This is a genomic window from Gammaproteobacteria bacterium (assembly GCA_036381015.1).
Lineage (GTDB): Bacteria > Pseudomonadota > Gammaproteobacteria > Steroidobacterales > Rariloculaceae > ZC4RG20.
Genome location: DASVDR010000010.1, coordinates 57,672 through 114,255, shown reverse-complemented (window position 1 = coordinate 114,255; position 56,584 = coordinate 57,672). Strand labels below are relative to the sequence as shown.

At 68.2% G+C, this 56,584-nt stretch carries 57 protein-coding genes and 1 tRNA gene (2 of these 58 only partly in view); 25 read left to right on the top strand and 33 right to left on the bottom strand.

Features of this window, described 5'->3' with window-relative positions; all coding sequences use genetic code 11:
• The 13 genes from feoB to VF329_04000 all read right to left on the bottom strand — a co-directional run.
• Positions 1-450, bottom strand: partial view of a ferrous iron transport protein B gene (gene feoB, locus VF329_04060; protein ID HEX7080166.1) — the 5' end (the start) only. 1,749 nt of this gene lie to the left of the window's left edge; only the first 450 of its 2,199 coding nucleotides appear in the window; the start codon lies at positions 448-450; the stop codon falls past the left edge of the window.
• The gene (locus VF329_04055; GenBank protein HEX7080165.1) at positions 434-733 is read right to left on the bottom strand and encodes a FeoA family protein; all 300 of its coding nucleotides are present in this window, start codon (positions 731-733) and stop codon (positions 434-436) included. Before VF329_04055 ends, feoB begins: the two co-directional genes overlap by 17 nt.
• 84 nt (positions 734-817) lie before the next feature.
• Positions 818-2,113 (bottom strand): adenylosuccinate synthase, encoded by a 1,296-nt coding sequence (locus tag VF329_04050; protein ID HEX7080164.1) that lies wholly within the window; start codon positions 2,111-2,113, stop codon positions 818-820.
• Positions 2,114-2,115: 2 nt separating this feature from the next.
• Complete coding sequence (locus VF329_04045) at positions 2,116-2,307, bottom strand: DUF2065 domain-containing protein (GenBank protein HEX7080163.1); 192 nt, start codon at positions 2,305-2,307, stop codon at positions 2,116-2,118.
• 32 nt (positions 2,308-2,339) lie between these two features.
• On the bottom strand, positions 2,340-3,224 hold the full coding sequence (gene hflC / locus VF329_04040; protein ID HEX7080162.1) for a protease modulator HflC: 885 nt from the start codon (positions 3,222-3,224) through the stop codon (positions 2,340-2,342).
• A 13-nt stretch (positions 3,225-3,237) separates the two neighbouring features.
• The gene (gene hflK, locus VF329_04035) at positions 3,238-4,356 is read right to left on the bottom strand and encodes an FtsH protease activity modulator HflK (protein HEX7080161.1); all 1,119 of its coding nucleotides are present in this window, start codon (positions 4,354-4,356) and stop codon (positions 3,238-3,240) included.
• Complete coding sequence (gene hflX, locus VF329_04030; GenBank protein ID HEX7080160.1) at positions 4,356-5,645, bottom strand: ribosome rescue GTPase HflX; 1,290 nt, start codon at positions 5,643-5,645, stop codon at positions 4,356-4,358. The genes hflK and hflX overlap by 1 nt, the downstream gene beginning before the upstream one ends.
• A gap of 29 nt (positions 5,646-5,674) precedes the next feature.
• Positions 5,675-5,917 (bottom strand): RNA chaperone Hfq, encoded by a 243-nt coding sequence (gene hfq / locus VF329_04025; protein HEX7080159.1) that lies wholly within the window; start codon positions 5,915-5,917, stop codon positions 5,675-5,677.
• 153 nt (positions 5,918-6,070) lie between these two features.
• Positions 6,071-7,024: a tRNA (adenosine(37)-N6)-dimethylallyltransferase MiaA gene (gene miaA, locus VF329_04020; GenBank protein ID HEX7080158.1), complete on the bottom strand. Its 954-nt coding sequence runs from the start codon at positions 7,022-7,024 to the stop codon at positions 6,071-6,073.
• Between the two features lie 5 nt (positions 7,025-7,029).
• Positions 7,030-8,829, bottom strand: a complete 1,800-nt coding sequence (mutL, locus tag VF329_04015; protein ID HEX7080157.1) for a DNA mismatch repair endonuclease MutL — start codon at positions 8,827-8,829, stop codon at positions 7,030-7,032.
• A 38-nt stretch (positions 8,830-8,867) separates the two neighbouring features.
• Positions 8,868-10,175: an N-acetylmuramoyl-L-alanine amidase gene (locus VF329_04010; GenBank protein ID HEX7080156.1), complete on the bottom strand. Its 1,308-nt coding sequence runs from the start codon at positions 10,173-10,175 to the stop codon at positions 8,868-8,870.
• Between the two features lie 101 nt (positions 10,176-10,276).
• Positions 10,277-10,768, bottom strand: a complete 492-nt coding sequence (gene tsaE, locus VF329_04005; protein ID HEX7080155.1) for a tRNA (adenosine(37)-N6)-threonylcarbamoyltransferase complex ATPase subunit type 1 TsaE — start codon at positions 10,766-10,768, stop codon at positions 10,277-10,279.
• Positions 10,750-12,399: an NAD(P)H-hydrate dehydratase gene (locus VF329_04000; protein ID HEX7080154.1), complete on the bottom strand. Its 1,650-nt coding sequence runs from the start codon at positions 12,397-12,399 to the stop codon at positions 10,750-10,752. Before VF329_04000 ends, tsaE begins: the two co-directional genes overlap by 19 nt.
• A gap of 60 nt (positions 12,400-12,459) precedes the next feature.
• Between VF329_04000 and queG the strand changes: the two genes are divergently transcribed.
• The gene (gene queG / locus VF329_03995; protein HEX7080153.1) at positions 12,460-13,563 is read left to right on the top strand and encodes a tRNA epoxyqueuosine(34) reductase QueG; all 1,104 of its coding nucleotides are present in this window, start codon (positions 12,460-12,462) and stop codon (positions 13,561-13,563) included.
• A gap of 148 nt (positions 13,564-13,711) precedes the next feature.
• Positions 13,712-14,689 (top strand): GGDEF domain-containing protein, encoded by a 978-nt coding sequence (locus VF329_03990; GenBank protein ID HEX7080152.1) that lies wholly within the window; start codon positions 13,712-13,714, stop codon positions 14,687-14,689.
• A 33-nt stretch (positions 14,690-14,722) separates the two neighbouring features.
• Here VF329_03990 and panC read toward each other — a convergent pair whose 3' ends face one another.
• The 3 genes from panC to pcnB form a co-directional block, all read right to left on the bottom strand.
• On the bottom strand, positions 14,723-15,583 hold the full coding sequence (gene panC / locus VF329_03985) for a pantoate--beta-alanine ligase (GenBank protein ID HEX7080151.1): 861 nt from the start codon (positions 15,581-15,583) through the stop codon (positions 14,723-14,725).
• A gap of 76 nt (positions 15,584-15,659) precedes the next feature.
• Complete coding sequence (locus VF329_03980) at positions 15,660-16,334, bottom strand: deoxynucleoside kinase (GenBank protein ID HEX7080150.1); 675 nt, start codon at positions 16,332-16,334, stop codon at positions 15,660-15,662.
• Between the two features lie 49 nt (positions 16,335-16,383).
• Positions 16,384-17,712 carry a polynucleotide adenylyltransferase PcnB gene (pcnB, locus tag VF329_03975; protein HEX7080149.1) on the bottom strand — a complete coding sequence of 443 codons (1,329 nt, stop codon included), beginning with the start codon at positions 17,710-17,712 and terminating at the stop codon, positions 16,384-16,386.
• 74 nt (positions 17,713-17,786) lie between these two features.
• Here pcnB and VF329_03970 point away from each other — a divergent pair.
• From VF329_03970 to VF329_03960, 3 genes are all read left to right on the top strand, one after another.
• A tRNA-Glu gene (locus VF329_03970) sits at positions 17,787-17,862 on the top strand.
• Between the two features lie 253 nt (positions 17,863-18,115).
• Positions 18,116-19,582, top strand: coding sequence for a putative sulfate exporter family transporter (locus VF329_03965; protein HEX7080148.1), 1,467 nt, complete (start codon positions 18,116-18,118; stop codon positions 19,580-19,582).
• A gap of 15 nt (positions 19,583-19,597) precedes the next feature.
• Positions 19,598-19,741 carry a hypothetical protein gene (locus VF329_03960; protein HEX7080147.1) on the top strand — a complete coding sequence of 48 codons (144 nt, stop codon included), beginning with the start codon at positions 19,598-19,600 and terminating at the stop codon, positions 19,739-19,741.
• Between the two features lie 117 nt (positions 19,742-19,858).
• On the opposite strand, the gene VF329_03955 is transcribed toward VF329_03960, so the two are convergent.
• Complete coding sequence (locus tag VF329_03955) at positions 19,859-20,413, bottom strand: hypothetical protein (protein ID HEX7080146.1); 555 nt, start codon at positions 20,411-20,413, stop codon at positions 19,859-19,861.
• A 352-nt stretch (positions 20,414-20,765) separates the two neighbouring features.
• Between VF329_03955 and VF329_03950 the strand changes: the two genes are divergently transcribed.
• The 3 genes from VF329_03950 to VF329_03940 all read left to right on the top strand — a co-directional run bounded on the left by VF329_03950 (position 20,766) and on the right by VF329_03940 (position 25,757).
• Positions 20,766-21,086 carry a YciI family protein gene (locus VF329_03950; GenBank protein HEX7080145.1) on the top strand — a complete coding sequence of 107 codons (321 nt, stop codon included), beginning with the start codon at positions 20,766-20,768 and terminating at the stop codon, positions 21,084-21,086.
• Positions 21,087-21,337: 251 nt separating this feature from the next.
• Positions 21,338-22,306, top strand: coding sequence for a phytanoyl-CoA dioxygenase family protein (locus VF329_03945; protein HEX7080144.1), 969 nt, complete (start codon positions 21,338-21,340; stop codon positions 22,304-22,306).
• Between the two features lie 493 nt (positions 22,307-22,799).
• Entirely contained in the window at positions 22,800-25,757 is a 2,958-nt protein-coding gene (locus VF329_03940; protein ID HEX7080143.1) for a TonB-dependent receptor, read from the top strand.
• Between the two features lie 187 nt (positions 25,758-25,944).
• Here the strand turns inward: VF329_03940 and VF329_03935 are convergent, their stop codons facing one another.
• From VF329_03935 to VF329_03920, 4 genes are all read right to left on the bottom strand, one after another.
• Positions 25,945-27,147: a low temperature requirement protein A gene (locus VF329_03935; GenBank protein HEX7080142.1), complete on the bottom strand. Its 1,203-nt coding sequence runs from the start codon at positions 27,145-27,147 to the stop codon at positions 25,945-25,947.
• A gap of 216 nt (positions 27,148-27,363) precedes the next feature.
• Positions 27,364-27,867 (bottom strand): hypothetical protein, encoded by a 504-nt coding sequence (locus VF329_03930; protein ID HEX7080141.1) that lies wholly within the window; start codon positions 27,865-27,867, stop codon positions 27,364-27,366.
• Positions 27,868-28,124: 257 nt separating this feature from the next.
• Complete coding sequence (locus VF329_03925) at positions 28,125-29,528, bottom strand: TrkH family potassium uptake protein (GenBank protein ID HEX7080140.1); 1,404 nt, start codon at positions 29,526-29,528, stop codon at positions 28,125-28,127.
• Positions 29,529-29,740: 212 nt separating this feature from the next.
• Positions 29,741-30,070: a hypothetical protein gene (locus VF329_03920; protein ID HEX7080139.1), complete on the bottom strand. Its 330-nt coding sequence runs from the start codon at positions 30,068-30,070 to the stop codon at positions 29,741-29,743.
• Positions 30,071-30,310: 240 nt separating this feature from the next.
• Here VF329_03920 and VF329_03915 point away from each other — a divergent pair, with 240 nt between their 5' ends.
• The gene (locus VF329_03915) at positions 30,311-30,700 is read left to right on the top strand and encodes a hypothetical protein (GenBank protein HEX7080138.1); all 390 of its coding nucleotides are present in this window, start codon (positions 30,311-30,313) and stop codon (positions 30,698-30,700) included.
• Positions 30,701-30,714: 14 nt separating this feature from the next.
• On the opposite strand, the gene VF329_03910 is transcribed toward VF329_03915, so the two are convergent.
• Complete coding sequence (locus VF329_03910; protein HEX7080137.1) at positions 30,715-31,326, bottom strand: 5-formyltetrahydrofolate cyclo-ligase; 612 nt, start codon at positions 31,324-31,326, stop codon at positions 30,715-30,717.
• A 173-nt stretch (positions 31,327-31,499) separates the two neighbouring features.
• Here VF329_03910 and VF329_03905 point away from each other — a divergent pair, with 173 nt between their 5' ends.
• The 4 genes from VF329_03905 (at position 31,500) to VF329_03890 (ending at position 33,964) form a co-directional block, all read left to right on the top strand.
• Complete coding sequence (locus VF329_03905) at positions 31,500-32,204, top strand: sulfite exporter TauE/SafE family protein (protein HEX7080136.1); 705 nt, start codon at positions 31,500-31,502, stop codon at positions 32,202-32,204.
• Between the two features lie 352 nt (positions 32,205-32,556).
• Positions 32,557-32,904, top strand: coding sequence for a hypothetical protein (locus tag VF329_03900; protein ID HEX7080135.1), 348 nt, complete (start codon positions 32,557-32,559; stop codon positions 32,902-32,904).
• Complete coding sequence (locus tag VF329_03895; GenBank protein ID HEX7080134.1) at positions 32,901-33,227, top strand: GNAT family N-acetyltransferase; 327 nt, start codon at positions 32,901-32,903, stop codon at positions 33,225-33,227. Before VF329_03900 ends, VF329_03895 begins: the two co-directional genes overlap by 4 nt.
• A 278-nt stretch (positions 33,228-33,505) precedes the next feature.
• A complete protein-coding gene (locus tag VF329_03890; protein HEX7080133.1) occupies positions 33,506-33,964 on the top strand; it encodes an RDD family protein in 459 nt (152 codons plus the stop codon).
• Between the two features lie 6 nt (positions 33,965-33,970).
• Here the strand turns inward: VF329_03890 and lptG are convergent, their stop codons facing one another.
• Entirely contained in the window at positions 33,971-35,035 is a 1,065-nt protein-coding gene (lptG, locus tag VF329_03885; GenBank protein HEX7080132.1) for an LPS export ABC transporter permease LptG, read from the bottom strand.
• Positions 35,035-36,132 (bottom strand): LPS export ABC transporter permease LptF, encoded by a 1,098-nt coding sequence (lptF, locus tag VF329_03880; GenBank protein ID HEX7080131.1) that lies wholly within the window; start codon positions 36,130-36,132, stop codon positions 35,035-35,037. The genes lptG and lptF overlap by 1 nt, the downstream gene beginning before the upstream one ends.
• A 180-nt stretch (positions 36,133-36,312) precedes the next feature.
• Here lptF and VF329_03875 point away from each other — a divergent pair, with 180 nt between their 5' ends.
• From VF329_03875 to VF329_03845, 7 genes are all read left to right on the top strand, one after another.
• Entirely contained in the window at positions 36,313-37,788 is a 1,476-nt protein-coding gene (locus tag VF329_03875; protein HEX7080130.1) for a leucyl aminopeptidase, read from the top strand.
• Entirely contained in the window at positions 37,785-38,216 is a 432-nt protein-coding gene (locus VF329_03870; protein ID HEX7080129.1) for a DNA polymerase III subunit chi, read from the top strand. The genes VF329_03875 and VF329_03870 overlap by 4 nt, the downstream gene beginning before the upstream one ends.
• A gap of 4 nt (positions 38,217-38,220) precedes the next feature.
• Positions 38,221-38,538 (top strand): hypothetical protein, encoded by a 318-nt coding sequence (locus VF329_03865; protein ID HEX7080128.1) that lies wholly within the window; start codon positions 38,221-38,223, stop codon positions 38,536-38,538.
• A gap of 112 nt (positions 38,539-38,650) precedes the next feature.
• Positions 38,651-41,434: a valine--tRNA ligase gene (locus tag VF329_03860; protein HEX7080127.1), complete on the top strand. Its 2,784-nt coding sequence runs from the start codon at positions 38,651-38,653 to the stop codon at positions 41,432-41,434.
• Positions 41,435-41,535: 101 nt separating this feature from the next.
• Entirely contained in the window at positions 41,536-42,495 is a 960-nt protein-coding gene (locus tag VF329_03855; protein HEX7080126.1) for a MoxR family ATPase, read from the top strand.
• A 205-nt stretch (positions 42,496-42,700) separates the two neighbouring features.
• Positions 42,701-43,603 carry a DUF58 domain-containing protein gene (locus VF329_03850; protein ID HEX7080125.1) on the top strand — a complete coding sequence of 301 codons (903 nt, stop codon included), beginning with the start codon at positions 42,701-42,703 and terminating at the stop codon, positions 43,601-43,603.
• Positions 43,600-45,570 (top strand): DUF3488 and transglutaminase-like domain-containing protein, encoded by a 1,971-nt coding sequence (locus VF329_03845; GenBank protein HEX7080124.1) that lies wholly within the window; start codon positions 43,600-43,602, stop codon positions 45,568-45,570. Before VF329_03850 ends, VF329_03845 begins: the two co-directional genes overlap by 4 nt.
• 26 nt (positions 45,571-45,596) lie before the next feature.
• Here the strand turns inward: VF329_03845 and VF329_03840 are convergent, their stop codons facing one another.
• The 4 genes from VF329_03840 to pssA all read right to left on the bottom strand — a co-directional run bounded on the left by VF329_03840 (position 45,597) and on the right by pssA (position 49,327).
• Positions 45,597-47,189, bottom strand: coding sequence for a peptide chain release factor 3 (locus VF329_03840; protein HEX7080123.1), 1,593 nt, complete (start codon positions 47,187-47,189; stop codon positions 45,597-45,599).
• 169 nt (positions 47,190-47,358) lie between these two features.
• Complete coding sequence (gene rimI, locus VF329_03835; protein ID HEX7080122.1) at positions 47,359-47,832, bottom strand: ribosomal protein S18-alanine N-acetyltransferase; 474 nt, start codon at positions 47,830-47,832, stop codon at positions 47,359-47,361.
• Positions 47,829-48,554, bottom strand: coding sequence for a uracil-DNA glycosylase family protein (locus tag VF329_03830; GenBank protein ID HEX7080121.1), 726 nt, complete (start codon positions 48,552-48,554; stop codon positions 47,829-47,831). The genes rimI and VF329_03830 overlap by 4 nt, the downstream gene beginning before the upstream one ends.
• Complete coding sequence (gene pssA, locus VF329_03825) at positions 48,551-49,327, bottom strand: CDP-diacylglycerol--serine O-phosphatidyltransferase (GenBank protein ID HEX7080120.1); 777 nt, start codon at positions 49,325-49,327, stop codon at positions 48,551-48,553. Before pssA ends, VF329_03830 begins: the two co-directional genes overlap by 4 nt.
• A 120-nt stretch (positions 49,328-49,447) precedes the next feature.
• Between pssA and VF329_03820 the strand changes: the two genes are divergently transcribed.
• Together VF329_03820 and VF329_03815 are read left to right on the top strand one after the other, a co-directional pair.
• Positions 49,448-51,157: a proline--tRNA ligase gene (locus VF329_03820; protein HEX7080119.1), complete on the top strand. Its 1,710-nt coding sequence runs from the start codon at positions 49,448-49,450 to the stop codon at positions 51,155-51,157.
• The gene (locus VF329_03815) at positions 51,154-51,792 is read left to right on the top strand and encodes a lytic transglycosylase domain-containing protein (GenBank protein ID HEX7080118.1); all 639 of its coding nucleotides are present in this window, start codon (positions 51,154-51,156) and stop codon (positions 51,790-51,792) included. Before VF329_03820 ends, VF329_03815 begins: the two co-directional genes overlap by 4 nt.
• 18 nt (positions 51,793-51,810) lie before the next feature.
• Here VF329_03815 and VF329_03810 read toward each other — a convergent pair whose 3' ends face one another.
• Both VF329_03810 and VF329_03805 read right to left on the bottom strand, forming a co-directional pair.
• Positions 51,811-52,086, bottom strand: a complete 276-nt coding sequence (locus VF329_03810) for an acylphosphatase (protein HEX7080117.1) — start codon at positions 52,084-52,086, stop codon at positions 51,811-51,813.
• A gap of 4 nt (positions 52,087-52,090) precedes the next feature.
• Positions 52,091-52,318, bottom strand: coding sequence for a DUF4398 domain-containing protein (locus VF329_03805; protein HEX7080116.1), 228 nt, complete (start codon positions 52,316-52,318; stop codon positions 52,091-52,093).
• Between the two features lie 287 nt (positions 52,319-52,605).
• Between VF329_03805 and arsC the strand changes: the two genes are divergently transcribed.
• Positions 52,606-52,953, top strand: a complete 348-nt coding sequence (gene arsC, locus VF329_03800; GenBank protein HEX7080115.1) for an arsenate reductase (glutaredoxin) — start codon at positions 52,606-52,608, stop codon at positions 52,951-52,953.
• Positions 52,950-53,543: an NAD(P)H:quinone oxidoreductase gene (wrbA, locus tag VF329_03795; GenBank protein ID HEX7080114.1), complete on the top strand. Its 594-nt coding sequence runs from the start codon at positions 52,950-52,952 to the stop codon at positions 53,541-53,543. The genes arsC and wrbA overlap by 4 nt, the downstream gene beginning before the upstream one ends.
• 78 nt (positions 53,544-53,621) lie before the next feature.
• On the opposite strand, the gene hda is transcribed toward wrbA, so the two are convergent.
• Genes hda through VF329_03780 form a run of 3 tightly spaced genes read right to left on the bottom strand, consistent with a single transcriptional unit; the run spans position 53,622 to position 56,048 of the window.
• Entirely contained in the window at positions 53,622-54,338 is a 717-nt protein-coding gene (hda, locus tag VF329_03790) for a DnaA regulatory inactivator Hda (protein ID HEX7080113.1), read from the bottom strand.
• 49 nt (positions 54,339-54,387) lie between these two features.
• A complete protein-coding gene (locus VF329_03785) occupies positions 54,388-54,945 on the bottom strand; it encodes a CDP-alcohol phosphatidyltransferase family protein (protein ID HEX7080112.1) in 558 nt (185 codons plus the stop codon).
• Positions 54,942-56,048 carry a DUF2066 domain-containing protein gene (locus VF329_03780; protein HEX7080111.1) on the bottom strand — a complete coding sequence of 369 codons (1,107 nt, stop codon included), beginning with the start codon at positions 56,046-56,048 and terminating at the stop codon, positions 54,942-54,944. Before VF329_03780 ends, VF329_03785 begins: the two co-directional genes overlap by 4 nt.
• Positions 56,049-56,116: 68 nt before the next feature.
• On the opposite strand from VF329_03780, the gene purM reads away from it, so the two are divergent.
• Positions 56,117-56,584, top strand: partial view of a phosphoribosylformylglycinamidine cyclo-ligase gene (gene purM, locus VF329_03775; protein ID HEX7080110.1) — the start only. 564 nt of this gene lie beyond the right edge of the window; only the first 468 of its 1,032 coding nucleotides appear in the window; the start codon lies at positions 56,117-56,119; its stop codon lies off the right edge, out of view.

The window sequence follows — 56,584 nt, the reverse complement described above, 5'->3', positions numbered from 1 at the left end:
CTCGAGCTGCTCCTTCTGCGCGGCGTCCGTCATCGTCAGCGCGACGACCATCGGCAAGCCGAGGTCGACGAGCTGCTGCAACAGGTAGAGCCCTTGATAGAGCCGCGTGGCGTCGATGACGGCGAGGATCGCGTCCGGCCGCGGCGTGCCGGGAACGCGCCCGAACAGCACGCCGACCGCGATCTCCTCGTCCGTGGAGGTCGGGCTCAGAGAGTACGTGCCGGGGAGATCGATGAAGTCGATCGCCGAGTCGTCGAAGACGCCGCGGCCGACCCGCCGCTCGACCGTGACGCCGGGATAGTTCGCCGTCCGCTGCCTGAGCCCCGTCAGGCGGTTGAAGACCGAGCTCTTTCCGGCGTTCGGGTTTCCGATCACGGCGATCGTGCCCGCGGCGCGGCGGCTGATCGTGACCTTCTCGACGGGGACGGCGATTTCAGCGGCGCTCGACATGCCCGGTACCCGTATCGACCCGTACGCCCGCCAATCTGCGCCCGCTGCGCCGCTCGACGCGAAAATGCCGTGCCTGGTCGCGGCGCAGCGAGATCGCGGCGCCGTAGATCGAGAGCTCCAGAGGGTCGCCGCCGATCGAGCGGCGCAGGAACGTGAGCTCCGCGCCCTCGACGAGCCCGAGCACCATCAGCCGCTGCACGGCCTTGTCGGCCGTGTCGACGGCCACGATCTCGGCCCGATCACCGGGCTCCAGGTCTGCAAGAGTCAGCGTCGGCTCCGACATAAATGGAAATGATTCTCGTTATTGTAAGCAAAACTCGCGCCCCGCCAACCGCGGGTCACCGCAAGAGGCGCGGCCGATCCTTGCTCAGGCGTCGAACGGATCGCGCCGCACGATCACGGCCTCGCGGCTCGGCCCGGTCGAGACGAGGTGGACGGGAACGCCGGTCAGCGCTTCGATGCGATTCAGGTAGTTTCGAGCTTCAAGTGGTAAATCATTGTAATTATTTATACCTTTAGTGCTCTCTTGCCACCCCGGCAGGGTCTCGTAGACCGGCTCGCAATCGCCGAAGCGCTCCATCAGCAGCGGCGGTGTCGTCAGCGCCTCGCCGTCCAGCCGGTAGCCCACGCAGACCTTGATCTCCTCGAGGCCGTCGAGCACGTCGAGCTTCGTCACGCAGAGCCCCGTCACGCCGTTCGTGAACACGGCCCGCTTCAGCAGCAACGCATCGAGCCACCCGCAGCGGCGCGGACGTCCGGTCGTGGCGCCGAATTCCGCTCCGACCTGCGCGAGGTGCCGGCCCGAGTCGTCCGTGAGCTCGGTCGGAAACGGCCCCGCGCCGACGCGCGTCGTGTAGGCCTTCGTGATGCCGAGCACGTAGTCGACCGAGCCGGGACCGACGCCCGCACCCGTCAGCACGCCGCCGATGGTCGTATTCGACGACGTCACGAACGGGTACGTCCCGAGATCGAGGTCGAGCATCGCGCCCTGAGCGCCTTCGAAGAGCACGTTTCGACCGTCCTCGCGAAGCCGCCGCAGCCGCTCGGTGACGTCGTCGACCAGGGGCTTGAACGTCTCCGCATGGCCGAGCAGCGTGTCGAGCTCCCGCTGCATGTCGACCGGCTCCGCGCCGTAGTACCCCTTCAGCAGGAAGTTGTGCAGATCGAGCACACGGCGCAGCTTCTCCTCGAGCCGGGCCGGGGCGAAGAGATCGGACACGCGAAGCGCGCGGCGCGCGGCTTTGTCCTCGTACGCCGGGCCGATGCCCCGGCCGGTCGTGCCGATCGCGTGCGGACCGCTTGCGGCCTCGCGCGCTTTATCGAGCGCGAGATGCGACGTCAGGATCAGCGGGCATGCCGGAGAGAGCCGCAAGCGCTCCGGCACCGGCACGCCGCGGCCGAGGAGGCCGTTCATCTCGGCCGCGAGCGCCTCCAGCGAGACGACGACGCCGTTGCCGATCAAGCAGACGACGCCTTCGCGAAGAATGCCGGAGGGGATCAGATGCAGGACGATCTTCTCGCCGTCGATCACGAGCGTGTGGCCGGCGTTGTGCCCTCCCTGGAAGCGCACGACGGCATGGGCCCGGGCGGCGAGCGCGTCGACAATGGCGCCCTTCCCCTCGTCCCCCCATTGCGTGCCGATGACGACGACGTTGCGTCCCACGTCTAACCTCGAACGATGAAGAGCAGCACGAGACCGCTGATGATGACGACGAGCCCGAAGGCGCGCAGCTGGTTGTCGCCGAGCTGCCCGAGCGAGGCGAGTCCGCGGCGCCAGACCTGCGGCATCGCGAACGGGAAAAGCCCTTCCAGGATCAAGTAGAAGGCCAGCCCAGCGAAGAGGTCTGCCCAGGCCACAGCGTGAATCTCCTGAGTTGCGGGATCGCCGCCTACTCGGCGGTGACGGTGACGCCGAGGTCGTTCTGCAGGAACCGGAAGAACTCGCTGTCGGGCTCGAGCACCAGAATGTCGTTGGCGCCGCCGATCGCCTCGCGGTAGGCGCGCATGCTCCGGTAGAACGCGTAAAACTCGGGGTTTCGGCTGTACGCTTGCGCGTAAATTTCGGCCGCCCGCGCGTCGCCCTCGCCGCGAATCCGCTCGGCGTCGCGATACGCCTCGGCGAGAATCACGGTCCGCTGGCGATCGGCGTCGGCCTCGATCCTCTCCGCTTCCTCATCGCCTTCGGCGCGCAGCTGCGCGGCCACGCGCCGGCGTTCCTGGCGCATGCGCTCGTAAACGGACTCGCTGACCTCGTCGGAAAGCTCGATCCGCTTCACACGCACGTCCACGAGCTCGATGCCGAGCTCGGGCGAGCGCTCGCGCGCCTGCAGGAGCATGCCGTCCATCAGCTCCGAGCGCTCGGCCGAGACCACTTCCCGCACGGTGCGTCGGCTGATTGCGGCCTTGATTCCTTCCTTGACGATCGCCGAGAGCCGCATCCACGCGGCCTCCTCGTCGGCCCTGACGGAGCGGTAGTACTGGGCCGGATCGACCACGCGCCAGGTGACGAAGTAATCGACGATCAGATTCTTTTTCTCGCCGGTGAGAAATCTCTCCTCGGAGTTCTCGTAATTCAGCACCCGTTTCGGGATGCGCACGACTCTCTGAACGAGCGGCCACTTGAAGTGCAGGCCCGGCTCGTAGCTCGACTCGATGATCTCGCCGAACTGAAGCTTCAGCACGTGGTCGCGCTCGTCCACGGTGAACACGGACATTCGCACCAGCACCGCAACGACGACGAGAAGAATCAGAAACACGTTCACCTTCGAGCTCATCTCACGACTCCCGTCATCGCGTGGCACGCTCGCGCGCGCCCGGCCGCGGGCTCGGATTGCTCGTCATCGGCGCGGGCAACGTGGCCGGCTCGTTCGGTGACGAGCTCCGGCGCTGCTGCTCGACGAGCTTATCGAGAGGCAGATAGAGAAGATTGTTTCCGCCGTCCGTGTTCACGAGCACCTTCGTGGACGCGGCGAGAATTTCCTCGAGCGTCTCGAGATAGAGCCGCTGGCGCGTCACCTCCGGGGCCTGGGAGTACTCGGCGAGTATCGCGAGAAAGCGATCCGCCTCGCCTTCCGCATTCGCGATCACCCGCTGCTTGTAGGCCTCGGCCTCCTCCAGCTCGCGGGCGGCGTCGCCGCGGGCGATCGGGATGATCTTGTTGCTGTACTCCTGCGCGGCGAGGATCGCGCGCTCCCGGTCCTCGCGCGCCTTGACGGCATCCTGAACGGCGGTCTCGACCTCGCGCGGGAAGTTCGCTTCCTGGAGGTTGACCTGGAACACGGTGATTCCCGTGCCGTACGCGTCGAGCGTGCTCTGCAGCAGCTGCTGGGTCCGGGCGGCGATCTCGGCCCTGCCCTCGGTGAGAATGAAGTCGAGCTCGTTCTTGCCGACGATCTCTCGAATCGCGCTGGACGTGACGTCGCGCAGCGTGTCTTCCGGCGACCGGACGTTGAACAGATACTTCACCGGATCCGTGCGCCGGTATTGCACGATCAGATCGACGACGACGATGTTCTCGTCCTGCGTGAGCATGCTGCCCTGGTAGACCAGGGTCTCGGTGCTCTCCGTGTTGATCTTCTCGACGGTCTCGATCGGCCACGGCCAGTGCCAGCGCAAGCCGGGCATCGTCGTGCCCTGGTAGGCGCCGAAGCGCAGCACGATGCCCTTCTCGGCCGCGTCGACCTTGTAGAACCCGCTGAGGCCCCAGCCGACGAGGAGCAGGACGACGATCGTGGCGACGAGGCCGGAGCCCGCACCCCGGCCGCCGCCCGCGCGCCCGGCGCCGCGGCCGCCGAGCAGCGCCGCGAGCTTGCGCTGGAACTCCTTGACGATTGCGTCGAGATCGGCCGGATTCTTATTGCCGCTCGGGCGCCACGGGTTGCCTTTGTCGCCGTCGTCCCATCCCATCAGGTCACACTTTCCGACTCAAGTCGGCTCCTGGCCAAACCCTCTCGCCGGCACAGCTCGCGCCAGCGCCCGGCCGTGAGCTCCACGTCCAGCGTCCATCCGCCGGCCGGATCCGCCTCCTCTCGACGAACCGCTTGCCAATCGAAGAGCTGCGCCCGCACGCGGCTTTGCTCGGGCCCGAGCCTCACTCTGCCTGCGACCCGTTCACCGATGGACCGCCGCCGGATGGCCTCGCGCAGCGCAGGAATGCCCTCTCCGGTCAGCGCGGAGACGGAGAGTTTCGAGTCCGCTCGATCGCGAAGCGGCGGGTAACGGTCCTCGGCCGCGAGGTCGACCTTATTGTACACCTGGAGCCGCGGCACCTCCCCTGCGCCGATTTCCTCGAGCACCGCTTCCACCTGGCGGATGCGGTCGAGGTGATGCGGATCGCTCGCGTCGATCACATGCAACAGCAGCGCCGCGTCGCGCGCCTCGGTCAGCGTCGCGCGAAACGCGGCGACCAGCTCGTGCGGCAGATCGCGGACGAACCCCACGGTGTCGGCGAGGAGCACCTCGTCGCCGCCGCCGAGCGGCAAGCGGCGCACCGTGGTGTCGAGCGTGGCGAAGAGCTGGTCCTTGGCTTCGAGCGTCGCTCCGCTCAACGCGTTGAACAGCGTGGTCTTGCCGGCGTTCGTGTACCCCACGAGCGCGACGGTCGGAATGCGGGAACGGAAGCGTTCCTTGCGTCCGGTCTCGCGGCGGCGCTCGACGCGTTCGAGCCGTTCCTTCAGGTAGCGGATACGCTTGCCGATCAGCCGCCGGTCGGTCTCGAGCTGCGTCTCGCCCGGGCCCCGCAGCCCGATGCCGCCCTTCTGGCGCTCGAGGTGCGTCCACCCGCGGATCAGCCGCGTGGACAGGTGCTCGAGCTGCGCGAGCTCGACCTGGAGCTTGCCTTCGAAGCTCGCAGCGCGCTGGGCGAAGATATCGAGAATGAGGCCGTTGCGGTCGAGCACGCGTGTCTTCAGCGCCTGCTCGAGGTTGCGCTCCTGGCTCGCCGAGAGCGGACGGTTCACGAGCACGAGCTCGGCGTCGGCGTCGGCGACGAGCCGGGCGAGCTCCTCGACTTTTCCCGATCCGAGGAAATAACGCGGGTCCGGACGAGCCCGTTGCGTGTGCAAGGCGCCCACGACCGTGGCACCCGCCGAGTCGGCGAGCGCTTCGAACTCTTGGGTTTCGTCGGCGTGGCAGCGTCGGCCGCAGCCGATGTGCACTAGCAGGGATCGTTCGCCCGCGGGAGGACGTTCAAGCAATCGGCGCTCCCTGCCGGGATTTTCGGCGGTTAATCGTCCGAGTCATCGTTGTCCGCGGCGGGCAACCGAATGTTGCGCGCCGGAACGACCGTGGAGATCGCGTGCTTGTACACCATTTGGCTCACGGAGTTGCGGAGCAGCACGACGAACTGGTCGAACGAGTCGATCTGGCCCTGAAGCTTGATGCCGTTCACTAGATAGATGGAGACTGGAACTTTCTCCTTGCGTAACGCGTTTAGAAACGGATCTTGCAAAGACTGACCTTTCGGCATGGACGTTTCCTTTATTGTTAGGGTTGTCGAGATCAGGTCCGAGTTTGACCCGCACGTAAACGCGCTTTCCGAGATCCCGTTCCGCTTGGTCCCACTTGCGGAAGAAAAAAGCTAGTCCCACGGATCCCGAATCTTAACACAGCCGGGTTCCCGTCAGGCCCACCGTTCGAGCTCCGAGCGCACGCGCTCGAGCAATTTTTCAGGCAATCCCGGCGAAAAGGCGTCGTACGTACAGATGCCCGCCTCCGACCGCAGCCAGGTCATCTGACGTTTCGCCAGCTGCCGGGTCGCGGCAATCGCCTTCGCCCGCGCTACCCCCCAATCATACCGATTCGCGAGGTAGCTCCACATCTGGCGGTAGCCCACGGCGCGCATGGAAGGCATGTCGGCATTGAGGTCGCCCCGTGCCCGCAAGGTCTCGACTTCTCCCACCAAACCTGCTTCGACCATCGCGTCGAACCGTCGTTCAATCTTCTCCGCCAGCAGACGGCGGTCGCCCGGCAGCAGCGCGATCGTCGTGAGCTCGGCGCGCGGCGGCGCTGCGCGCGCGCGGCGTTGGAGGTCGCTCAGCGGCCGCCCGGTCAACGTATAGACCTCGAGCGCCCGCTGGATCCTCTGACGGTCCGACGGGGCGATCCGCGCCGCGGCCTCCGGGTCGGCGCGCGCGAGCCGGGCGTGAAGCGCCGGCCAGCCGTCCCGCGCGGCCTCCTCGTTCAGCGCCGCCCGGATCTCGGGATCCGCCGGGGGCAACGGCGCGAGCCCACGCCGTAGCGCCCGGAGATAGAGCAGCGTTCCCCCGACGAGAAGCGGCAGCCTGCCGCGGGCCGCGATGTCCTCGATCGTCGCAACCGCGTCCCGGAGAAATCGGCCGGCTGAGTAGGCTTCCGCCGGATCGACGATGTCGATCAGGTGGTGGGGCACCGCGGCGCGAACCTGTGCGCTCGGCTTCGCGGTGCCGATGTCCATGCCCCGGTACACCATCGCCGAGTCGACGCTGACGATCTCGAGCGGCAGCGCGCCGGCGAGCTCGAGCGCCAGGTCGGTCTTGCCGCAGGCGGTCGGCCCGGTGAGGCAGACCGCGCGAAGGGGGACGGTCTTTCCCGGCACCGTCGCTACCTGCCCCGCAGGAACAGCCGGTCGAGCTCCGACAAGGTGATCCGCGTCCAGGTCGGACGGCCGTGATTGCAGTGGTCGCTTCGCTCGGTGCGCTCCATCTGCCTGAGCAGCGCGTTCATCTCCTCGAGATCGAGCTTCCGGTTCGCCCGGACCGACGCGTGGCAAGCCATCGTCGCAAGCAGCTCGTCGACGCGCGATTCCACTCGGTCCGAGCCGCCGTGCTCGGCGAGGTCGCTCAGCACGTCGCGCAGCAGCGCTGGGACGTCGGCGTTCTCGAGAAGCAGCGGGACCGCTCGGACCTGCACGTCTTCCGGGCCGCGCCGCGTGATCTCGAAGCCGAGGCGCGCGAGCTCCCCCTCGTGCGCCTCGGCGATGTCCGCCTCGCGCGATGCGAGCTTCACGTCGACCGGCACGAGCAGCGGCTGCGACTGCAACCGCGCTTCTGCGAACGACTGCTTGAGACGCTCGTACGTGATCCGCTCGTGCGCGGCGTGCATGTCGACGATGATCAGCCCGTCGCGGCTCTCGGCGAGCACGTAGATGCCGGAGAGCTGCGCGAGCGCATAGCCGAGCGGCGGGGTGTCCGGGCCCGCGGACTCCGCGGCCGCGGATTCCGCGACCGCGGGCGCCGAGCGCGAGTGGAGCCGCTCGTAGAGCGCGACCCGGTCGCGGACGGCGTGCGCGTCGTGGTGCGCGAAGTCGAGTCCGTTCTGCCGGCCGCGCCCGGAGCCGTAGGCGGCCGGCGGCGAGTACGGTACGGGCGCGGCCGGCATCGAGGCGAGGTCGGCTTCGTCGCCGTCGAGCCGGCGCGCGAGCGCGGCCTCGATCGTCCTGAAGACGAAGTCGTGGACCAGGCGCGAGTCACGAAAGCGGATCTCGAGCTTCGCCGGATGAGCGTTCACGTCGACGCGGCGCGGATCGAGGGTCAGGAACGCGACGAAGGCCGGCTGGCGCGACTGATAGAGGACGTCCTGATAGCCGAGCCGCGCGGCATGACGCAGGAGCTTGTCCCGAACATAGCGGCCGTTCACGTACGTGTACTGCATGTCGGGTTGGCTGCGGGAAAACTCCGGCGCGGCGAGCCATCCGCGGAACGCGAGCCCTTCGATCTCGCGCTCGACGTACCGCGCGTGCTCGAGGAACGCCGCGCCGCAGAGCTGCGCGATCCGCGCCTCCTCTCCGGCGCGGTCGACGGCGGGCGGCAGATGCAGCGACGTCTTGCGCTCGTGCTTGAGGCGAAACTCCACGTCGAAGCGCGCGAGCGCGAGGCTCTTCACGACGGCATCGATGTGAGCGGCTTCGGTACGCTCCGCGCGCAAGAACTTGCGCCGCGCGGGCGTGTTGTAGAAGAGGTCGCGGACCTCGACCGTGGTGCCGCGCGAGTGCGGGGCGGGACGCGCGGCGCCGATCTCGCCGCCTTCCGCCGCGATCCGGAACGCGCTCTCGTGACCGGGGCACCGGGACGTGAGCACGAGGCGCGACACCGACGCGATGCTCGGCAGCGCTTCGCCGCGGAACCCCATCGATCGCAGCGCCTCGAGATCGTCGAGGCTCGCGATCTTGCTCGTCGCGTGCCTCGACAGCGCGAGGGGCAGCTCCTCCGGCGCGATGCCGCAGCCGTCGTCAGTGATCCGGATCGCCCGGCTGCCGCCCGCCTCGACCTCGATCTCGATGCGGCGCGCGCCGGCATCGAGCGCGTTCTCGACGAGCTCCTTGACGACGGACGCCGGCCGCTCGACGACCTCGCCGGCGGCAATCTGATCGATCAGCTGGGGAGGCAGAACCCGGATGGCCACGCGGGCATTGTAGGCCCGCGGCCGCCGGACATGAACGGTCAGCCCTGCGGGATCGTGAGCACCTGGCCGACGCGAATGACGTCGGATTTCAGGCTATTCGAGCGCTTCAGCGCGGGAAGGCTCACGTTGTAGCGCTCGGCGATGCCCGACAACGTGTCGCCGCGGGTGATGACGTGCTGCACCGGCAGCACGACGCGCTCGGTCGGGTTCAGCGCGAGATAGCTGTTCGGCGGCGCGTGCGTCTGGAAGTAGTCGAGGATGCCGGCGTAGAGCGCGCGCGCGAGCAAACTCTGATAATTCTCGTTGTCGAGCGCGGCCTCCTGCTTCGGATTCGAGATGTAGGCGGTCTCGACGAGCACCGACGGAATGTCCGGGGATTTGAGGACGACGAAGCGCGCGCGCTGCACCTGGCGCTTACGCATGTCGGTGACGGTACCGAGGCGGTCGATGAGCCGCTCGCCCGCGGCGGTGCTCGCGCTGATCGCGGCGTTCTGCGACAGATCGAGCAGGACCTGCCGCAGCACCGGATCCTTGTCGGCGAGAGACACACCGCCCACGAGGTCCGCCGCGTTCTCCCGCTCGGCCAACCGCCGCGCGACCTCGTCGCTCGCGCCCCGCTCCGACAGCACGTACACCGTAGCGCCGCGCGCGCTCGCGTTGCGGTAGGAGTCGGCGTGGATCGACACGAAGAGGTCAGCCTGCACCTCGTGCGCGATCTCGCGGCGCCGATTGAGATCCACGTAATAGTCACCCGTGCGCGTCAGCACGGGCTTCACGCCGGGCTGCTGCTCGAGCTCCGTGGCCAGACGGCGCGCGATCGCGAGCACGACGTCCTTCTCGCGTATTCCGTTCCTACCCGTCGCGCCGGGATCCTCGCCGCCGTGCCCCGGGTCGATCACGACGACGACGTCGCGGCCGCCGGGGGCCGCCGGCGGAGCGCGCAGGACGGTCCGGTCCGTGCGAGGCTCGAGATCGATGACGAGCCGATGGCCGTATTGCTCGGCCGGGGGCAGCAGAAAGCTCTTCGGGCGCACCGCTTGCGTGAGATCGAGAACGACGCGCAGCTCGCCGCCGGGACGTTCGCCCGTTCGAATGTTCGCGACGTAACCTTTCGCTTCGGCGAGCCGGATCGGGTGCCGCAGCGACGTGTGCTTCAAGTCGATCACGATCCGGTGCGGATTCGTGAGCGAGAAAATGCGGTGATCGGCCGGTGAGGACAGATCCAGCACGACGCGGGTGGCCTCGGGCCCCGACCAAACGCGGACGCCCTCCACTTCGGATGCCGCGCACGGGAGCGACACGCCCACCCATGCCATGAGCCACACGTACGGCAGCCACGCGCGCATGCTCGAATCGACCCTCCCTGCGGGTTCTTGGTTATGTCATTCTTATTTCTATCGGCTTTTGAGTCGTTTTGCAAGCTGAATTAGAGCATTAGCAAACCTACTTAAGAATCGAGATCAGCAACACGGGCCGCCGCCGCCCCCTTTGTCGTGCGCGCAGCCGCCGTGACGCGGCGCGAGGCCGGATCCACGATCTCGAAGCGCAGCACGAGGTCGGCGAGCGTCTCGATCGACGCCGCACGCTCCGGCCACTCGACCAGCAGCCATACGCCCGGCTCATCCAGCCAGTCGCGCAGCCCCAGGTTCTCGAGCTCCTCGTCCGCGGCGAGCCGATAAAGATCCAGGTGCACGATCTTGAGCCGCTCGAGCGCGTACTGCTCCACGAGCGTATAGGTCGGTGACGGCACGCGCCCGGAATAGCCGAGCCCCCGAAGCATCGCGCGCACCCACGTGGTCTTGCCGCTGCCGAGATCGCCGTGCAGCGCGACGAGCAGCGAGCCCGGCTCGCGCGCGGCCCAACGCCTCGCGGTCTCGCCGGCAGCTGCCTCGAACGCCTCCTGGGAGCTGAACAGCCGCGTCAGACCGGATTCGCCCATCGGCGTAGCGCGGGCATCAGATCGCTCGCCGCCGTTCCGCGCTCGCCGTCGGCGGCGGCGTCGTCACCGGCGAGCGCATGGAGGAGCACGCCGGTGCGGGCAGCGAGCGCAAGGTCACGGGTCTGCACGAGCAGCCCGCCGAGCACGCCCGCGAGCACGTCGCCCGTGCCGCCGGTCGCGAGGCCGGGATTGCCGTAGTCGCAGACGGAGACCGCGACGGCGTCCTCGCCCGACGCCGCGGTGCCGCCGTCGCGTGACGGCGCAGCGCCGGCATCTTCGCCCGACGGCGCGGCGCCGACGTGATTGCCCCGAGGCGCCGTGCGCGCGTCCTCCCCGAAGGGCGCGGCCACGGAGCCGTCCTCGCAGAGCACGCCGACGAGCGAGCATGCGCCCTTCAACACGGCGACGGCGCGGTAGCGGCACGCGAGCGACCGCACGGCCGCGAGGCGATCGTCCTGCACGGCGCCGGTTCCGCAGCCGAGCAGCCGTCCCGCCTCGCCGGGGTGCGGCGTGAGGATCCAGTTGCCGCGAGCGTACGGACGCTCCGCGAGAAGGTTCAGGCCGTCGGCGTCGACGACGAGCGGCTGAGGCGCGTCGAGGACCCGGCGCCACAATGCACGTCCCCAGTCCGAGCGCCCGAGACCGGGGCCGAGCACGACGGCGTCGGCCGTCTCGAGCAGCGGATCGAGATCGCTCGCGCCGTCGACCGCGCGGCACATCAGCTCGGGGCGGCCCGCCATGACGACCGGCACGCTGTCGCGATGCGTCGCGACGTGAACGAGACCGGCGCCGACACGAAGCGCCGCTTCCGCCGCGAGGCGGATCGCGCCGGACATCCCCGGCGCGCCGCCGACGAGGAGCACGCGTCCGTTCGACCCTTTGTGCGACGAGCGCGGCCGCGGCGGCAGCGCGGCTCGCAGCGAGCTCGGGTGGAGACGCTCGAAGACGGGCTCGAGCCCGTGCGCGACGTCCGGCGGAATCATCAAATCCGCGAACTCGAGCGCGCCGCGATAATCGGGCGCATCGCCGAGAAAGAGCCCTTGCTTCAGCGCGACGAACGTGACGGTCGCCGCGGCGCGCACCGCATCTCCGAGCGCCTTTCCCGTATCGGCGTCGAGCCCGGACGGAACGTCGAGCGCGAGAACCGGCGCGCCCGACGCGTTGAGGTGCCGCACGGCCGCGGCGAACGCGCCTTCGAGCGGACGCGAGAGGCCGGTGCCGAGCAACGCGTCGACGATCACGTCGGGCACGAAATGCGCCCCGCCCGGATCGGCCGGCTCGAGCGGCTCGGCCGCGACGCCCGCGTCCCGGCAATCTTCCCAAGCGAGACGCGCGTCGCCGCGCAACTGCACCGGCGGCACCGCGGCCTCGAGGCGCACGGACATTCCGGCCGCACGGGCGAGCCGCGCGAGCACGTACCCGTCGCCGGCGTTGTTGCCCGCGCCGCAGTACACGGCGATCTTGTGCGCGTCCGGCCAGCGCGCCTTCAGCACCGCGAGCGCCGCGTGGCCGGCGCGGCACATCAGGTCGTAGCCCGCGATTCCGCGCTCCTCGATCGCGATCCGGTCGATCTCTCGAACCTGCGCCGCCGTATAGACGGCTCGCGGCAAGTTGTCGCGGAGGCGCACCATCGAATCATTATACTGAGCCCGGTGGTGCGCCCTTCCCCGCCACGACCGCACCGAATCCGCATGACCCCGACAGCGCCGAGCCCGCAAGCCTTGAACGATCTCGCGGCCGAGATTCGCGCGCGTGCCGCGGCGCTCGGCTTCGGCAAGATCGGAATCGCGGGCATCGATCTGCGCGAGGACGAGGCCCGCCTCGAGCGCTGGCTCGCGCTCGGCCGGCACGGCGCGCTCGACTACATGGCACGGCACGGGCGAAAGCGATCGCGGCCTGCCGAGCTCGTGCCGGGCACGGTCCGAGTCATCTCCGCGCGCATGGACTACTGGCCGGCGCAAGCCGCGGACGCGAAGGAAACGCTCGGCGATCCCCGCCGCGCCTACATCTCGCGGTACGCGCTCGGCCGCGACTACCACAAGGTGCTCCGGAGACGGCTGCAGCGCCTCGCCGCGTCGATCGAGGAGCAAATCGGTCCGTTCGGCTACCGGGTCTTTACCGACAGCGCGCCGGTCCTCGAGAAGGCGCTCGCGCGGAACGCGGGCCTCGGATGGATAGGCAAGCATACGAACCTGCTCGACCGCGACGCGGGCTCGTGGTTCTTCTTGGGCGAGATCTTCACGGACCTGCCGCTGCCGGTCGACGCGCCGGTGACGGCCCACTGCGGCAGCTGCACCGCGTGTCTCGACGTGTGCCCTACCGGAGCGATCGTCGCGCCGTACGAGCTCGACGCCCGCCGCTGCATCTCGTACCTCACGATCGAGCTGCGCGGGCCTATCCCCGAGACGCTGCGCCCGGCGATCGGCAACCGCATCTTCGGCTGCGACGACTGCCAGCTCTTCTGTCCGTGGAACAAGTTCGCGAAGCCCGCGGCGCTCGCGGATTTCGCACCGCGGCACGGCCTCGACTCGGCCGACCTCGTCGAGCTTTTCGCGTGGACCGAGGAAGAGTGGTCGAAGCGGACCGAAGGCAGCGCGATCCGCCGCGCCGGCTACGAAGGCTGGCTGCGGAACATCGCCGTCGCGCTCGGCAATGCGCCGCCCGATCCGCGGATCGTCGCGGCGCTCGACGCACGCCGCCACGACCGATCGCCGATCGTGCGCGAGCACGTCGCGTGGGCGCTCGAGCGGCAGCGCGCTGCGCAGCCGACGGCGAGCGGCACCTTCCCGCGTTGAGCGGCGCCTTCCCGCGTCGAGCGGCGCCTTCCCGCGTCGAGCGGCGCCGTGCCGGGTTGAGCGTCCAACTGGAGGGGGAGTGCCAACTGCGTCACGCTCGGCCGCCCGAGCCTTCAGTACGATCGGCCGTAGGGATGCCCCGAGGCCGATGAATACCGTCAGCATCGATTCGCTGGCGCAGGGGGTCGACTCCGACTTCAAGCGCTCGCTCTTGAACAGCATCGCCTTGTTTCGCGGCGTCGATGCCGAGGCGATGGGCGACCTGCTCGCGCGCTGCGGGCGAATGGACGTCAAGAAGGGCGACGTGCTCCTTTCGCCCGATCGGAACAACCAGTGCGTGTACGTCGTCCTGAGCGGACAGCTCGCCGTGCACCTCGGCGGGCCGAACGCGCCGAAGATCGCCGATCTGGTGCCGGGCTCGTGTGCCGGCGAGATGTCGCTGATCGACGATAAGGACCCTTCCGCCTACGTGATCGCCGTCGAGGCATCGCACCTTATGGTCATCAGCCACGGCATTCTCTGGCAGATGGTCGACCGCTCGCACATGTTCGCGAAAAACTTGCTCGTCGTGCTCTCGGAGCGCGTGCGGTCGGACAACGAGTACATCGCGAACAGCCTGGGCGTCCTGCGCCGCGCGGAGAAGAACGCGATGACGGACGCGCTCACCGGTCTCGGCAACCGGCGCTGGATGCAGGACATGTTCGAGCGCGAGCTTCAGCGCGCGCAGCTCGACGACACGCCGCTGTGCCTGATGATGGTGGACGTCGACAACTTCAAGCGCTTCAACGATCACTACGGTCACACGGCCGGCGACCGTGTGCTCGCGGCCGTCGCCGGCACGCTGCGCGAGTATCTTCGGCCGACGGACCTGATCGCCCGTTTCGGCGGCGACGAATTCGCGATCCTGCTGCCGGCCACCGCCGAGACCGGCGCGGCGCAGACGGCCGACCGCATCCGGGAGCAGCTGATCGCCCGATCGCCGGCGAGCCTCCCGTCGCCGGTGACGATCTCCGTCGGGCTGAGCGCAGCGCGAGCCGAGGACACGCTCGACGATCTCGTCGGCCGGGCGGACGCCGCGATGTACGCGGCGAAGGAGGCCGGCCGGAACCGCGTCTGCGTGCATTGAGGGCCGCGCGCGGGATCGGCGCGGTCGCGCCGATCAGCGGCTCGTGTTGTCGATGAGCCGAGCCCGGCCGAGACGGGCCGCACCGAGCACGATCAGCTCGTCCGGGTCCGTACCCGGCGCCGGCCGAGCGAGATCGTCGGCGCGCCGGATCTCCACGTACTCCGGCTCGAATCCCGCTCGCGCGAGCGCCGCGGCGGCGTCCTGCTCGAGGCGCGCGTAATCCACAGCGCCCTGCGCGAGCGCGTCGCGCACCTGCTCGAGCGTTGCGTGCAGCGCCGGCGCGCGCCGACGCTCCTCCGGATCGAGGTAACGGTTGCGCGAGCTCATCGCGAGTCCGTCGGCCTCGCGCCGCGTCGCCCCGGAGACGACGTTCACCGGCAGACCGAGATCGGCGACGAGATAGCGGAGCAGGACGAGCTGCTGGTAGTCCTTGCGGCCGAGCACGAGCGCCTGGGGGCGAACGAGGCTGAGCAGCCGGCACACGACCGACGCGACGCCGTCGAAGTGCCCGGGTCGACTGGCGCCGCAGAGCTCGTGGGCGAGCCCGGGCATGACGAGGCGAACGGCGCGCTCCGTGCCGAATGGATAGATCTCTCGCTCGGACGGCACGAACAGCGCATCGACCGTGCCTTCCGCCGCAAGCTTTGCGCGGTCCTCCTCGAGCGTGCGCGGATAGTCGGCGAAGTCCTCGCCCACGCCGAACTGCGTGGGGTTCACGAAGATCGACATCACGACGCGATCGGCGACGTTGCGGGCGAGGCGCGCGAGCCCGAGGTGCCCGTCGTGCAGGTTTCCCATCGTCGGCACGAGCGCGACGGTCTGCTGCGCCGCACGCCAGCCTGCGATCGCCTCGCGCACTTCGTTTCGGACCGTCAGCGTGAGCAACCGTGACACGCCTCGTTGGGAAAAGCGTTGCGCCTCGATTCTAAAGTGGCGTCCCGCAAATACCTATGCCGTCACCAACTCCCGGTCAGCCGAGCGCCTCCGCCGCCGGGTTGTAGTAGTGGCGGCCGTGCCGGATGCGGAGAATCATTCGCAGGAGCTCCTGATAGTCGGACTCCCGATGGATCGGATCGATCGACGCTGCGTTCACGATCAGAAGCGGAGCCGCGTCGAAATCGTAGAAGAACCGCGCGTAGGCCTCGCCTAGCCTCTCGAGGTATTCCTCGTCGATCAGCTGCTCGTAGTCGATCCCGCGGGCCGCCACGCGGCGCATCAGCACGCTCGCAGGCGCCTGCAAATACACGACGAGGTCCGGCTTCGGCGGATCGAGCTCGAGCGTGGCCGCGACCTGCTCGTAGAGCCGCAGCTCGTTCGCGTCGAGATTGAGCTCCGCGAAGAGCCGGTCCTTGTCGATCAGGAAGTCCGCGATCCGCACCGGCGAGAACATGTCCGCCTGGCGGATTTGCTCGATCTGCCGCGCGCGCTGAAACAGGAAGAAAAGCTGGGCCGGTAGCGCGGCATGCCGGCGGTTGCGGTAGAAGCGCTCGAGAAACGGGTTCTCCTCCGCCTGCTCGAGGATCAGCTCGCTCGCGAAGCTCTCCGCGAGACGCTTCGCGAGGCTCGTCTTCCCTACGCCGATCGGCCCCTCGACGACGATGAATCTCGGCCCATCGACCGGCACTACCCCCGGGCTCTCGTTCATTCTCGGCTGCTCGGCCGGACCGCGGCGCGTGGCTCGGGTAAAGGGACGGTCACGCGGCGTCGAATGCACCGTCCGACGAGCGGCGGCTGCGGCCGCCGCGACGGCGCCGGCCTTGCCGCCGGCGCTTGCTGCCGAACGCTTCGACCCGCTCGGCCGGCGTGAGCTCCTGGACTTTCGTCCAGAACTCCGCGAGCTCCGCGTCCACCTCCCCGCTGCGGCTGCGCAGCACGAGGAAATCGTATGCGGCGCGGAAGCGCTTGTGCTCGAGCAGGCGCGCCGCCCGGGCGCCGCGGCGGTTCTCGAAGCGCGGCTGCATCGCGAGAATCTCCTTCATCGGGATCGCATAGCGCTTCGGAAACGTCGTATGCCGCTGCTGCTCGGCGACGACGCGGTGCGCCGCCTCGGTCAGCGCAAGCGCGGGGCTCCAGCGCTCGCGCTCGAGCTCCGCGGCGACCTGCCGGATGACGGGCCACAGGAACACGGCATAGAGGAACGTCGGCGTCACCGGCTTGTCCTCGCGCACCCGCTCGTCGGTGTTGGCGAGCCCGAGGCGGACGAACTCGAGCGCCGCTTCCCCTTCGGGCCCCTCGAGCACCGCGGCGGTCTGCGGGAAGAGATAGCGGAACAGCCCGTGCTCGCGCAGCAGCTCGAAGGTCTTCAGCGCCTCGCCGGAATGGAAGAGCTTCAGCACCTCGTCGAACAGGCGCGCGGCCGGCACGTCGGCAATGAGCTCGGCGAGGCGCGGAATCGGCTCCGCCGTCTCGGGCGCGATCGTGAAGCCGAGCTTCGCGGCGAGGCGCACCGCACGCAACATTCGGACCGGGTCCTCCCGGTAGCGCGTTTCCGGATCGCCGATCAGCCGCAACGTGCGGCTCTTGATGTCCTCCATCCCGGTCGTGTAGTCCCAGACCGTGAAGTCGGCGATGTTGTAATAGAGCGCATTGACCGTGAAATCGCGGCGCCAGATGTCCTCGTCGATCGTCCCGTAGACGTTGTCGCGCAGTATGCGGCCGGTGTCGGAATGCGAGCGGTCGTCGTCCGCGCCGTTGCCGGCCGCGCGGAACGTGGCCACCTCGACGATGTCACGGCCGAAGCGCACGTGCGCCAGCCGGAACCGCCGGCCGATCAGGCGGCAGTTTCGGAACAGCCGGTCGACCTCCTCCGGCAACGCATCCGTCACGACGTCGAAGTCTTTCGGGTGCCGCTCGAGGAGCAGATCGCGCACGCCGCCGCCGACGATGAACGCCGCGTAGCCGGCATTCTTCAGCCGGTACAGGACCTTGAGGGCGTTGCCGGAGACGTTCGATCGGCTGATCGAGTGCTCGGAGCGGGGAATGATCCGAGGCCGGGGCCGGGGTTGAGTATCCGTTGAGTTCAAACAGCTTCCGTGTAGTTTCACCTCGGTCGAATCCTGGCTATCATAGCAGCCCTCGCCGAGCCCAGGCACCCGCCGCTCCCTTCGTCTAGCGGTCCAGGACGCCGCCCTCTCAAGGCGGAAACACGAGTTCGATTCTCGTAGGGAGCGCCAGCCTCAGTCAGGGACTTGGGACGGTCGGGCAGCTCTCGGCCGACCCGGACGCTTTCCGGACAATTCCAAAGGTCGACCTGCTCGCCCTCGCCGGCATCGCCGACGCTCGAGAACCCGCGACGCGCCCCTAAACCGCCCTCATGACCCGCCGTTATTCATTCGTAACTATTTCGTCGTAACGCTCTGGCGCGCCGATGCTAAGGTTGCGTCGCGCGAGAAGAAGCAAAGAAGAGAGAAGAATCCAAGGAGCTCCATGGACGAATCTATTTCCGGAACCGACTCTGCTTCCGGAATCAGTGAAGATTGGTTGGCAGTCTGGATCGGGCTCGGCTTCTTCCTTCTCGCGCTGATAGGGCTCGCCGGCCCGGACCTCCTCGGCTGGGCGGTGACGACCGCCGTTTGGACCGATATCGGCACTGCGCTTGCACCCATATCGGAATCCTATTCCGCCTTGGGCGGTGTCGGCGCGCTGATCGTCACGTACGTCGTGCTGCTGGCGGTGGTCACCGCGAGCGCGGCCGCGTTGAAGCTCGACATCAAGCACTTCGCCGCGGCGTTCAGCGTCGTGTTCTGGCTGGCTTACCTGAGCTGGATCGTCGGCAGCTATGCGCATCTCGCGGTCACCACGCCGGCCGAGCAGGAGAGATTCGGCATCTCGTGGTCGCTGCGGCTCACGAACGAAGGCGGCTATGTCGTCGCGCTCATCGTCGGCCTAATCATCTCCAATGCGTTTCCCCGCTTCGCGGACTGGCTACGCCCGGCGATCCGCTCCGAGCTCTACATCAAGACCGCCATCGTGATCCTCGGCGCGTTCCTCGCGGTGAGCGCGGCGGAACGGCTGAGCCTCGCGACCACGGTCTTGTGGCGCGGCTTCGCGGCCATTATCGAGGCGTACCTCATCTACTGGGCAGTGGTGTACTACGTCACGCGGCGCTGGTTCGGGTTCAGCCGGGAATGGGCCGTGCCGCTCGCCTCCGGCATCTCCATTTGCGGTGTTTCCGCGGCGATCGCTACCGGCGGCGCCATCCGCGCGCGCCCGCTCGTGCCGGTGGTCGTGTCCTCGCTGGTCGTGATCTTCGCCGTCGTGGAGCTGCTCGTTCTGCCGTTCGCGGCGCAAGCCTTCCTGGCCCATGAGCCCTTGGTCGCCGGCAGCTGGCTCGGGCTCGCGGTCAAGACGGACGGCGCGGCGGTAGCGAGCGGGACGATTGCCGAATCCCTGATCCTCGCAAAGTCGGCGGCACAGGGGATCAATTACGAGGCGGGCTGGATCCTCGGTGCCGCCACGACCGTGAAGGTCTTCATCGATATCTTCATCGGCATCTGGGCATTCGTTCTCGCCTATATCTGGACCAACCACGTCGACGTGCGCCCGGGCGACAAGGCGCGCGGCCGAGAGATCTGGCAGCGGTTTCCGAAGTTCATCCTCGGCTATGTCGTCACGTTCGCCGCTACGCTGGCCATCGCCCTCGGCGTGTCGCCCGAGGTCAAGGCGGAGCTGAAGTCCGTCGTGAGCGAGGCCAACGTGTTTCGCGGCGTCTTCTTCACGCTGACGTTCTTCTCGATCGGTGTCGCCGCGAATTTCCGAAGGCTCTGGCAGGAGGGCATCGGCAAGCTCGCCGCAGTGTATGTCGTGTGCTTGTTCGGGTTCATCATCTGGGCCGGCTTGCTCATTTCCTGGGTCTTTTTCAGCGGTATCAAGCCGCCGCTTGCGAGCGGCTGAGGCAGGAGTACGGCGATGTCAGAAGTCGATGTGGGCGCCGAGGTTCGCAAAGCACCGCCGGCCGAACCCCTGCTGCCGATCGAAAAGAAGCTGATCGGCTGGAGCTTGGGGCTCGGCGTCGTGTTGCTCGTGATCCTGTTCGCGGCGACTCGCGCGTAGCGGGAGCGCTTTGATCGCAGTCGAAGAGAACCGGAGCGCACACGCCCGCGGAGAGGCTTAGCAAAGATTCCCTCCGCGGAGGCGCACGGCACGGCGCGAGCCTCGGCGCGACGTTCGTCAATTGGGAAGCGGCATCGCGTCGCAGGAGACGTTCGGGTTCCAGTCCACGAACGTGCCGTTGGGATTGCGCCGCCACGCCCACACGTGGATCTCCAAAAACGCCGGGAGCCCGTACCGGTTCGGTGCGCCGACGAAATTCAAGAGATGGCCGGCCAGCACGGGCCTGTCGGGGTCGGGCCAGAATTCGGCCAACGTGATGTATTCGACGCCGACCAACCTCAACGCGCCGTTCGGTTGCGGCTCGTAGATCAGCGCTTCGGGCGTCGCCGGGTCCACGAGTCCGTCCCCTATCAGGCTCGCCTTGACGTAGTGAATCCCCATCGCGCCTTCTTCGGGCCCGCTGACGCAGGGGCCCGGCTCATAGCCGTCTTCCACGGCATTCTCCACGTTCCGGTAACGCCGCGTCTCGCGGCGCACCAGGTCGACCAGGGGTCCAGAGCCCTCGACCGAGTGATCGGCGTGCGGCGTATCGTCGGGAGGCTGAGCGTACACGCCCTGAGAGGCTGCCAAAGACATCGAGGCGGCGTAGAGCGCCGGGCAAAGCAGCTTCATCTGAAAACCCTCCTGCTCGTCGTAGTCATTGAAGGCTGACGACCGTACGGAACGGCACGGTCCTCGTGTCGACCTCCATGTCTACGAAACCCTCGAGGGTGATGCCGGACGATCGCGGGTGCCGAGGCCTCCCGATGATTGGCTCCGGCCGCTGTCGTCGAGCCGAGTGCGCGCCGCCTCCCGCGCCGTTGTGGTCGAGCTCGGTCCGACGAGGAGTACGCCGCTTTTGCTGTCTCGAAGCCAGCCGAGGATAGCAAGCGCAGGTCGACGCGTCGCTCGGTAGCGCTGCCGATCGTTGAACCTTCGGCTTCGTACGTCGTAGGCTTCCGCCAAGGGGCCGGAGCGCACACGAATGTTCGTCATCGAGCTCATCTACAAGGCGGATCTCGGCGAGATCGACGCACACATGCGCTCGCACATGGCGTTTTTGAACAAGCACTACGCCGCCGGCACGTTTCTCGTCTCGGGCCGCAAAATCCCTCGCGACGGCGGCATCGTCCTTGCGACCGGGGGCAGCAAGGAGGAAATCGAGGCCGTCGTCAAGCAGGACCCGTTCGTCAAGCACGGGCTCGCCGACTATCGGATCATCGAATTTCGCGCGAGTCAGCGGGCTGCAGACGTCGGGGAGCGCATCGAGGCCGACCGCCGGATGCGGCATACGAATCCCGGCTGACACTTTCGGCCGAGGTCGCGCCGCGCGCCGCTCGACACCCGGAAACCGTCACTAGCCCGCATCGAGCCTCCCGCACCCTGTCACTTTCCTACGACAGGATGAGAGCGCTAACGCGCGCGAATATAGTCGATGCGACTCGCAAAGGCTCCAGGCAACCGCTGAGGTCGGTTCGGAGCTCGGGACGGGTTCGTCCCGGCTGAGCTCAAGGAGAGTGGTGGTCCTCACCCAGGACCGACATCGGAGCGAACATCGTGACGCCAGCGCTCACGTCGAATGGCTACGTCGTGGATCATGGACCCTCGACGTTCGGCTCGTTGCGCGACTCTACTCCGCATGCCGCCGATGGACCGGAGCTGCGCGAGCGACTCGCGCAAGACGGCTATGTATTCCTTCGCGGGCTGCTCGATGTGAGCGTCCTGCGACGCGTGCAAAAGCTCGTCGGCGCCGAGCTATCGCGCCTCGGCGTGCTCGATGCAGCCGGCGACCGCGGGGCGCACATGTTTCCGGCGCGCCGTGGCGCCTGTCTGTATCGGGTACTCGACGGCTTGAGCAAGATCGAGCTGCGTGCGCTTACGAGGCAGCCCGCTCTGGTCGAAGTATTCACGAGGATTTTCGGCGAGGACGTCAGGCCCCTCGACTATCACTGGCCCCGGGTCGCCGGCCCGGGCAGGGCCGAGTTGCCGCATTGCGACTGGATCTACATGTGCCGCGGCACGACAAACCTCTTGTCTGCTTGGATGCCGTTGATGGACATGCCGCTGACGCTCGGACCGTTGATGATTCTCGAGAATTCGCACCGCGACAATCTGCTCACGCGTTCGTACCTGAAGATGGACGCGGATCGTCTCGGAATCTTCGACGCGGTGCGCGTGAAGCACGGGATGCTCCTGCGCGGCGGCACGTACAGTAAGCGGCCGGACAGAACGCGCGAGGAATTCGGCACTCGCTGGCTCAGCGCCGACTTCGCGATGGGCGACGTCGTCATCTTCAGCACACGCTGCTTGCATGCGACGCTCGATAACCGCACGGGGGGCTTTCGTGCCTCGATCGACGTGAGATTCCAGCCTGCTCGCGAGGCCGCCGATCCCCGCTTCGACGGGCCGCATCCGATCGCACACACCGAGCGCGACTGGTCGATCTTCGATCTCTACACGCGACTCAAGCGAACGCTGAGCAGGTTCCGAGCCGAGGCTCGAGCGCCGCATGCGGAGCATCGCTAAGCGCGCCTTACGCTGCTCTTCGTCCAGCTCGTTCCACCGCGATCGCCTGAGCGCGTCCTCGGTGCCATGTAGATGGCCAAGAATTTCTTCATGGCCGTTCCCCGAGCCTGCGTTCATCTTGGATGGATTCACAGACACCCGGACGCGACATCGATCGCGACACCGGATCTCGCCCAGTCACGGCGTAGAGCAAACGCCGGATGATCCGCTTGGAAGCCATTTCGCGGTAAATACCCCCTACCCCTTCCCGGCGTCTGCCGACCCGGCAAATTGCCTAGCAGGTGAACAATTCCGAGAACGCTCTATACTCGAGATGTTGTTGCATACGTAGACCAACCATAACGAGCCGAGGGAGGAAACCATGAACACACTATATGACGCAAAGGGCAACATGCTTCCTCTACGCAGCAGTGCGCTGTCTATTGCTCTGGCGCTTGCGGCACCGACATTCGCTCAAGACGCCGGCAGTCCGGACACTGCAGGGATAGAAGAAGTGATCGTCACCGGCTCGCGCATCTTGCGGCGCGACGCGTCTTCCGACAGCCCGCTGTTGACGATCACGAGCGATAGCCTGACGAACACGTCCGCGGTCAGCATCGACCAGCAGCTCAGCAAGCTGCCGCAGTTCGCACCGGGCTCGAATCAATTCACCGATGCCGGTTCCACTCAGGCTACGCCGACCGATAGCCCGGGTATGGCCACCGCCAATCTCCGGGACCTCGGCGCCAACCGTACCCTCGTCCTCGTGGACGGCCGGAGGCGGCAGCCGGCCAACGCCAGCCTGGCGGTCGACCTGAACACGATTCCGACGCTCGCAATAGACACCGTCGAGGTCATCACCGGCGGCGCGGGCTCGACCTACGGCGCCGACGCCGTCGCCGGTGTCGTCAACTTCAGGCTGAAGCGCGACTTCCAAGGCTTTGGCTTCGACACCTCGTACGGCGCCACGCAGGCGGGCGACGGCGAGGAATACAAGCTTTCGATGCTGATGGGCACGAACTTCGCGGACGACCGCGGCAACGTGATGCTCGGCTTGGGCTACGCCCGACGCAAGCCGGCCTACGAGAAGAATCACGACTTCTTCTCGTCGGCCTGGACGGATCCCGATACGACGGGCGGCAGCCAGCCCAGATTCCCCGCCTACGCAGGGGGCGGCGTGACGCAGGCAGCGGTCGATGCCGTTTTTCCGGGACAGCCGCCGGGAGACGTGAGCAGCCGTACCTCGGCCTTCTACTTCCAGCCGGGCGCGACGACGAACGAGGCTACGATCTTCGTTCCCTCTCAAGGCATCGTCTCCGGGGACCCGGCTGTAGGCTACACGGGCCCTCTCTATCCGGAATACAAGATCGGGAGCAACGGTGCTCTCCAGAGCAACACGACCGAAGGCTACCTGTCCCTGCCGCTGGAGGACTACTCGGCTTTCCTCGCCGGCCACTACGACGTCGCCGACAATGTGGAGCTCTACATTCAAGGCAATCTGGATCACAAGGAGCTCACCACTCGTCCCGGCACCTACGTCATCGCCTTCAATCAATGGACCGTGACGGTTCCGCGCGACGGCGAGCACCCGATTCCGGACTCCCTCGCGACACTTCTCGATTCGCGGACGACGTCGATCGATGGATTCGGCAATCCGGTTCCGGGGACGGGACCAATGTCGCCCTGGGTCTTTCAGACCAGCGCCGACAGGCTCGGCATCGGTCTGACGGAGCTGCACAACAGCACGAACACCTTCGAGCTCGTGACCGGTTTCCGCGGCGACCTGGGCGTCAGGGACTGGACGTACGACTTTTTCGTCTCGCACGGCGTCACGAACCAACAGGTGAGATACGACGGGTACATCGATTGGGCGAATTATCAGGAGCTCATCAACCAGCCGAACTACGGCACGGGCGCCAAGTTCAGCAATGGGCGTCTGGGCCGTGAGGCCTCCTGTACCACCGGCATCAACCCGTTCATCGATCAGGCGGTTTCCCAGGACTGCGTCGAAATCCTGAGCCCCGACATCAATACGGGCACGGACATCACTCAGGACCAGGCGGAGGTGAACATTCAGGGCGCCGCCGCCAATCTGCCGGCCGGCGAGCTGCGCTTCGCCCTCGGTGCCGATTGGCGACGGAACAAGTTCGACTACACGCCCGACAAAGGCATCTCGACGTCGAACATCGTGTCACACACGCTGGGTCTCTTCGACACCACCGAGACGCACGGCTCCGTGGAAGTCAAGGAAATCTACGCCGAGTTGCTGCTGCCGGTTCTCCGTGACAGGCAGTTCGTAAGGAGCTTCGAGCTGAATCTCGGTGTCCGGTATTCCGACTACGACAACATCGGGGGTGTGACGACCTGGAAGAGCACCGGTGACTGGACCGTCAACGATAACTTGAAGTTCCGCGGCGGATACCAGCTGGCCAACCGCGCGCCGAACGTCGCCGAGCTGTTCCAGCCGCCGGTCTTCTCGGTCGTGGGCTGGCCGGACCACGATCCGTGCTCGATCCTCACGCGGGCGAGCTACGGTAACGTGCCGTCCAACCCGGATCGCGCCCAGGTGCAGGCGCTGTGCACGACGCTCAACGGCGGCAACACGGTCATCGACGAGAACTACGTCGGGAACGTTCCGTTCTACTTCCCGCTGGGCCGCGATCTGACCCAAGGCAACCCGAAGCTCGACTCCGAGGAGGCCGACACCTGGACCTTCGGCACGGTGATCAGCTCCCCGTTCGAAGCCGAGTGGTTGCGCGACGCGAGCCTTACTCTCGACTACTACCAGATCGAAATCGAGGGAGCCATTGCGCCGGCGTCGACGCAGGTCGTGTACCAGGAGTGCTTCAACGGCCTGGGCAACAACCCCACCTACGACCCGAACTTCGACTACTGCCAGCGCATCCTGCGCCAGCCCAACGGCTTCTGGGTCGCGACGATCGCCCAGTTCGAAAACCTGGGTAAGATCGAGACCTCGGGCGTCGACGCCGCTCTCAATTGGAGCATCGATGCGCCCGGCTTCGGCGGCAACAGCGGACGGTTCTTCGCGAACGTGCTGATCAACTATCTCGACAAGTACGAGATTCAGAACAACCCGGGCGGTCCGATCTTCGATTATTCCGATTCCGTGGGCCGCTACCGATGGAAGTCGAACGCCTCGTTCGGCTACAGCTTCGGCGCGGGGTCCATTACGCTGAACTGGCGTCACTTGCCGAGCGCGAGGAACACGGCGAAGGTCACCAACCCCGAGGCCGACCAGCTCGACACGAAGTCTTTCGACGTCTTCGACATCACAGGCCGTTGGGCCATCAACGACGCCTACACTCTGCGAGCGGGTATCGAAAACGTGTTCGACCGCGAGCCGAATCGGGTCGGCGTCCTGCCCGGCGTGAACGAAGCGCGGGGCTCGACCACATCGGACTACGACCAGCTCGGGCGGCGCTTCTTCGTCTCTCTCGGGGTTGCATTCTGAGTCGAGCTGGGATCGTAATGCTCTAAACTCGGGTGGCGGGCGGCGGAACGAGCGTTCCCCGCCCGCTTTTCTTGTTGCCGCGGTCGGCAGCCACCGATGCCCCCCCCGCGCTGATTCGGTCGAACCAGGCGCTCGAAGGGCAAGTCGCGCGGCGACGGCAAGGCCTGACGCCGACGGCGTCGCCGGTTCACCGACGGTTGGCCGATGCCGGCGCGAGCGGTTTGCGGATCGCGATGCTCTCCCATCCCGTGACGACGATCAGGATGCCGAGCGCAATCGCGTTGAGCATCAGTGCCGAAAACCTATGCGCGAATGCCGACGGGAGCAGCGGGAGGAACAGCAGCAGACCGACCACGTGGGACAACGGCGGCGCGCGCCGCACGTTCGTTACCCACTTGAACAGAGCGTTGCCGAGCAGATACAGCGCCGGAGCGCCGATGATCGCGGCGATGCCCGCATCGGTGATTTGGTCCGGGTGCACCAGCACCAGCTCGTCGGCCACGGCGCTGACAATGATGCCGCCCACGATCAGCAAATGCAGATAGGTATATGCCATGCGTCCCTGGCGTCCGGGATCGGCCTCACGTTCGATTCGGTGCTGAGCCCGCGGAGCGCCGGTGTCGAAATAGATCCACCACATCGCCATGCTGCTCAGGACGGCGATTGTCAGCCCGCCGAGCGTCTCGGCGCTCCACGCCAGCTCCGCAAAAGTCGCTCCGGTAACCAACAACGACTCGCCGAGCGCAATGATCACGAAGAGCGCGCAGCGCTCGGCCATGTGGCCGCCGTGGATGTTCCAATCGGCAATGCTGGACCGCCCGAGCCCAGGCACCCAGAAGTAGAGCCACGGAGAGATGTACTCCAGCAGCAACGCGGCCGCCCACCATGCGAATCGCGTCTCCTCTCGAGAGAAGCCGCCCGCGATCCAGAACAGGCCCGAGACGACGAGCCACGCCAGAATGCGCTGAAAGTTGCGGATCATCCGGACGGGCGCACGCCGCGCCGCCCACAGAAAGAAGAGCGTACGACCCACCTGCATGAACACGTACGCGCCGGCGAATGCCGACCCGCGCTCGGCGAATGCTTCCGGAATCGAGGCCGCAAGCACGACTCCTGCCAGCATCAGCGCGAAGAGACAGAGCCGCACCGGAATCCGCTCGGGGTCCAGCCAGTTGGTGACCCAGGACGTGTAAATCCAGACCCCCCACACCGCGATCAGGAGCAAGGAGACCTGCGCCGCGCGCAGCGGGATCGGTTGCGCGAGCAGCGCGTGGGACAGCTGCGTGACTGCGAATACGAATACGAGATCGAAGAAGAGCTCGACCGGGGTGACGCGGCCGCCGTCGATGCCGTCGTGCCGGCGTAGCAACGTGGGTGCTGACTGGATCATTTGCAGCTGCCGACAGGCACCCGCCGCGCCCGTCCTCCGCACTCACTATACTGCCGAACGGCGAGATTCGCGGTTTCCCGCGGCAGCAGGAGATCATCCGCCACATCGTCAACGATCGAGTCGTGAGCCCGGCTACCTGTCGACGCTCGGCGTGCCGCTGCTCGACGGGTCGGGTCGAGGGGGCTACCTCCGCGCGACGGCGAGCGCGGCCGACGGCTACGTCTGCTCGACGGCGAGCACGGCCCACTCCTTGACCGTGATCCTGCCGACCACCTCCGCCGTGCCCCCTCGCGGGTCGATCACGAGCGTCTCCCCTTCCGCGACGCCGTCGGCAGCGTCGCCGAACGCGGCGGAGATGTTCGGCGCGTGCGTCACGATCAGCGTGTTCGTGCCTTCCTCGGCCGGCGCCTCGGCCGCCTTTCGGCGGAGCCACTCGCCGTTCTCTTCGCCCGGCGCCAGCTCGTCGACGACCTGCGGATGCTTGTAGCCCAGATAGATCAATGTTTCGATCGCGCGAAACGTCGGGCTCGACATCGTGACGCCGATGTCGACGTCGAGCGCGCGAAAAGCGTACCCGACGGCAGTGGCATGCGCTCGTCCGAGATCGTCGAGCTCGCGCTCGCGGTTGACGTTTCTCGGGTCCGCTTCCCTCGGCTCCGGAGCCTCCCGGGGCGAGCTCGTATGACGCATCACCAGCACGTAACCGCCTTCACGGAGCATCTCGACGATCGATTCGGGGGAGGCCCCTTGCCCGGCGGCGGAGCCGCCGAGCATGAAACAAAGTACCGCGCCGATCGCGGCGGCGTATCGAGAACCCGCTAATCTCCCCAGGGCAGTCTTCATCGCGATGCCTCCTTCTTGTCGGCGGGAATGACGTTCTGCGACGTTCTGCTACGGCGGCCGGCCCTATTATAGGAACGGCGGACGATCGGGCCACCGTCGGCCCGCGCGCCTGCGGCGCGGGCCGGCTGACGCCGTCAGCGGCGCCAGAACGCGGGCGTCAGGAGGACCAGGAACGTGAAGATCTCGAGCCTGCCGAGCAGCATCGAGAACGCCATCAGAAGCGTGCTGTGGTCGCTCAGCGTCTGAAAGGTAATTGCGACGTCGCCGAGCCCGGGGCCGAGATTGTTGAGCGACGTCGAGACGGCTCCGAAGGCCGTGACCTGATCCACTCCGTCGAGCATCAGCACGACCATCAAAAGCGCGAACACGGCCACGTAGACAGTGAAGAACCCCCAGATGCCGTCGATGATGCTGTCGGAGACGATGCGGCCGTCGATCCGGACCGGATACAGCGAGCGGGGATGGATCAGCCGCTGGAGATGCACGCCGGCCTGTTTCACCAGGATCACCACGCGGATCACCTTCAATCCGCCGGACGTGGAGCCCGCAGATCCGCCGATGAAGCTCGAGAAGATCAACAGGACGGGAAGTGCGAGCGGCCAGATCGCGATATTCGCAGTCGCGAACCCGGTCGTCGTGATCACGGAAACGACCTGAAACGTGCCGTAGCGCAAAGCCTCCAGGACGCTGTCGTACGTGCCCGTGACGTAGAGCACGGCGGCGACGAACAGGCTGAGCGCGGCGACGATCAGCACGAACGCGCGGGTCTGCGTGTCCTGACCGTAGAGCCGCAAGCGCAGCGCCCGCCATGCGAGGAAGTGGACGCTGAAGTTGATGCCGCCGATCATCATGAACACGATCGCTATCGCTTCGATCAGAAGACTGTCGTAGTAAGCGATGCTCGCATCGTGCGTCGAATAGCCTCCGGTCGCGACCGTCGCCATGCCGTGACCGATCGCGTCGAAGAGGTCCATGCCGGCCAGCCAGTAGCAGAGCGCGCAGGCGACCGTGAACCCGAGGTAGAGCTCCGAGAGCCGTCGGGCCGTGCGCGCGACCCGCGGCGTCATCCGCTCGTCCTTGAACGGGCCCGGCACCTCGGCGCGATAGAGCTGCATGCCGCCGATCCCGAGCATCGGCAGCAACGCCACCGAGAGCACGATGACGCCGATGCCGCCGAGCCATTGCAGCTCTTGCCGGTACAGAAGCATCGATCGCGGAAGCTCGTCGAGCCCGACGAGCACGGTCGCGCCGGTCGTCGTGTAGCCGGACACCGACTCGAACATCGCATCGGCGAACGAGATGTCGAGCGCGAGCAGGAACGGCACGCTGCCGAGAACGCTGATCGCGGTCCACATGAAGGCGACGATCGCGAAGCCGTCGCGCGTGCGGATCGTGGTGGGATGCCGGTGCAGCGGAAGCCACAAAGCGACGCCGACGATTGCGGCGATAGCGAAGGTGATCGAGAAATGCGTCGCTTCGCCGTCGGAATAGTACAGCGAGACCGCCAAAGGCGGTATCAGGGTCGTGCTGAACAGCATGAACAGCACGCCCAGCGTCCGGATTATGACGGTAAGGTTCAAATACGACGCGAACGAGCAGCGGGGCAGGCGGTATTCTAGTGTGGCGTCCCGCAAATACCTATCACGTACGGCACGTTCGAGACGTCGCGCGCGCCGTCGCGGCGCGCCGGGCTCGCTGTGTTCTGCCGTTCTTCGTGAAGGGCTCGAGGTCGAACGACGCGGGCCGTCGCTCAGCAGCAGGTGCACCTCGACGGGCCGTGGCCCTCGGCGAGCACGCTCCCGTCGTCGGCAACGAGCGTGAGATTCAGCGAGCGCCCGTCCTCGAGCCGCAACGTGAGCACCGAGCCGACGAGCTCGCGCCGCTCCGGCACTCCGTCGAGGCTCACCTTGCCCTCCAGCCGATGAACTCCCGGCACGGGGAGCCCGGACGGCAACATGCCTTGAAAACGCGCGATCTCGTATGCGATGCCGGCGAACACCCGGCCGCGCCAATGCACGTCGCCGACGCCGGCACATTCCTCGACGAGCGTGAACGGGCCGCGCGCTGAAGCCGAGCTCATCCGCCGTCCTCCATGTCCGATGCCTTGCGGGGACCGACGATCATAGCAGCCGTCCAGTTCGGTCCAAAAAAAAGTGTCAGACACCTCTTTTAGTCCGACATAGCAAAAAGGTGTCTGACACCTTTTCTCGACACGAATGCGCGCCGTCTTTTTTTGAGAATTCGATTCGAGCGGCGAGAGCGAGCCGCTCGATAGACTCTGCCGCCGCATGCTGACGCAGAACGAAGACGGAAAAGCGGCGTGGGTTTCCTGGCCATCGTGATCCTGGTCGCCGCCGTTGCGGCAATCGCGCTCGCTTGGGCCCGGAAACGCCGCGGGCGCGCCCCGCGACGCGTGCGCACCGCTTCGGCCGGCCGTTCCTCCGCCGCAGCGTATTCCGCCGTCGAGATCCGCGCGCCGGCCGGCGCGTGCGCGGCGGCGAAGGCACTGGCCGGCAAAACCTTCCTCGCATCCGAAGCCCCGGCGCTGCCTCTCGAGCGCTGTGACGCAGCGCGATGCCGTTGCTCGTTCGAGAAGCTGCCGGACCGCCGGCAGGATTCGCGCCGTTGGTCCGACGAAGGGCTCTCGCCGGTGGTGTTCGACGGCGCCGAACGGCGCAAGACGGAAGACCGGCGGTCGAACGGCGAGTAGGCGCCTGTCTCAGCCTAAGCGAGCGGCCGATCCGCCGTCCCCGCATTCCGCTCGACCAGACGCTGCTCCGTCACGATCGCGTCCATCGGCACATCGTGCGGCTGCGGGAAGATCGTCGTCAGCCGGCCCAGCTCGTAGCCGACTCCGATCGCGAGCGGCTTCGGATCGAGAGAGGCGAGCGTCCGGTCGTAATAGCCGCCGCCGTAGCCCAGGCGGTAGCAGGCTGCGTCGCCGCCGACCAGCGGGACGATCAGCGCGTCGGGCCTCACGACGACGCGCTCGGCCGGCACGGGAATGCCCCACACGCTCTGTCGCCGCAGCTTCGTTTGCGCGTCCCAGCGCCAGAACTCGACCGGTGCCTTCGGCTCGACGACGACCGGAAGCGCCGCTTCGAAGCCGCGCTCGATCAAACCGCGCACGAATGCCCGCAAGTCCGGCTCTCCGCGGATCGGCCAGTAGAACCCGATGCGCAGCGGCGCCGCTTGCAACGGAGCATAAGTGGCAAGCCGATCGGCGATCGCGCTCGTCAGCCGCTCGCGCTCGGCTCGAGAGAGCGCCATGCGAGCCTCGATCAGCCGCTTCCTTTGTTCCTTGCGCCAAGCGCGCACGTCTTCCCAGCGGTCCATCGTGCGGCAGGATACACCACCGTGATAGCCTTCGCGCGATGAGCACGAACCCGACCTATCGCGCGTTCGACGCCGCGCCGGGCGCCGCCGGCACTCGGCGCCCGCGTGCCGCCCGGCCCGCGCCCGCGCACGGCTGAACCGATCGGAGAGCCGCCATTCCCGACGTCGTGCTCGTGCCGCTGGTTGTGGTCGTCGTCGCGACAGGCGCGCTGCTCCATGCCTCGATCGGATTCGGTGCGGCGTTGTTCGCGATGCCGCTGCTCGCTTTGATCATCGACGTGCCGACCGCGACGCCGCTCGTCGCGCTCGTGATGCTGACGACGATCGCCGTCCTCCTCGTTCGAGATTGGCGTCATGTCATGCTCGGCAGCGTGTGGCGTCTCGTCGCCGGCACGGTTCTCGGAATTCCCGTGGGCCTCGTGCTGCTCGAGGGCGGACGAGGCGAGATCCTGCGCATCGTCCTCGGCGCCGTGCTCGTGGCCTACGCGCTCTGGTACTTCGTGCGTCCGTCGCTTCCGCGCATCCGCGCGAACCCCGGCGCCTGGGCACTCGGCTTCGTCGCGGGCGTCCTCGGCGGCGCCTACAACACCAATGGGCCCCCCGTGATCCTCTACGGCGCGGCACAGCGCTGGCCCGCCGCTCGCTTTCGGGCGACGCTCCAGGGCTATTTCCTGCCGGCCACGGTCCTGATCACGGCGGGCCACGGGCTCAGCGGGCTCTGGACGCCGCGCGTGCTCGGGCTCTTCGCGTGGTCGTTGCCGCTCGTCGTGCTCGCGGCGCTCGCGGGCCCCCGGATCGGCCGCGCGATTCCCGAGGAGCGCTTTTCCACGGTCCTGCACGCCGGGCTCGCAGTCGTCGGGATCATCTTGATGCTCTAAATATCTTTCTCGCGCTGCACTTGAAACTTCTTTGCAAAGGCGGCAGGAGTGGAACGTTATACTGGCTGCGGTTGAAAGGTTCTCCCCCTGTTCGAATCTTCAACCTCCCCCTAGAGCCCGGCTCTTGCCGGGCTCTCCCTTTTTTGGGCGCCCGAATTTCGCGATATCATGAGCGCCTTCGCCTCGTCGAGCACGGTCGCATGGTTGTACGGATGGTTACGGCTTGCGTCGAAACGGCCATCAGCGCCGGCAGCGTCGCGAGCCCACGTTACCGGTCCGAGCCGGTCACGATCACGTGCTCGGCCTTCTACGCCGCTCGCCTGCCGGGGAAACACCTGCACTGAACCGACTCGTGCCCACGAGAATCGACACGGTTTCCTTCACGGGACGCTCCGGCCGCCGCTACGAGTTTCGCCTTTACGTCTGGGCGACCCGGTTCAAGCCGATCCCCGCCGTCTACGTGGTCACCGAGCGCTCGGTGGAGCCGAACACGAGCCCGACCTACCGCCCGGTGTTCGTCGGCAGCACGTCCGACATGTCGCGCATCTTCGATGGGCACCCGCATCAAGACTGCTTCGACCTCTACTACGCGAACACGATCGCGGTGCTGCAGGAGGCGGACGCGGCGGCACGTGCGCGGATCGAAGAGGACCTGGCCGGCGCGCTCGCGCCGCCGTGCAACTCGGGCGCGGAGATATGACGGCCGAGGACATCGTCATCGAGCACGACGAGCGCGGGAGTCGCTTCGTGGCGCGCGTCGCGGGCGGCGAAGCGTACCTGACCTACGTGCGCCTCGGTCCGCGCACCCTCGACTACTACAGCACGTTCGTGCCGGAGTCGCTGCGGGGACGGGGCATCGCGTCGGCGCTCGTCCGCCATGCGCTCGCCTATGCAAAGGATCGGCGCCTGAAGATCGTCCCTACGTGCCCGTTCGTCGCACACGTCGTGCAGCAGGATCGATCGTTCGACGATCTCGTCGTTGTGGATAAGTCGGTGGAAAAGGGCCGATCGCCAACGGGTTAGCGCAGTCGATTTCAGTTATTGCTCATGAGGCCCGAATAGTCATTCACTTGTCGTTCAATGCGTTACGGACGAAATCTCGTGCTTCTCATACGATCCTCCGCTTAATTGTAGGATTCAAGGCCCGGGCACGCGGCCTGTGGACAGCCGCCGGAAGCCGGCGGGCTAAACTTGCCCTCCCCGTCCACCAACCAGCCGACGCTAGCCTTGCCCTCCCGGTCCACCGATCAGCCGAGCCCCTAACCTTGCTCTCCCCGTCGACCGATCATCACCCAGACCCCGTGACGTCCGCCGGTCGCCCAGGACGCCCGTCCGCAGAAGGCGCGGCCGCCGGCCTGCCGCGGCGCCTCGCCGCGCTGGTCTACGACCTGATGCTGCTCGCGGGGCTGCTGTTCGTGTTCACGCTCGCCGTGTTCGTGCTGCGCGGCGGCCGGGGCGTCGCGCCCGGCACGCTCTGGTTCCAATCGAGCCTGGGCGCCGTCGCGATGCTTTTTTTCACGTGGTTCTGGACGCACGGCGGGCAGACGCTCGGCATGCGGGCGTGGCGGTTGCGCGTCGTCGATGCCGCGGGCGGGCCGCTCGGCTGGGGCAAGGCGCTCGGCCGCTTCTTCGCGGCGCTGCTCTCGGCCCTTCCGGCCGGGCTCGGTTTCTGGTGGGCCGCGATCGACCCTGACAAGCTCTGCTGGCACGACCGCCTCTCGGGCACGAAGGTCGTGCGCACGGCCGCCGGCGCACGGTGAGGCGGGTCAGCGCATGCGCGCGAACGCGACGACCGTTACCGCGAGCAGGACGGCGCTCGGCGCCCAGGCGACGATGCGCGGATCGAGATCGAACACCTCGCCGCTGTTCGCGAGCATCTGCGTGCCGACGTAGAACGAGAGGCCGATCACGAGGCCTACGAGCAGGCGGCCGGTCTTTCCGGCCGAGCGCAGCCCGCCGAGCACGAACGGCAGGGCGAGCACCGTCATCAGCAGAACCGAGACGACGTTCGCCATTCGCGACCAGTACGCGATCTGATAGCTGGTGGCGTCGAGATCGTTCTCCTCGAGGTAGCGGATGTAGCGGCGCAGCGCAGGCGTGTCGAGGAGGTCCTCGCGCACGGCCGAGAGACCGAGGAGGTCCGGGCTCACATCGTAGCGGCGTTCCGCGACCCGCTGGCGGTCGACGATTACGCGCCCGTCGAGGAAGCGGGTCTCCTCGTAGTTCGCGAGCAGCCACTCGCCGCCGGAACCGAGCACCGCCGAGTCGGCGCGCGCGACCCGCTCGAGCCGCTGGCCCTCCCCGAGCTCGTACAGGTACAGGCCGCCGAAATCGATCTGCCCCTGCCGACGTCGCAGGTTGAAGATCAGGTCGCCGCTCTTCAGCCACGTCGACTGCCCCGCCTCGACGAGATCCTCGTTCAGCGCCCGAGTGCGCATCTCGCGCGCGTACGCACCGAGCGACGGCGCGAGCGATTCGCCAAGCAGCACCATCGCGACGAGGAGCGCCAGCCCCGCAACGGAGACGGACGCGAGAAGCTGGAGCGTCGATACGCCGCTCGCGCGCATCACGACGAGCTCGCGATGCACGGCCAGATTGCCGAGCGAGAGCAGCGCGCCGATCAGCGCCGCCGGGGGCAGTATCTCGAATATCGTGCGCGGCAAGCGCAGCGCGACGTATGCGAGCGCGTCGCCGAACCCGTAGTCGTTCGTCCCGACGTCGTCGAGCTGCCCGACGAGCTCGACGAACCCCGCGACGGCAACGAGCACGGAGAGCGTGAGCGCGACGCCGCGCAGCACGTCCAGCGCGATGTAGCGGGTCAGGAGGCGCATCAGGAGGCCGCCTCCGCCGGCTCGATCCGCGGCGCGCGCGCGAACCAGCCGGACTCCCGCCCGAGCAGCAGAATCCCGAGGAGCGCGGCCGCCGCGTGCACCCACCACATGCCGATCCACTCGGGCACGTAGCCCCGCTCCACCCACACGCGCGCAATCGACAGGCTGTTCGCGTAGATGATGTACAAGAGCAGCCCTGCGCCGATCCGGGAGTAGCGGCCTTCCCGCGGAGACGAGCGGCTGAGCGGAACCGCGAGCAGCGCGAGCACGAGCAGCGACAGCGGCGAGGAGATGCGCCACTGAAGCTCGGCCGCATCCGCCGGGTCGCGGGACCCGAGCAGCGCCGCCGTCGGACGGGTCTCCACGGGCACGACGTATTCCTCGTCCTCGTCGGCGCGGATAGGGATGCCGTGCTCGCCGAAATGGACGATCGAGAAGGTCTTGCTTCCCGGAACGCCTTCGTAGCGGGTGCCGTCGAAGAGCACGAACGACATCGTCCCGGTGGCGGCGTCGTGCACACGCTTGCCCCGCTCGGCCAGGATCACCGCCACGCGGCCGCCGACGTGCCGCTGGACGAACACATCGTACAGCTCGTCGCCCTTCACCTCGCGCGCGTACACGACGGTGTCGCCGGAATCGGGCGTCGCGAACTTCCCGGCCTCGATCGCGGAGATCTGCAGGGACTCCCGCGCCTGCAGCTTGATCTGCTCGATCCGTGCGCTCGCGGCCGGCGTCTGCACGAGAGCGAACCAGCTGATCACGCCGGCGAGCGTCACGGCCAGCAGCGCTATGGGCCGAAGAAGCCGCGACGGGCCGATCCCGCAAGCCGAAAGGGCCGCCATCTCCGAATCGCGGCTGAGCCGGGCGAGCGCGAGCAGCACGCCCAGGAACAAGCCGATCGGAGCGAGCATCGTCAGATAGCGTAAGGACGTGAGGCCGAGCACGGAGAAGACCGCTTCTCTCGGCAGCTCGTCGGCGGCGGCCTCGCCGAGGATCTCGGCGAACTGGTTGCTCATCAGAATGACGAACAGCACCGAGACCACGACCAGCAGCGCCGCGACGCACTCGCGTAGAACGTAGCGGCTGACGAGGCTCACTGAGGGTCGGTTTCCAGTCGTTTCGGCGGTCGAGTACACTAGCCCGCGCTGCCGACGCGGGCAATAACACGATAATACAGACCGCGCCGCGGCGGGTGTGCAGCATTCCTCAGCGGCGCGGAACGGAATCGGACGATCGTCTCGCGCCTTTGCGAGTCCCAACCTTGGAAGGAGCAGCGAATGGATTTCTCGGTCAGAAGCGGCGAGCCTGCAAGCCAACGAACGGGCTGCGCGGTCCTGCCGATCTTCGAGGAAGGGCTCCGCGGGGCCGCGAAGGAGATCGATGCCGCCGCGGGAGGAGCGATCAAGCGCCTCGTGCGCGCGGGAGATGCGTCGAGCAAGCCGGGCAGCACGTTGCTCGTGCCGCAAGCGCCGGGCGGCGCCGCGGACCGGTGGCTCCTCGTCGGATGCGGCAAGGCCGCGCAGCTCGACATGAAGCGCCTCGCATCCGCGCTCGGCGCGGCAATGACCGCGTTGAAGGACAAGGGCGTGAAGGAGGCCGTGAGCTACCTCGCTTGGGGCACCGATCTCGATCCTTACTATGCGGCGCGCGTCACCGTCGAGACCGTCCGAAGCGCGGCGTACCGCTTCGACGAGCTGAAAAGCGACGAACGGTCGGGCAGCAAGCTGCGGCGCTTCGGCATCGCGGCCGACGGCGACGCTGTTCGTGAGTCGCGCCGCGGGATCGCCCATGGCACGGCGATCGCGAACGGCATGGACCTCGCGCGCAATCTCGGCAATCGGCCGCCGAACGTCTGCACGCCGTCGCACCTCGCGGCTGCGGCGGAGGAGCTCGCCGCCGGACGCGAGAAGCTCGACGTCGAGATTCTCACCGAGCGCGAGATCGAGAAGCTCGGCATGGGCGCGTTCCTCTCGGTCACGCGGGGGGCGGAGGAGCCGCCGCGCCTGATCGTGCTGCGCTACCGAGGGGCCGGCAAGTCGCCGCCCGTCGCGCTTTGCGGAAAGGGCATCACGTTCGATACCGGCGGCATTTCGCTGAAGCCGCCGGCGAAGATGGACGAGATGAAGTTCGACATGTGCGGGGCGGCGGGCGTCCTCGGCACGATGGCGGCGCTCGGTGAGCTCGAGCCCGAAATCAACGCCGTCGCCGTCATTCCCGCATGCGAGAACATGCCCGGCGGCCGCGCCACGCGGCCGGGTGACATCGTGAAGAGCATGTCCGGCAAGACGATCGAGATATTGAACACGGACGCCGAGGGCAGGCTGATCCTGGGCGACGCGCTGACCTACGCGAAGCGCTTCGACCCGCGCTGCATTCTCGACGTCGCGACGCTCACCGGCGCGTGCGTCGTGGCGCTCGGGCACCTGCACACGGGCCTCTTCACGAAGGACGACGCGCTCGCCGAAGCGCTCCTCGCGGCATCCGCTCGCTCGCTCGACACGGTCTGGCGGATGCCGCTGGACGACGAGTATGGAGACTCGCTGAAGACGAACTTCGCGGACATCGCGAACTCGGGGAGCCGGGACGGGGGCGCGAGCGTCGCCGCGGCGTTCCTCGCGAAATTCGTCGATGCGACGCCGTGGGCGCATCTCGACATCGCCGGCGTCGCCTGGCGGGGCGAGTCGAGCAAGGGGGCCACCGGCCGTCCGGTGCCGCTCCTCGTCGATTTCCTGTTGAATCTCGGGCCCGCGTGACCGAAATCGACTTCTACATCCTCGGCGGAGATTCCATCGAGGCCCGTCTCGTGCTCGCCTGCCGTATCGCCGAGAAGGCCGTGCAGCGCGAATGCGGCGTGCTGATCCGCCCGGGATCGGCCGCCGAGGCGCGGCAGCTCGACGAGCTGCTGTGGACCTTTTCACAGGGCAGCTTCCTGCCGCATCGTATGGCGAGCGCGGCCGGTCCCTCCCCGATCGAGCCGGTCCTGATCGATGACGGGCCGGGCCCGGTCGGCGAGCGCTGGGACCTGCTGATCAACCTTGCAGGCGACGTGCCGGAGTACTTCAGCCGCTACGCGCGGATGGCGGAAGTCGTCGACGCCGACGCCGATCGGCGCGCGCGCGGGCGGGAGCGTTATCGTTACTATCGTGATCGAGGCTATAGCTTGAAGACTCATCGGGTTTGATGCGATGGGCGCGCCGTCCGACGCGATCCCCGTCCTCACCGACGTGGTGCCCGAGCCGGGCGGCGCGGAGCGCGCGTCCTACCCGACGGCGGACGACGTGCTCGTCGCAGAGCTGCAGACGAAGCTCGCGGCCGAAGCGTTCGCGCTGACGGACGAGGTCATCCGCAAGGCGCTCGCCGAGCTCGAGGCGAGCCTGCTCGAGCAGGTGTCGCTGCGGCTGCGCGAGGCGCTGCCGGAGCTGATCGACACGATCCTGCGGGATCACCTGACCAGCGGCGACGATATGGACATGAAGGAGCGCGGAAGCACGGGCAGCGGGTGAGAACGATCGAAAACGAAAAATGGTGTCGACGAGAAATGGTGTCTGACACCTTTTCCGTCGACACCTTTTCCGTCGCGGCGGACCGCGAGTGAGGACCATCGAGGGACCGACAGTGAGCAAGGGATATCGCCCGGCCGAGGTCGAGGTCGACGCCGGGCACTACGAACGCTGGGAACGCGAGGGCTATTTCGCGCCGTCGGGCGACGGCGCGCCGTACTCGATCGTCATTCCGCCGCCGAACGTGACCGGCACGCTGCACATGGGCCACGCGTTCCAGCACACGATCATGGACGCGCTCACCCGTTATCACCGCATGCTCGGCCGGCGCACGCTCTGGCAGCCCGGCACCGATCATGCCGGCATCGCCACGCAGATGGTCGTCGAGCGCCTCCTCGCGGCGGAGGGCACGTCGCGGCGCGAGATCGGCCGTGAGCGATTCGTCGCGCGCGTATGGCAATGGAAGGAGCGCTCGGGCGGCGTGATCTCGAAGCAGATGCGCCGGCTCGGCGCGTCCGTCGACTGGTCGCGCGACCGGTTCACGATGGATCCGGAGATGTCGCGCGCGGTCGTCGAGGTGTTCGTACGCCTCTACGACGAAGGCTTGATCTACCGCGGCAAGCGGCTCGTGAACTGGGACCCGGTGCTGCGGACCGCCGTGTCCGATCTCGAGGTCCTCGGCGCAGAGGAGAAAGGGAAGCTCTGGCGGTTCCGGTATCCCTTGGCCGACGGCGACGGCCATGTCGTCGTCGCCACCACGCGGCCCGAGACGATGCTCGGCGACACGGCCGTCGCGGTTCACCCCGGCGACGAGCGCTACCGTGCGCTCGTCGGGCGGAAGGTGCGCCTGCCGCTGGCCGACCGGCTCATTCCGATCGTCGCCGACGAGTATGTCGACCCCGAGTTCGGCACGGGCTGCGTGAAGATCACGCCGGCCCACGACTTCAACGATTACGAGATCGGGCAGCGGCACGGCCTGCCCATGATCAACGTCCTCGACGAGAGCGCAGCGCTGAACGACGAGGCGCCGCCCGCGTATCGGGGGCTCGACCGTTTCGTCGCCCGCGAGCGGATCGTCGAGGACATGCGCGCGCTCGGCCTTCTCGACGGCATCGACGAGCACGTGTCGACGATCCCGCGCGGCGATCGCAGCGGGGCCATCGTCGAGCCGTTCCTCACCGATCAGTGGTACGTCCGAGTGCAGCCGCTCGCGGAGCCCGCGATCGAAGCCGTGGAGCAAGGGCGCGTCCGCTTCGTCCCCGACAACTGGTCGAAGATTTATTTCGGATGGATGCGCAACATTCAGGACTGGTGCATCTCGCGGCAGCTGTGGTGGGGCCACCGCATCCCGGCGTGGTACGACGAGGCGGGCAACGTCTACGTGGGGCGCGACGAGGCGGAGGTCCGCGCGAAGCACGCGCTCGCACCCGACCTCCCGCTCAGGCAAGACGAGGACGTGCTCGACACGTGGTTCTCGTCGGCGCTCTGGCCGTTCACCACGCTCGGATGGCCGGAGCGCACGCCCGCTCTCGCGGCGTTCTACCCGACGAACGTGCTCGTCACCGGCTTCGACATCATCTTCTTCTGGGTCGCCCGGATGATCATGATGGGACTGAAGTTCGCCGGCGACGTGCCGTTCCGGGAGGTCTACATCCACGGCCTCGTGCGCGATCAGGAAGGCCAGAAGATGTCGAAGTCGAAAGGGAACATCCTCGACCCGCTCGACTTGATCGACGGCATCGATCTCGAGGGCCTGCTCGCGAAGCGCACGGAAGGCCTGATGCAGACGCACCTGAAGGCGAGGATCGAGAAGACGACCCGCAAGGAGTTCCCGAACGGCATCCCGGCCTTCGGCGCGGACGCGCTGCGCTATACGTTCGCGTCGCTCGCCACCACCGGACGCGACATACGCTTCGACCTGGGCCGCGTCGACGGCTTCCACCGCTTCTGCAACAAGCTGTGGAACGCTTCCGCCTACGTCTTCATGCAGCTCGATCGCACGCCGGCCGCCTCCTCCGCGAGCGCAGCCGTGACGCCCGCGGCGACGATCGCCGAGCGCTGGATCCGATCCCGGCTCGGCCGCACCGTCCGCGCCGTTCACGAAGGCTTCGCCGGCTACCGCCTCGACCTCGCCGCACAGGCGCTCTACGACTTCGCATGGCACGAGTTCTGCGACTGGTACGTCGAGCTCACGAAGCCGATCCTGCAATCGCCGGAGGCGGACTCGGCCGCGGCGGCAGCGGCGCGCGCGGCGCTCGCCGACACGCTCGGCGCGTTGCTGAAGCTCCTGCACCCGCTGATCCCCTTCGTGACGGAAGAGCTCTGGCTCGAGCTCTGCAAGCGCACCGGGACGCCGAGCAAGACCATCATGCTCGAGCCGCTGCCCGACGACGGAGCGCTGCCGCCCGACGAGGAGGCGGAGCAGGAGATCGAATGGCTGCAGCGATTGGTGGTCGGCATCCGGCAGATTCGCGGCGAGATGAGCATCGCGCCGTCGCGCCCGCTCGCGGTGAAGCTCGCCGGCGCGTCGAAGCTCGATCTCGAGCGCGTCGAGCGGCATCGGGGCTCGCTCGAGCGGCTTGCCGTCCTCGCCGAGATCGCGCCCGTGGAATCGGCGGCCGCGGTTCCGGGAGCCGCCACGGCCCTCGCCGGCGACATGCAGCTCCTCGTGCCGCTCGCCGGCATCATCGACCTCGACGCGGAGCGGGAGCGGCTCGGCAAGCAGCTCGCACGCGCAGCTTCGGACCTCGAGAAATCCTTGCGCAAGCTCGACAATGCAAGCTTCGTCGCGAACGCGCCGAGCGACGTCGTCGCGAAGGAGCGCGAGCGCGTCGACGAGCTGAAGCAGCGGACCGAGCGCCTCCGCGCTCAGATCGAGCGGCTCCGGGAGATCGGTTGAGCCCGGCCGGCTGCGGCCTCCCGCGGCGATTTGCGGATTGAGTCACATTTGCCCGGAATCCGGGTGGCCGGGGACGCGCCCGATCGGCGAACATTGAGACGATGGTCACGCCTTCACTCCGCGCCGCCCGCACCGACTCCGACGCCGCGTCGCTGATCGAGCCGGTGATCGCGGCGCTCGAGCGCATCATCGTCGGGAAATCCCGGCAGCTTCGGCTGTCCGTCGCGTGCCTTCTCGCGCGCGGGCACCTGCTGATCGACGACCTGCCCGGCGTCGGCAAGACGACCCTCGCGCACGCGCTCGCGAAGGCGCTCGGCCTGAAGTATCAGCGCGTGCAGTTCACGAGCGATCTGCTGCCCGCCGACGTCATCGGCGTGTCGATCTTCAATCGCGAGACCGGGCGCTTCGAGTTCCACCCGGGGCCGCTCTTCTCGCAGCTCGTGCTCGCCGACGAGATCAACCGCGCCACGCCGAAGGCGCAGAGCGCGCTGCTCGAGGCGATGGAGGAGCGCCAGGTCACGGCCGACGGCGACACGTACCCGCTGCCGTCGCCGTTCTTCGTGATCGGCACGCGCAACCCCTCTCACCAGATCGGCACGTTCCCGCTGCCCGAGTCACAGCTCGACCGGTTCCTGATGCAGATCGAGCTCGGTTACCCCGCACCCGACGAGGAGCGGCAGCTCCTCGCGGGCGGCGAGCGGCGCGCGCTCGTCGAGGAGCTCGAGCCCGTGCTCTCCGTCGACGCGCTGCTGCGGCTCCAGGAGCTCGTGCCGAAAGTGCATCTCGCCGAGCCGATCCTCGACTACGTCCAGGCGCTGATCGGGTACACCCGCACCTCGGGCGAGTTCGTCGCGGGCCTTTCGCCGCGCGCGGGCATCGCCCTCGTCCGCGCCTCCCAGGCTTGGGCGCTCATGCACGGGCACGCCGGAGTGCACCCCGAGGACGTGCAGGCGGTCTTCCCGGGGATCGTCGCGCACCGCCTCGAGGCGGCTTCCGGCGGCGCGCTCGACCCCGATGGCCCGCTCGGCGCAGCGATACTCGCGGCCGTCCCGATCCCCTGACGACCGGGCGCGGGGAGCGGGGCGCGCGGCCGCGGGCTCGGGCGGCCCGGCAGCGCGGCTGGGCAGCCGATCGGCGCAACCGGGCGGCCGGACGGCGCAACCGGGCGGCCGGGCGGCTCGGCTTCCCGGCGCGGCGGCCGCACGCGCCTCCGAGCGGCTCTCCGCGTGGTTTCGCCGCAGGCAAGGCGCCGATCCGGCGGCCTTCGTGCTCGATCGGCGCCGGATTTACATCTTGCCGACCCGCTACGGCCTCGCATTCGCGGGCCTGCTTCTCGCGATGCTCCTCGGCTCGATGAACTACGGTGCGAGCCTCGGCTTCGCGCTCACGTTCCTCCTCGCCGGCCTCGGCCTCGCGGCGCTGCATCACTGTCACGACAACCTGCTCGGGATCGAGGTACGCCTTGCGGGGGCCGCGCCGGTCTTCGCCGGCCAGGATGCGTGCTTCCGGATCGCGTTGACGGGCTCCGCATCCGTCACGCGCTACGAGATCGAGATCGCCGCCGGCGGAAGAGAAGCGGGACCCGTGGACGTGGCGCCCGGACGCACCGCGGTCCTGCCCCTGCGGGTGGCGACGGAACGCCGCGGACGAGTGCGGCTGCCGCGGTTCTCGGTCGCGACGCGCCACCCGGCGAATTTGTGCCGCGCATGGACGTTCGTGCACATGCAGGCGCATTGCGTCGTCTACCCCGCCCCGGCGCCGCCCGGGATGCCGGCGCCGCGCGGCGTCGACGACGCCGGCGGCAAGCGCGCCGTCGATCACTCCGACGCGGACTTCGCCGGCCTGCGCAACGCCGTGCCGGGGGATCCGCCGAGGCGCATCGCCTGGAAGGCCTATGCGCGAAGCGAGCAGCTGCTTCTGAAGCAGTTCGCGGGCGGCGAGCGGCGTGCGGAGCTTTTCGATTGGAACGCGCTGCCGCGGCTGGACACGGAGCGCCGACTCTCGCAGCTCGCGCGCTGGTGCCTCGACGCGGCCGCGAGCGGGGAGAGCTTCGGCCTCAAGCTGCCGTCGGAAACGGTTCCGCTCGGCAGCGGCGAGCAGCATCTGCACCGCTGCCTCACGGCGCTCGCGCTGTTCGGCGCGCCGGAAACGCACGGAGCGCGCGCATGAACGCGCCCGGCGCGTCGCGGACACGAGGGCGGCTGATCTGGTCCGCCGCCGTGATCGTCGGCGCGAGCCTTCCGCATTGGCTCGTGCTGCCGCCCTGGATGCCGCTGCTCCTTTGCGCGTGCGTCATCTGGCGCCTCGAAGGCGAGCGCCGGCGCTGGCCGATGCCGGGGCGAGGCCTGCGCATCCTGCTCGCGTTCCTCGCGCTCGCGGTCGTGCTGACGCGCTATCGCACCGTGAACGGCGTCGAGGCCGGCAGCGCGCTGCTGGTCGTCATGGTCGCGCTGAAATTCCTCGAGGCGAGCACGCACCGCGATCAGCTCGTGCTGATGATCATCGCGTACTTCCTCGTGTTCGCGAGCCTTCTCACGCAGCAGAGCCTGCTGATCGGCGCGTATCTCGTGGCTTTCGTCTTCGTCACGACCGCGGGCCTGCTCCAGCTCGCCCGTCGCGGATCGCTGCGACCGGCAGGCGCCACCTGCGCGCTCGCCGCACGGATGCTGCTGCAGGCGCTGCCGGTGATGCTGGTGCTGTTCGTCCTCTTCCCGCGCCTCTCGGGCCCGCTGTGGGCGCTGCCGACGAACCCGCAGCGCGGCACGACCGGCCTCGACGACCGGCTGAGCCCCGGGGACCTCACCGCGCTCGGCGAGTCCGACGAGGTCGCGTTTCGCGTGGAGTTCTTCGGTGCCCGCCCCTCCCCCGAGGAGCTCTACTGGCGAGGACCGGTGCTCTCGAGCTTCGACGGACGAACCTGGTCGCGCGCGTGGACGGGCCGCGGCGCCCGCCCGGGGGCCGTCGCGTACCTCGGCGAGCCCACGGAATATCGCGTGATGCTCGAGCCGAACGGCCGAGGGTGGACGTTCGCGCTCGACATGCCGCGCGAGTGGTCCGGCGTCGACCGAATGATCATGACGCGCGATTTTCAGCTGCTCGTGCCGTTCGGGCGCGAGATCGGCTCGCGGCTCGACTATCGCGTCGTCTCGCATACGCGCTACCGCACGCTGGAGCCGCTCGGCGCCGGCGAGCGGCTCCGGCTGACGCGGTTGCCGGAAGGGTCGAACCCGCGGACGCGCGCGCTCGTCCGCGGCTGGCTCGCTCGCGGCATGGGGCCGGAGAGCATCGTCGCCGAGGCGCTGCGCTTCTTTCGCGAGCAGCCGTTCCGCTACACGCTGACCCCGCCCGCGCTCGGCGAGCACACGGCCGACGAGTTCCTGTTCGAGACGCGCGCGGGCTTCTGCGAGCACTATGCGTCGGCGTTCGTCGTGATGATGCGCGCCGCGGGCATCCCGGCGCGGGTCGTGACCGGTTACCAAGGCGGCGAGCTGAACGCGTTCGGCGAGTACTACGTCGTGCGTCAGTCCGACGCGCACGCTTGGGCCGAGGTGTGGCTCGCCGACCGCGGGTGGACGCGCGTGGACCCGACCGCGGCCGTCGCGCCGGAGCGGATCGAGCTCGGCGCGGCCGGCAGCGTGCTCGGCGGCGAAATCGGGCGCCGCGGCTTCGGCATGCTGCGCACGGCGCGCCAGGCGTGGGACGCCGTGAACACCTACTGGTACGGCTGGGTCGTCGGCTACGGCAACACCGCGCAGCGGCTCCTGCTCGAGCGGCTGGGCTTCGAATGGGCGACGCCGGCCGTATTGACCGCGGCGGCCGCGGCCGGAATCGCGCTCATCCTCGCGCTCTTCTCCGCCTGCCGCGCGTTCACCGAGCGCCGGCGAAAGCGCCTCGATCCGGCCGCGCGCTGGTTCGCGATCCTTTGCCGGCGGCTCGCCCGGCGAGGCGTGGCGCCGATCGCCGCCGGCGAAGGGCCGGCCGCGTACGCCGCCCGCGCCGAGCAGGCGCTCCCGGCCGCGGCCCCGGCGATCCGCACGGCCGTCGCGGCTTATCTCCGGGCACGCTACGAGCCGGATGCCGACGGCCGCGCGCTCGAGCGGCTCGAGCGTCTCGTGAAGGCGTTCCGGCCCGCCTGAGTCCGAATCGCGGTGCGACGCCGCGCTCAGACGCGGTGCTCGCGCGTCTCGCGGAACTCGATGTCGGGCCAGCGCTCGCGGGTCAGGTTCAGGCTGACCGTGGACGGCGCGAGGTAGACGAGCGCGCCGGCGTAGTCCTCGGCGAGATGGCTACCGAGACGTTTCCTGAACTCCTCGAGCTTCGTCCGGTCGGGGCAATGGATCCAGCGGGCCGTGGCGACGTTCACGCCCTCGAAGGCGCACTCCACGCGGTACTCGTCCTTCAATCGAAACGAAGCGACGTCGAACTGCAGAGGCCCGACCGCGCCGAGGATCAGCTCGTTGCTCGTCAGCGGCTTGAAGAGCTGCGTGGCGCCTTCCTCGCAGAGCTGCGCGAGACCCTTGTGCAGCGCTTTCAGCTTCAACGGATCCTTCAGCACGGCCCGGCGGAAAAGCTCCGGCGCGAAATCCGGAATCCCCGTGAAGACGAGCGGCTCGCCTTCGCTGAAGCTGTCGCCGATGTTGATCGTTCCGTGGTTGTGCAAGCCGATGATGTCGCCCGCATACGCCTCGTCGGCGTGCTGGCGGTCCGCGGCCATGAACGTGATCGCGTCCGCGACGCGGACCTCGCGGCCGAGGCGCACGTGATGGAGCTTCATCCCCGGCCGGTAGCCGCCGGAGCAGATCCGCATGAACGCGATGCGGTCGCGGTGCCCCGGATCCATGTTCGCTTGGATCTTGAACACGAAGCCGCTCAGCGCCGGCTCGTCCGGCGAGACCACGCGCGTCTCGGTCTCGCGGGGGCGCGGCGCGGGCGCCCATTCGACGAATGCGTCGAGAAGCTCCTTCACGCCGATGTTGTGGATCGCCGCGCCGCAGAACACGGGCGTCTGCCGCCCCTCGAGGTAACGGGCACGGTCGAACGCCGCGCTCGCTCCTCGGATCAGCTCGATCTCCTCGCGCATGCGCTCGGCGTCTCCGCCGAGCCGCGCCGCCGCCTCCGCAGAGCCGAGGCCGTCGACGACGACCGTCTCCGGAAGCCGGCTGCCGTCGCGGCCCTGATAGAGATAGAGACGATCCTCGAGCAGGTGGTAGACGCCGCGGAACTCCCGCCCCATCCCGATCGGCCACGTGACGGGAGCGCATTCGATCTTCAGCACCGTCTCGATCTCGTCGAGCAGCGCAAGCGGCTCACGCCCGTCGCGGTCGAATTTGTTGATGAAGCTGATGATCGGCGTCGTGCGCAGCCTGCACACCTCCATCAGCTTGATCGTGCGGGCTTCGACGCCTTTGGCGGCATCGATGACCATCAAGGCGCTGTCGACGGCGGTGAGCGTCCGGTAAGTGTCCTCGGAGAAATCCTCGTGCCCGGGGGTATCGAGAAGGTTCACGATGCGGCCGGCATACGGGAACTGCATGACGGACGACGTGACGGAGATCCCCCGCTCCTGCTCGAGCTGCATCCAGTCGGACGTGGCGTGGCGCCGGGCCTTTCTTCCCTTGACCGTGCCCGCCATCTGAATCGCCCCGCCGAAAAGGAGGAACTTCTCCGTCAGCGTCGTCTTGCCCGCATCCGGATGCGAGATGATCGCGAACGTTCTGCGTTTGCCGATTTCCGCGCGGCTCGAGTCGGTGGACATGCGGTTCCGTTCCTGTCCCGCGGGCGGCGCCGCGCGGGACGACATGAAGAGCTTCGGGAGCGCCTCCGGGCTTGCGGACGGACCGGCCGAGGCGCGAAGGGTGCGGATTTTAGACCAACGAGGGCCGGAAATGCGCCGTCGGCCGCAACGCTCCGGCGGCGCGCGGGCGCTACCTCTTGCCCGGCAGCGTGGCGGCGAGAATCACGGCGTCCTCGCGCCCCCACGGGGCCTGGTAATAGCCTGGCCTGATGCCGATCTCCTCGAAGCCGACCGAGCGGTAGAGCGCGAGCGCATTCTTGTTCGACGGGCGAACCTCGAGAAACACCTTGTCGACGCCGGCTTCCTGCGCCTTCGCGAGCAGCGTGTTCAAGAGCTTCCGCCCGTAGCCGTGCCGCTGGGCCCGCGGGTGCACGCAAAGATTCAGCACATGAGCCTCGGCCGCGGCGATCGACATGATGCTGTAGCCGGTGACGGCGTGGTCGAGCTCGAGCACGATGCAGTAGTAGCCGGCGAGCAGGCAGTCGCGGAAGATGCCGAGGCTCCACGGATAGTCGTAAGCGGCGCGCTCGACCTCCGCGATCGCCTTCAGATCCGTGGGCAGCATCATACGGATCTCGGCTTCGGTGTGTACGGCTGCGCTCATCGGTCGGCCCGGCTCGTCTCGTTCGGCACCAGCAGCTCGACGAGCATGCAAAGGTCTTGCCAGCTCTTCGCCTTCGCGGCCGGCGTGCGCAGCAAGTAGGCGGGATGGTACGTCACGACCAGCGGGATGCCGCGCTCGCCGTAGCGGTGCACCACCCCTCTGAGCCTACCTACCGGCCTGTCCGTCTGCAACAACCACTGCGCGGAGATGCGGCCGACGGCGAGCATCGCGCGCGGCCGCACGAGCTCGATCTGCCGATCGAGGTACGCGGAGCACGCGACGGCTTCCTCCGGCCGCGGATCGCGATTGTGCGGCGGGCGGCACTTCAGCACGTTCGCGATGTAGACGTCGCCGCGGGCGAAGCCGATCGCCCGCAGCATCGCATTCAGGAGCTGGCCGGCGGGACCGACGAACGGCTCGCCCTGGCGGTCCTCCTCCGCGCCCGGCGCCTCGCCGACGACCATCAGCGACGCGTCGCGGCGGCCGACCCCGAACACGGTCTGCGTGCGGCCGCGGGCCAGCGCGCAGCGCGTGCAGGCTTCGACTTCGCGGCGAAGCGCGCTCCATGCGTCGTCCGCGTCGACGGGGGCGGCGTTCGCCGGGGTGTCGGCCACGTTCGCCGGGGTCTCGGCGGCCTTCTCGCCGGCGGCGGCCGGCGGGTGCCGCAGCGACCAGACGGGAATGCCGAGCTCGGCGAGGTAGCGGCGCCTCGGGCCCCTCACTCGGGCACCATGTCCGTTCGCACGCGCCGGCGCCGCAGGAACCACATGATCGGGCCGGACGACGCGTAGCCGACGAAGAGCAAGAAAACCATCAGCGGCGGCTCGATCGCGATCACGATGATGACGAGCGGAATCAGCAGCAGCTTGCCGAAGCGCACGCGCTGGCCGGGGCCGATCTCCTTGAAGCTGAGGTAGCTGAACCGCGACATCATCAACAGCCCCGTGATCGCGGTGATCGCGATGCCGGCGACGAGCGCGAACAGACCGTCGATGCCGTACGACGTGGTGAGCCACACCATCGACGCGATGCCCGACGCGGCTGCCGGGCTCGCGAGCCCCTGGAAGTAGCGCCGGTCCTGGAGCGCGACGTTCGTGTTGAAGCGCGCAAGGCGGAACGCCGCGGCCGCCGCATAGAGGAATGCGGCAAGCCAGCCGAGCCGCCCCCACAACGCGCCGTGCTCGGACAACCGCTCGACGCCCCACTGATACGTGACGATGGCGGGCGCGAGCCCGAACGACACCATGTCCGCGAGGCTGTCGAACTCCTTGCCGAAGTCGCTCGCGGTGCTCGTCATTCGCGCGACGCGGCCGTCGAGGCCGTCGAGGAACATCGCGACGAAGATCGAGAGCGCCGCGCCGGTGAAGTTGCCGTCGATCGCGGCGACGATCGAGTAGAAGCCGGCGAACAGGCCTCCGGTCGTCAGGAGATTCGGCAGCAGATAGATTCCTTTGCGTGGAGAACCGGCCTGTTGACCTTCCACTCGCTCACCCATTCGCCGCCGTAGCCGGGCTCCGGTCGCCGGTCGCGCCCCGAAACTGGCTCGAGGAACGGCCCGGCCGCTACAATCCGGCGTTCGTCATCCACCATCCGTCGTCGAGCCGGCCGCCGAACAATGTACCTTAGCCAGCTGCCGATCAACACCCTGAAAGAAGTCCCCGCGGACGCCGAGGTCGTCAGCCATCGGCTGATGCTGCGCGCCGGCCTGATCCGCCGCCTCGCGTCGGGGCTCTACACCTGGATGCCGCTCGGCATGCGCGTGCTGCAGCGCGTGACGAGGATCGTTCGCGAGGAAATGGATCGGGCGGGCGCGCTCGAGCTCGCGCTGCCGGTCGTCCAGCCCGCTGAGCTCTGGCAGGAATCCGGCCGCTGGGAGCTTTACGGCCCGGAGCTCCTTCGCTTCAAGGATCGCCATGCGCGCGACTTCTGCCTCGGCCCGACGCACGAGGAGGTCATCACCGACATCGCGCGCAACACGCTGACGAGCTACCGGCAGCTGCCGGTCAACTACTATCAGATCGGCACGAAGTTCCGCGACGAGATTCGACCGCGGTTCGGCGTGATGCGCGCGCGCGAGTTCCTGATGAAGGACGCGTACTCGTTCCACCTGGACGAGGAATCGCTGCTCGAAGGCTACCGCGTGATGCGCGCGGCCTATCAGCGCATCTTCGATCGCTTGCAGCTCGAGTACCGCATCGTGCAGGCCGACACCGGCGCAATCGGCGGCAGCCGGTCGGAGGAGTTTCAGGTGCTCGCCGCGTCCGGCGAGGACGTCATCGCCTACTGCGACGCCGACGGCTTCGCCGGCAACGTCGAGGTCGTCGATCTCCCGCCTCCGTCCGCCGCGCGTCCCGCCCCGACGGCGACGCTCGAGCTCGTCGAGACGCCCGACGTCGGCAGCATCGACGCGCTCGCCCGCTTTCTCGGCGTTCCGCCGGAGCGCTGCCTGAAAACGCTGCTCGTGAAAGGCACGGACACGCCCGCGGTCGCGCTGTACCTCCGCGGCGACCACGAGCTGAACGCCGTGAAGGCGCAGAAGCTGCCCGGCGTCGCATCGCCGCTCACGATGCTCCGCGCGGCCGAGGTCGAGGCGGCGACGGGCGCGGTGCCGGGCTTCGCCGGTCCGGTCGGGCTCGAGCTGCCCGGCTACGTCGACCAGTACGCCGCGCCGCTCGCCGACTTCGTATGCGGCGCGAACCGCAAGGACTATCACTATCGCGGCGCGAACTGGGAGCGGGATGCGCCGCTGCCGCCGGTCGCGGACCTCCGCAACGCCGTCGCCGGCGACCCGAGCCCGGGCGGCGGCGGGGCGCTGTCGATCGCTCGCGGCATCGAAGTCGGGCAGATCTTCCAGCTCGGCACGAAGTACAGCGAAGCGATGCAGGCCACGGTGCTCGACGCCGAGGGCCGGCCCCGCCCGATGCAAATGGGCTGCTACGGAATCGGTGTGACCCGCGTCGTAGCCGCGGCGATCGAGCAGAACCATGATGAGCGCGGCATCATCTGGCCCGAGCCGATCGCTCCGTTCGACGTCATGCTGATTCCGATCAACATGGAGAAATCGGACCGCGTGCGCGCCGCGGCGGAGAAGATCTACGCCGCGCTCCGCGACGCCGGCCTCGACGTGCTCCTCGACGACCGCCCGCAAAGGCCGGGATTCAAATTCGCGGACGCCGATCTGATCGGTATCCCGCATCGCGTCGTCGTCGCCGACCGCGCCCTCGACGAGGGCCGCTGCGAGTACAAGGCCCGCCGATCGCCGGACGTCGAGATGGTGCCGATCGACACGATCGCCGAGTTTCTGACGTCACGGCGGCGGGGATGAGCGCCGCCTTCGGCACGAATCGGAGGCGGCTTTTCGCGCTCGTCGTGCTCGCCGCCGTCGCATCCGCGCAAGCCCAGCCGATGTCGGCCCCGGCGCCCGTCTCCGGCGGGCCGATTCCCCTCGATGCGCGCTCCGGTGCCGATCCGCGTCTCAAGGAGATCTTGAAGGCGGCGATCGCGAACGCGGAAAGCTTCACGGACCGCTTCGACGCGGAGGTGTGGCTCACGGCCATGTCCGCGCGCCTGGCCGTGCAGGTGCCGAATCCGGAAGAGCGCGTGCGCATTCTCGAGGCCGTGCATCGGAACGCAACGCAGGTGGGTCTCGCACCGGAGCTCGTGCTCGCCGTAATCGACGTCGAAAGCGATTTCGACCGCTATGCGATCTCCTCGGCGAGCGCGCTCGGTCTGATGCAAGTGATGCCGTTCTGGGTGGACGAGCTCGGCTACGACGACAAGAACCTGCTGTTCGACATCGAGTTCAACATTTTCGTCGGGTGCCGAATACTCGACTACTACCTCGAGATGGAGCACGGCGACATGGTGCAGGGACTGGCGCGCTACAACGGCAGCGTCGGCCGGCGCTGGTACGCGGATCGCGTGCTCGACCGGCTGCGCACGAAGTGGTATCGGTTCTGACGTGCGGCAGAGCCGCGGCTAACGGACGTCGAAGCCCGGCCCGACATCGCCGCCGGTCCACTCCTCCGCCGTAACACCATCGACGCGCGCGGCCGGCGGCCCTTTCCATAACCAGGCGCAAAGCGCTTCGACCGCGCGCCGGTCGCCGGCCGCGACGACTTCCACCCGCCCGTCGGGAAGATTGCGCGCCCAGCCCGCGAGGCCGAGGCGGCGCGCCTCCGACGCGGCCGATGCGCGGTAGAAGACGCCCTGGACCCTGCCGGATACGAGATAGCGAACCGCTGTGCGCGTCACGGCGTCAGTCGTCGGCGGCTTCGTCCTCGGCCGCTTCCTGGCTCGCTTCGAGCGCTTCCACCGCGCGGTTCTTCGCGCGCACCGCGTTCATCCGGGCGGCGCCGTACGCCTCCTCCCGCAGCAGCTCCTCCGCGGTCTGGAGGAAGCGGCGCGCCTCGTTCAACGGCTCGGGCGCGAGCTCGTCGGCGGATGCCTGCTCCGCGGCCGCGATCGCCTGGCGCGCGTCGCTCATCTCTTGAACGGGCGGCGCGGTCGCACATCCGCCGAGCAAATGACCGGCCGCACAGATCGCAACGAGCCTGAGGGCCGTTTGCAGTGGTAGCACGTGGTGCTTGCTTTTCTTGTGCCGTGCCAATACCGGACCGAGTTCCGCGAGGGATCGGAGCCGAAAGCATAGCACGGCCCGCGAGAGCCGCTCTGGAAACGCCTCGCGGGCCTTCCTAAACTCCGGGCGTGCGCCGGCGAGGCCCCATCGAGGCTCGGCGCACGTTCCGTTTCCGCTGCTCAGGAGATCGACGGATGAAAGCGAGGATCTATCACAACCCCCGGTGCTCGAAGTCGCGGGCCACGCTCGCGCTGCTCGAGGAACGCGGCGTCGACACCGAGGTGATCGAATACCTCAAGACGCCGCCGACCCGAAAGGAGCTCGAGAAGCTGTTGAAGAAACTCGGCATGCGCGCTTCCGAGCTGATTCGCAAAGGCGAGAAGGAGTGGAAGGACAGCGGCAAGGACGCGAGCGCGAGCGAGGCCGAGCTGATCGATCTGATGCTCTCCCACCCGATCCTGATCGAACGGCCGATCGTCGAGGTCGGCGAGCGCGCCCGCGTCGGACGCCCGCCGGAGCGGGTGCTGGAACTCTTCGAGTGACCGCGACGACGATCCTCGTCCTGTACTACTCCCGCGGCGGGCGCACGGCCGCTCTCGCCCGGCACGCCGCGCGCGGCGTCGAGGCGGCCGGCGCCGTCGCCCGCGTGCGCACGGTCCCGGCCGTCTCCCCGACCACCGAGGCCGTGGCGCCGCCGATCCCGGCGGAAGGCCCGCCGTACGCCCGGCTCTCGGATCTCTCCGAGTGTCACGGTCTTTTGCTCGGCAGCCCGACGCGGTTCGGCAACATGGCCGCGCCGCTCAAGCACTTCCTGGACTCGAGCAGCGAGCTCTGGCTCGCGGGCGCGCTCGTCGACAAGCCCGCCGGCGTCTTCACGTCGACGTCGTCGATGCACGGCGGCCAGGAGACGACGCTGCTCTCGATGGCCTTGCCGCTGATCCATCACGGAATGCTGTGGATCGGCATCCCGTATACACGGCCGGCGCTGTTCGAGACGCGCACGGGCGGCACGCCTTACGGCGCGTCGCACGTTGCGACCTCGTGGAACACCGCGCTGTCGGAGCACGAGATGGAGCTCGCGCAGGTGCTCGGCGAGCGCGTGGCCCGCCTCGCTGCGAAGCTCCGCGCTTGAGCACGCCGCGCCTTCCGTGCCCGCGGCGGCGGCGCTGCCGGCCGCGCGCGCTGATCGAGCTCGCGGTGCTGTCGACGCTCAGCCGCGCTCCGCGGCGCGGAGCGACGCACGGATGAACGGAATCGTGATGCGCCGCTGCGCCGCGAGCGACGCGGCGTCGAGCCGGCGGAGCCACGCGCACAGGGCTTCCATGTCCCGCGGCACGCGCGCCTGCAGGAATCGGGCGGCGGCCTCGTCGAGCTCGAAACCCCGGCGGCGCGCGTGTCGAGCCAGCGCTTCGAGCTGGTCGCGCTCGTCGAGAGGCTGCAGGCGGTACACGACCGCGCCCGCGGCGCGGGACGCGAGGTCGCGGAGCTCGAAACCGGCGGCGGCCGGCGCAGTCGCCGCGGCCATCAGCAATGCGCGCTCCCGCGATTGAAAGGCGTCCAGCACGGCGAAAAGCGGCGCCTCCCACTCGCGCCGGCCCGCCGCCCGCTCGACGCCGTCGAGGGCCAGGAAATCGAGCGTATCGAGGCCCGCGAGCACGTCGGGCCCGATCTCCTCCGGGCCGACGAGCGGCAGGTACATCGCGCGCTTTCCCGCCTGGTCGGCCGCACGGCACGCGGCCTGCACGAGATGGCTCTTGCCGGCGCCCCGAGGACCCCAGACCCACAGCACCTCGCCGCGCTCGGCTTCGGCCAGCGCACGTACGTGCGCGAAGGCCGTTCGATTCCCGCCGTCGACGAGCGTGTCGAAGGCCGCGTGATCATCGAGGCGGAGCGGCAGCGGGAGCTGCTCGGCCGACGCCCGCGTCACGCGCCCGCGCCCCGGACCGCGCGGCCCGGCTCCGGTCGCGAGCCCGGCATCAACCCTGCGCGTGAGCCGCGTGCCATGCGCGCTGGCCCCAGCGCAGCACGTAGTGGAGACCGCTCGTGATGCTCATGAAGACGACCGCCGCGCCGAGGAGCAGCAGGATCGGCCCGCCCGGCCAGCCGTAGGCCGACTGCGTCAGCGCGAACAGCACGAACGCGAGCTGACAAGCGGTGTTGAGCTTGCTGACCACTGCCGGCTCGCCCCGGAGCGGCTCGATCAGCACGTGATACGCGACGGCACCGAGCACGATCACCACGTCGCGGAGCACGACGATCGCCGCAAGCGCAAGCGGCACGGCGCCGATGTAGGTCAGCGTCACGAACACGCTCACGATCAAGAGCTTGTCGGCGGCGGGATCGAGGAGCCCGCCGAGGCGCGTGCGCCAACCGAAGGTTTTCGCGAGAAATCCGTCGACGGCGTCCGAGCCGCCCGCGATCACGAGCAGCGCGAGCGCCGTCTCGTACCGCTCCGCGAGCAGCGCGGCGACGAGCGGCGCGACGAGCAGCACGCGCACTATGCAGATGGCGTTCGGCAGCCACCTCCATGTCATCGGGCGACCCGGAGCACCAGCGTGTTCGCGGCCGCCCCGCGGCCGGCAGCCGCCTCGTCCAACGAGAGGACCCGCCCGAGGGTCAACATCCGCTCGAGCACGCCGACGTCGCCGCGGGCCGACGCGCGCAAGCTCAGGAGATCGCCGTCGAGGCTCTCGACGTCGATCGTCTGGAGCGCGCTCAATCCCTCGAGATAGCTCATCACGCGCCCGTAATCGGCGAAGCTCGCGACGTCGTGGACGACGATGCGCACGGGACGGGCGCCGCCGAGCACGCTGAAATCGCGCGCGAACGTGTCGGCGAGCCAGTGCAGGCCTTCCGCGACGTCGCCGGCGCCGGCGAACGACCGCCGCTCGTCGCCGCGGAGCAGCACCCACTGAACGCTCTCGCCGAAAGCCGTGACGCGCACGCGGCCGACCAGAACGGCATCGGCGCCGTAGCGCGCGGAGGCGGCGAGAATCTCGTCGTCGAAGACGCCCCAGACCTCGGCGACGCTGATGCGGTTGAGATCCTCGAGATCGAGCAGCGGCAGTGCGATCGGCAGGCCGCGCTCCTCGGCGGCCGTTTGCAGCGTCGTGCGAATCCGCTCCGCGAGCTCCGCGGTCTCGGGGCTCTGCTCCGCCTCGGTGGCGTTCGCCGATAGCAGCATCCGCTCACCGAGGCCGGCGTCGATCGCGACCCAGATCAGCGTCAGCGGCCGCTCCGGACCCCAGACGGGCTGATTCAGCGAAGCGAGCTCGCCATCCACGAGATTCGGGTAGAAGACGACTTGCGCGCCCTGCTCTCCGAGATAGGCGTACGACTGCACGAAGCTCGATGCGCCTTCGATCATGCCTTGCAGGGCCGGATCCGCGGGCGCATTGCGGTTGCCGGTGATGCGGACCAGCAGGCGCCGCATCGCGGCCGCCTCGGCCTCGGCCTGCGACGCGCTCACGGCCGGGTCGGGCTCGACGGAGACGCTGTAGAGGTTCGGATAGACGACCGCCCCGGCCGGACCGGCGGCGAGCGCCGCGATCGCGAGGGTGAGCACGGCGGCGGCCGAGCCGAACAGGCGCGGGGAATCGGTGCGCGGACGGCGCCTTTCCGAGAGTAGTCGTGACATGCGCAAACCCTGTCGCCCCCCGGGGCAGGTCGCTTATTATACCGGCCCACGACCACGCCAAGTCGGCCATGCCCCCCGATACCCCCTTTACCTACAAGGCGTCCGGCGTCGACATCGATGCCGGCGACGAGCTCGTCGAGCGCATCAAGGCGCCGGTGAGACGCACGCTTCGCCCGGAGGTCATCGGCGGTCTCGGAGGGTTCGGCGGGCTGTTCCGCGTTCCGCAAGGTTACGACGATCCCGTGCTCGTCGCCGGCACCGACGGCGTAGGCACGAAGCTCGCGCTCGCGATCGAGCACGACGCGCACGACGAGGTCGGCATCGATCTCGTCGCGATGTGCGCGAACGACGTCGTCGTGCAGGGCGCGGAGCCGCTGTTCTTCCTCGACTACTTCGTCACGCCCCGGCTCGACGTCGACGTCGCCGAGCGCGTGATCGCCGGAATCGCGCGCGGCTGCGAGATCGCGGGCGCCGCGCTTCTCGGCGGCGAGACGGCCGAGCATCCCGGCATGCACAGGCCCGGCGAGTACGATCTC

Excerpts from the sequence above, each read along its gene's own strand:
- VF329_03840 (HEX7080123.1), bottom strand. The coding sequence starts at position 47,189 with ATGTCCACCGACTCGAGCCGCGCGGAAATCGGCAAACGCAGAACGTTC.
- arsC (HEX7080115.1), top strand. The coding sequence starts at position 52,606 with ATGAAAGCGAGGATCTATCACAACCCCCGGTGCTCGAAGTCGCGGGCC.
- VF329_03920 (HEX7080139.1), bottom strand. The coding sequence starts at position 30,070 with ATGAGCTCGGCTTCAGCGCGCGGCCCGTTCACGCTCGTCGAGGAATGT.
- VF329_03955 (HEX7080146.1), bottom strand. The coding sequence starts at position 20,413 with ATGAAGCTGCTTTGCCCGGCGCTCTACGCCGCCTCGATGTCTTTGGCA.
- hfq (HEX7080159.1), bottom strand. The coding sequence starts at position 5,917 with ATGCCGAAAGGTCAGTCTTTGCAAGATCCGTTTCTAAACGCGTTACGC.
- VF329_03785 (HEX7080112.1), bottom strand. The coding sequence starts at position 54,945 with ATGACATGGAGGTGGCTGCCGAACGCCATCTGCATAGTGCGCGTGCTG.
- VF329_03930 (HEX7080141.1), bottom strand. The coding sequence starts at position 27,867 with ATGCTCCGTGAAGGCGGTTACGTGCTGGTGATGCGTCATACGAGCTCG.
- VF329_04000 (HEX7080154.1), bottom strand. The coding sequence starts at position 12,399 with ATGGTGCGCCTCCGCGACAACTTGCCGCGAGCCGTCTATACGGCGGCG.
- tsaE (HEX7080155.1), bottom strand. The coding sequence starts at position 10,768 with ATGGGCGAATCCGGTCTGACGCGGCTGTTCAGCTCCCAGGAGGCGTTC.
- hflC (HEX7080162.1), bottom strand. The coding sequence starts at position 3,224 with ATGAGCTCGAAGGTGAACGTGTTTCTGATTCTTCTCGTCGTCGTTGCG.
- queG (HEX7080153.1), top strand. The coding sequence starts at position 12,460 with ATGACCCCGACAGCGCCGAGCCCGCAAGCCTTGAACGATCTCGCGGCC.
- VF329_03845 (HEX7080124.1), top strand. The coding sequence starts at position 43,600 with ATGAACGCGCCCGGCGCGTCGCGGACACGAGGGCGGCTGATCTGGTCC.
- lptG (HEX7080132.1), bottom strand. The coding sequence starts at position 35,035 with ATGCGCCTCCTGACCCGCTACATCGCGCTGGACGTGCTGCGCGGCGTC.
- VF329_03950 (HEX7080145.1), top strand. The coding sequence starts at position 20,766 with ATGTTCGTCATCGAGCTCATCTACAAGGCGGATCTCGGCGAGATCGAC.
- VF329_03780 (HEX7080111.1), bottom strand. The coding sequence starts at position 56,048 with ATGTCACGACTACTCTCGGAAAGGCGCCGTCCGCGCACCGATTCCCCG.
- VF329_03980 (HEX7080150.1), bottom strand. The coding sequence starts at position 16,334 with ATGAACGAGAGCCCGGGGGTAGTGCCGGTCGATGGGCCGAGATTCATC.
- hflK (HEX7080161.1), bottom strand. The coding sequence starts at position 4,356 with ATGGGATGGGACGACGGCGACAAAGGCAACCCGTGGCGCCCGAGCGGC.
- VF329_03805 (HEX7080116.1), bottom strand. The coding sequence starts at position 52,318 with ATGAGCGACGCGCGCCAGGCGATCGCGGCCGCGGAGCAGGCATCCGCC.
- VF329_03910 (HEX7080137.1), bottom strand. The coding sequence starts at position 31,326 with ATGGACCGCTGGGAAGACGTGCGCGCTTGGCGCAAGGAACAAAGGAAG.
- VF329_03855 (HEX7080126.1), top strand. The coding sequence starts at position 41,536 with ATGGTCACGCCTTCACTCCGCGCCGCCCGCACCGACTCCGACGCCGCG.
- VF329_03815 (HEX7080118.1), top strand. The coding sequence starts at position 51,154 with ATGAGCGCCGCCTTCGGCACGAATCGGAGGCGGCTTTTCGCGCTCGTC.
- VF329_04055 (HEX7080165.1), bottom strand. The coding sequence starts at position 733 with ATGTCGGAGCCGACGCTGACTCTTGCAGACCTGGAGCCCGGTGATCGG.
- pssA (HEX7080120.1), bottom strand. The coding sequence starts at position 49,327 with ATGGGTGAGCGAGTGGAAGGTCAACAGGCCGGTTCTCCACGCAAAGGA.
- VF329_03925 (HEX7080140.1), bottom strand. The coding sequence starts at position 29,528 with ATGCTGTTCAGCACGACCCTGATACCGCCTTTGGCGGTCTCGCTGTAC.
- VF329_03895 (HEX7080134.1), top strand. The coding sequence starts at position 32,901 with ATGACGGCCGAGGACATCGTCATCGAGCACGACGAGCGCGGGAGTCGC.
- VF329_03865 (HEX7080128.1), top strand. The coding sequence starts at position 38,221 with ATGGGCGCGCCGTCCGACGCGATCCCCGTCCTCACCGACGTGGTGCCC.
- VF329_03965 (HEX7080148.1), top strand. The coding sequence starts at position 18,116 with ATGGACGAATCTATTTCCGGAACCGACTCTGCTTCCGGAATCAGTGAA.
- VF329_04010 (HEX7080156.1), bottom strand. The coding sequence starts at position 10,175 with ATGCGCGCGTGGCTGCCGTACGTGTGGCTCATGGCATGGGTGGGCGTG.
- VF329_03935 (HEX7080142.1), bottom strand. The coding sequence starts at position 27,147 with ATGATCCAGTCAGCACCCACGTTGCTACGCCGGCACGACGGCATCGAC.
- VF329_03820 (HEX7080119.1), top strand. The coding sequence starts at position 49,448 with ATGTACCTTAGCCAGCTGCCGATCAACACCCTGAAAGAAGTCCCCGCG.
- VF329_03990 (HEX7080152.1), top strand. The coding sequence starts at position 13,712 with ATGAATACCGTCAGCATCGATTCGCTGGCGCAGGGGGTCGACTCCGAC.
- VF329_03960 (HEX7080147.1), top strand. The coding sequence starts at position 19,598 with ATGTCAGAAGTCGATGTGGGCGCCGAGGTTCGCAAAGCACCGCCGGCC.
- rimI (HEX7080122.1), bottom strand. The coding sequence starts at position 47,832 with ATGAGCGCAGCCGTACACACCGAAGCCGAGATCCGTATGATGCTGCCC.
- VF329_03875 (HEX7080130.1), top strand. The coding sequence starts at position 36,313 with ATGGATTTCTCGGTCAGAAGCGGCGAGCCTGCAAGCCAACGAACGGGC.